Annotated in this window: 36 protein-coding genes and 1 pseudogene (1 of these 37 running past the window's edge); 17 read left to right on the forward strand and 20 right to left on the reverse strand. The window is 72.5% G+C overall.

Annotated features, from left to right (window positions below; genetic code table 11):
- The first annotated feature begins 123 nt into the window (after positions 1–123).
- From ACFP3U_RS27780 to yjfF, 3 genes are read left to right on the forward strand one after another with little or no spacing between them, the layout of a single operon-like run.
- On the forward strand, positions 124–1,635 hold the full coding sequence (locus ACFP3U_RS27780; RefSeq protein WP_380228449.1) for a sugar ABC transporter ATP-binding protein: 1,512 nt from the start codon (positions 124–126) through the stop codon (positions 1,633–1,635).
- Positions 1,632–2,687, forward strand: coding sequence for an ABC transporter permease (locus tag ACFP3U_RS27785; protein ID WP_380228450.1), 1,056 nt, complete (start codon positions 1,632–1,634; stop codon positions 2,685–2,687). Before ACFP3U_RS27780 ends, ACFP3U_RS27785 begins: the two co-directional genes overlap by 4 nt.
- Entirely contained in the window at positions 2,684–3,670 is a 987-nt protein-coding gene (yjfF, locus tag ACFP3U_RS27790) for a galactofuranose ABC transporter, permease protein YjfF (RefSeq protein WP_380228451.1), read from the forward strand. The genes ACFP3U_RS27785 and yjfF overlap by 4 nt, the downstream gene beginning before the upstream one ends.
- 335 nt (positions 3,671–4,005) lie before the next feature.
- Here yjfF and ACFP3U_RS27795 read toward each other — a convergent pair whose 3' ends face one another.
- The 4 genes from ACFP3U_RS27795 to ACFP3U_RS27810 are packed head-to-tail and all read right to left on the reverse strand — an operon-like array spanning position 4,006 to position 9,372.
- Positions 4,006–6,372 carry a beta-xylosidase/alpha-l-arabinosidase gene (locus ACFP3U_RS27795; protein ID WP_465261976.1) on the reverse strand — a complete coding sequence of 789 codons (2,367 nt, stop codon included), beginning with the start codon at positions 6,370–6,372 and terminating at the stop codon, positions 4,006–4,008.
- Positions 6,369–7,187: a carbohydrate ABC transporter permease gene (locus ACFP3U_RS27800; RefSeq protein WP_380228452.1), complete on the reverse strand. Its 819-nt coding sequence runs from the start codon at positions 7,185–7,187 to the stop codon at positions 6,369–6,371. Before ACFP3U_RS27800 ends, ACFP3U_RS27795 begins: the two co-directional genes overlap by 4 nt.
- Positions 7,187–8,083 (reverse strand): carbohydrate ABC transporter permease, encoded by an 897-nt coding sequence (locus tag ACFP3U_RS27805; protein ID WP_380228453.1) that lies wholly within the window; start codon positions 8,081–8,083, stop codon positions 7,187–7,189. The genes ACFP3U_RS27800 and ACFP3U_RS27805 overlap by 1 nt, the downstream gene beginning before the upstream one ends.
- A complete protein-coding gene (locus ACFP3U_RS27810; protein ID WP_380228454.1) occupies positions 8,080–9,372 on the reverse strand; it encodes an ABC transporter substrate-binding protein in 1,293 nt (430 codons plus the stop codon). The genes ACFP3U_RS27805 and ACFP3U_RS27810 overlap by 4 nt, the downstream gene beginning before the upstream one ends.
- A gap of 185 nt (positions 9,373–9,557) precedes the next feature.
- On the opposite strand from ACFP3U_RS27810, the gene ACFP3U_RS27815 reads away from it, so the two are divergent.
- Both ACFP3U_RS27815 and ACFP3U_RS27820 read left to right on the forward strand, forming a co-directional pair.
- Entirely contained in the window at positions 9,558–10,595 is a 1,038-nt protein-coding gene (locus ACFP3U_RS27815) for a LacI family DNA-binding transcriptional regulator (protein WP_380228455.1), read from the forward strand.
- A gap of 153 nt (positions 10,596–10,748) precedes the next feature.
- Complete coding sequence (locus ACFP3U_RS27820; protein ID WP_380228456.1) at positions 10,749–12,242, forward strand: endo-1,4-beta-xylanase; 1,494 nt, start codon at positions 10,749–10,751, stop codon at positions 12,240–12,242.
- Between the two features lie 117 nt (positions 12,243–12,359).
- On the opposite strand, the gene ACFP3U_RS27825 is transcribed toward ACFP3U_RS27820, so the two are convergent.
- On the reverse strand, positions 12,360–14,861 hold the full coding sequence (locus tag ACFP3U_RS27825) for a glycoside hydrolase family 9 protein (protein ID WP_380228457.1): 2,502 nt from the start codon (positions 14,859–14,861) through the stop codon (positions 12,360–12,362).
- 926 nt (positions 14,862–15,787) lie between these two features.
- Between ACFP3U_RS27825 and ACFP3U_RS27830 the strand changes: the two genes are divergently transcribed.
- From ACFP3U_RS27830 to ACFP3U_RS27840, 3 genes are all read left to right on the forward strand, one after another.
- A complete protein-coding gene (locus ACFP3U_RS27830) occupies positions 15,788–17,728 on the forward strand; it encodes a glycoside hydrolase family 6 protein (protein WP_380228489.1) in 1,941 nt (646 codons plus the stop codon).
- Between the two features lie 200 nt (positions 17,729–17,928).
- On the forward strand, positions 17,929–19,779 hold the full coding sequence (locus ACFP3U_RS27835; RefSeq protein ID WP_380228458.1) for an ABC transporter ATP-binding protein: 1,851 nt from the start codon (positions 17,929–17,931) through the stop codon (positions 19,777–19,779).
- Positions 19,776–21,608 carry an ABC transporter ATP-binding protein gene (locus ACFP3U_RS27840; RefSeq protein WP_380228459.1) on the forward strand — a complete coding sequence of 611 codons (1,833 nt, stop codon included), beginning with the start codon at positions 19,776–19,778 and terminating at the stop codon, positions 21,606–21,608. Before ACFP3U_RS27835 ends, ACFP3U_RS27840 begins: the two co-directional genes overlap by 4 nt.
- Before the next feature lie 187 nt (positions 21,609–21,795).
- Here the strand turns inward: ACFP3U_RS27840 and ACFP3U_RS27845 are convergent, their stop codons facing one another.
- From ACFP3U_RS27845 to ACFP3U_RS27880, 8 genes are all read right to left on the reverse strand, one after another.
- On the reverse strand, positions 21,796–23,217 hold the full coding sequence (locus ACFP3U_RS27845) for a non-reducing end alpha-L-arabinofuranosidase family hydrolase (RefSeq protein WP_380228460.1): 1,422 nt from the start codon (positions 23,215–23,217) through the stop codon (positions 21,796–21,798).
- 181 nt (positions 23,218–23,398) lie between these two features.
- Positions 23,399–24,313 (reverse strand): glycoside hydrolase family 11 protein, encoded by a 915-nt coding sequence (locus ACFP3U_RS27850; RefSeq protein ID WP_380228490.1) that lies wholly within the window; start codon positions 24,311–24,313, stop codon positions 23,399–23,401.
- 521 nt (positions 24,314–24,834) lie between these two features.
- Positions 24,835–26,970, reverse strand: a complete 2,136-nt coding sequence (locus tag ACFP3U_RS27855; RefSeq protein ID WP_380228461.1) for a SpoIIE family protein phosphatase — start codon at positions 26,968–26,970, stop codon at positions 24,835–24,837.
- A gap of 237 nt (positions 26,971–27,207) precedes the next feature.
- Positions 27,208–28,464, reverse strand: coding sequence for an ROK family protein (locus ACFP3U_RS27860; RefSeq protein ID WP_380228462.1), 1,257 nt, complete (start codon positions 28,462–28,464; stop codon positions 27,208–27,210).
- Positions 28,465–28,476: 12 nt separating this feature from the next.
- Positions 28,477–29,754, reverse strand: coding sequence for a sugar ABC transporter permease (locus ACFP3U_RS27865; protein ID WP_380228463.1), 1,278 nt, complete (start codon positions 29,752–29,754; stop codon positions 28,477–28,479).
- The gene (locus tag ACFP3U_RS27870; RefSeq protein ID WP_380228464.1) at positions 29,751–30,530 is read right to left on the reverse strand and encodes an ATP-binding cassette domain-containing protein; all 780 of its coding nucleotides are present in this window, start codon (positions 30,528–30,530) and stop codon (positions 29,751–29,753) included. The genes ACFP3U_RS27865 and ACFP3U_RS27870 overlap by 4 nt, the downstream gene beginning before the upstream one ends.
- A gap of 123 nt (positions 30,531–30,653) precedes the next feature.
- A complete protein-coding gene (locus tag ACFP3U_RS27875) occupies positions 30,654–31,763 on the reverse strand; it encodes a sugar ABC transporter substrate-binding protein (RefSeq protein ID WP_380228465.1) in 1,110 nt (369 codons plus the stop codon).
- A gap of 189 nt (positions 31,764–31,952) precedes the next feature.
- Positions 31,953–32,312 (reverse strand): hypothetical protein, encoded by a 360-nt coding sequence (locus tag ACFP3U_RS27880; protein ID WP_380228466.1) that lies wholly within the window; start codon positions 32,310–32,312, stop codon positions 31,953–31,955.
- Between ACFP3U_RS27880 and ACFP3U_RS27885 the strand changes: the two genes are divergently transcribed.
- The 6 genes from ACFP3U_RS27885 to ACFP3U_RS27910 all read left to right on the forward strand — a co-directional run bounded on the left by ACFP3U_RS27885 (position 32,296) and on the right by ACFP3U_RS27910 (position 48,635).
- On the forward strand, positions 32,296–37,341 hold the full coding sequence (locus ACFP3U_RS27885; RefSeq protein WP_380228467.1) for an amino acid adenylation domain-containing protein: 5,046 nt from the start codon (positions 32,296–32,298) through the stop codon (positions 37,339–37,341). The two genes, ACFP3U_RS27880 and ACFP3U_RS27885, sit on opposite strands and share 17 nt — an antisense overlap.
- A complete protein-coding gene (locus tag ACFP3U_RS27890) occupies positions 37,338–42,959 on the forward strand; it encodes a non-ribosomal peptide synthetase/MFS transporter (protein ID WP_380228468.1) in 5,622 nt (1,873 codons plus the stop codon). The genes ACFP3U_RS27885 and ACFP3U_RS27890 overlap by 4 nt, the downstream gene beginning before the upstream one ends.
- Positions 42,960–43,124: 165 nt before the next feature.
- Positions 43,125–44,168 (forward strand): trypsin-like serine peptidase, encoded by a 1,044-nt coding sequence (locus ACFP3U_RS27895; protein ID WP_380228469.1) that lies wholly within the window; start codon positions 43,125–43,127, stop codon positions 44,166–44,168.
- Between the two features lie 2 nt (positions 44,169–44,170).
- Positions 44,171–45,250, forward strand: a complete 1,080-nt coding sequence (locus ACFP3U_RS27900) for an RNA-dependent RNA polymerase family protein (protein ID WP_380228470.1) — start codon at positions 44,171–44,173, stop codon at positions 45,248–45,250.
- The gene (locus ACFP3U_RS27905; RefSeq protein ID WP_380228471.1) at positions 45,247–48,180 is read left to right on the forward strand and encodes an AAA family ATPase; all 2,934 of its coding nucleotides are present in this window, start codon (positions 45,247–45,249) and stop codon (positions 48,178–48,180) included. The genes ACFP3U_RS27900 and ACFP3U_RS27905 overlap by 4 nt, the downstream gene beginning before the upstream one ends.
- The gene (locus ACFP3U_RS27910; protein WP_380228472.1) at positions 48,177–48,635 is read left to right on the forward strand and encodes a hypothetical protein; all 459 of its coding nucleotides are present in this window, start codon (positions 48,177–48,179) and stop codon (positions 48,633–48,635) included. The genes ACFP3U_RS27905 and ACFP3U_RS27910 overlap by 4 nt, the downstream gene beginning before the upstream one ends.
- Positions 48,636–48,674: 39 nt before the next feature.
- Here the strand turns inward: ACFP3U_RS27910 and ACFP3U_RS27915 are convergent, their stop codons facing one another.
- The 3 genes and pseudogenes from ACFP3U_RS27915 to ACFP3U_RS27925 all read right to left on the reverse strand — a co-directional run.
- On the reverse strand, positions 48,675–49,271 hold the full coding sequence (locus ACFP3U_RS27915; protein ID WP_380228473.1) for a TetR/AcrR family transcriptional regulator: 597 nt from the start codon (positions 49,269–49,271) through the stop codon (positions 48,675–48,677).
- A gap of 70 nt (positions 49,272–49,341) precedes the next feature.
- Positions 49,342–50,181, reverse strand: a complete 840-nt coding sequence (locus ACFP3U_RS27920) for an NmrA family NAD(P)-binding protein (protein WP_380228474.1) — start codon at positions 50,179–50,181, stop codon at positions 49,342–49,344.
- Positions 50,178–50,324, reverse strand: a pseudogene (locus ACFP3U_RS27925) (nuclear transport factor 2 family protein); the annotation flags it as partial. The gene ACFP3U_RS27920 and the pseudogene ACFP3U_RS27925, both read right to left, overlap by 4 nt.
- Before the next feature lie 246 nt (positions 50,325–50,570).
- Between ACFP3U_RS27925 and ACFP3U_RS27930 the strand changes: the two are divergent.
- On the forward strand, positions 50,571–51,014 hold the full coding sequence (locus tag ACFP3U_RS27930; RefSeq protein WP_380228475.1) for an SRPBCC family protein: 444 nt from the start codon (positions 50,571–50,573) through the stop codon (positions 51,012–51,014).
- 90 nt (positions 51,015–51,104) lie between these two features.
- On the opposite strand, the gene ACFP3U_RS27935 is transcribed toward ACFP3U_RS27930, so the two are convergent.
- Complete coding sequence (locus ACFP3U_RS27935) at positions 51,105–51,356, reverse strand: type B 50S ribosomal protein L31 (RefSeq protein ID WP_380228476.1); 252 nt, start codon at positions 51,354–51,356, stop codon at positions 51,105–51,107.
- Positions 51,357–51,531: 175 nt separating this feature from the next.
- Here ACFP3U_RS27935 and ACFP3U_RS27940 point away from each other — a divergent pair, with 175 nt between their 5' ends.
- Entirely contained in the window at positions 51,532–52,851 is a 1,320-nt protein-coding gene (locus ACFP3U_RS27940) for a YibE/F family protein (protein ID WP_380228477.1), read from the forward strand.
- Between the two features lie 26 nt (positions 52,852–52,877).
- Here the strand turns inward: ACFP3U_RS27940 and ACFP3U_RS27945 are convergent, their stop codons facing one another.
- From ACFP3U_RS27945 to ACFP3U_RS27955, 3 genes are all read right to left on the reverse strand, one after another.
- Positions 52,878–55,070, reverse strand: coding sequence for a heavy metal translocating P-type ATPase (locus ACFP3U_RS27945; protein WP_380228478.1), 2,193 nt, complete (start codon positions 55,068–55,070; stop codon positions 52,878–52,880).
- 3 nt (positions 55,071–55,073) lie between these two features.
- On the reverse strand, positions 55,074–55,385 hold the full coding sequence (locus ACFP3U_RS27950; protein ID WP_380228479.1) for a DUF1490 family protein: 312 nt from the start codon (positions 55,383–55,385) through the stop codon (positions 55,074–55,076).
- Positions 55,386–55,566: 181 nt separating this feature from the next.
- Positions 55,567–56,571 (reverse strand): LacI family DNA-binding transcriptional regulator, encoded by a 1,005-nt coding sequence (locus tag ACFP3U_RS27955; protein ID WP_380228480.1) that lies wholly within the window; start codon positions 56,569–56,571, stop codon positions 55,567–55,569.
- A gap of 510 nt (positions 56,572–57,081) precedes the next feature.
- Here ACFP3U_RS27955 and ACFP3U_RS27960 point away from each other — a divergent pair.
- On the forward strand, positions 57,082–57,671 hold the beginning of the coding sequence (locus tag ACFP3U_RS27960) for a glycoside hydrolase family 48 protein (RefSeq protein ID WP_380228481.1). Its footprint extends 2,395 nt past the window's final position; 590 of the gene's 2,985 nt are visible here — the first part of the coding sequence; its start codon is at positions 57,082–57,084; its stop codon lies off the right edge, out of view.

Below are 57,671 nucleotides of genomic sequence, written 5' to 3' on the forward strand. Positions count from 1 at the left end.
CACCCAGGACCAGGCGGCCGCCGCGCTGCCCGGCCGCCAGTACTGACGCACCGACGGAGCGCGGTGCGCGGGCGGTCCTCGGCGGAGGGCCGCCCGCGCACCGACCACGAAAGGAGGAGCGGCATGCCGACGCAGCCGGTCCTGGAAGTGCGGGGGATCCGCAAGGAGTTCCCGGGCGCGGTCGCGCTGGACGGAGTCGATTTCCGGCTCTTCCCCGGCGAGGTGCACGCGCTGATGGGTGAGAACGGCGCCGGCAAGTCCACTCTGATCAAGGTGCTCACCGGCGTCCACGAATCGGACGGCGGCGAGGTCCGCCTGGCCGGGCAGGTGGTGCGGATCGGCGGCCCGCTGGAGGCCCAGCGGGCCGGGATCGCCACCGTGTACCAGGAGGTCAATCTCTGCCCCAACCTGTCCGTCGCCGAGAACATCCTCATCGGCCGCGAACCGCGCCGCCTCGGCCTGATCCACTGGGCCGAACTCCGGCGCCGGGCTGCCGAATCGGTGGCTGCCCTGGACCTCGACATCGACGTCAGCGCCCCGCTGAACAGCTACTCGATCGCCGTCCAGCAACTCGTCGCGATCGTCCGCGCGGTGGACATCGACGCCAAGGTGCTGATCCTGGACGAGCCGACCTCCAGCCTCGACCGCGACGAGGTCCGCCAACTCTTCACCGTGATGCGCCGGTTGCGCGACCAGGGAGTGGCGATCCTGTTCGTCTCGCACTTCCTGGACCAGATCTACGAGATCTGCGACCGGATGACCATCCTGCGCGGCGGCCGCTTCGAGGGCGAGTACCTGACCAGCGAGCTGAGCCAGGTCGATCTGGTCGCCCGGATGATCGGCGGCGAACTCTCGGGCCTGGCCGAACTGTCCGGCGCCTCCCGTACCGAGCCCACCGGCACGTCCTTCCTGCGCGCCGAAGGACTGGCCCGGCGGGGCGCGGTCGAACCGTACGACCTGGCCATCCGGCCCGGTGAAGTGATCGGCCTGGCCGGGCTGTTGGGCTCCGGACGGACGGAGGCGGCCCGGCTGCTGTTCGGCGCCGACCAGAGCGACCGGGGCACGGTGAAGATCAACGGTGAGACCGCCGCGCTGCGCAGCCCCAAGGCCGCGATCGGCCACGGCATCGCGTTCTGCTCGGAGAACCGCAAGACCGAGGGCCTGATCGCCGAACTGACGGTCCGGGAGAACATCGTCCTGGCCCTCCAGGCCTCCCTCGGCTGGACCAGGCCGCTCTCCCGCACGGCCCAGGACCAGCTGGCGATCCGCTGGATCCGGGCCCTGGACATCCGGCCGAAGGATCCGGAGGCGCTGGTCCGCAACCTCAGTGGAGGCAACCAGCAGAAGGTGCTGCTGGCCCGCTGGCTGATCACCGAACCCAAGCTGCTGATCCTGGACGAGCCCACCCGGGGCATCGACATCGGCGCCAAGACCGAGATCCAGAAGCTGGTGGCGAGGCTCGCCGGCGACGGCATGTCGGTGCTGTTCATCTCCGCCGAGCTGGAGGAGGTGCTCCGGCTCAGCCACCGGGTCGCCGTGCTCCGGGACCACCGCATGGTGGCCGAGCTGCGCAACGACGGCAGGCTCACCCCGGAGCTGATCATGGAGACCATCGCGAGCGGAGCCACGTCGTGAGCACTATCACCCGACACCGTCTGTTCTGGCCGGCCGTGGTGCTGGTCGTCCTGCTGGTGGCCAACCTGGCGTTCACCCCGGACTTCTTCGCGGTCCGGATCAAGGACGGCCACCTCTACGGCAGCCTGGTCGACATCCTGAACTTCGGCTCGCCGCTGATCCTGGTGGCGCTCGGCATGACCCTGGTGATCGCCACCGGAGGCATCGACCTCTCGGTCGGCTCCACCGTCGCGATCGCCGCCGCGCTGGCCTGCCTGCACATCAGCGAGTCCTCGGACCCGGGCAGTGTGACCACCGTGCTCACCGCGGTGGCCATCGCCCTCGGGGTGGCGCTGGTCCTCGGCGCCGCCAACGGCCTGCTGGTGGCCAGGGTCGGGGTACAGCCGATCATCGCCACCCTGATCCTGATGGTGGCGGGGCGCGGCGTCGCCCAGCTCATCACGGACGGCCAGATCATCACCGTCGTCAGTGAGCCGTACAAGCTGATCGGCGGCGGCTACCTGCTCACCGTGCCGTTCGCCGTCCTGCTGGCCGGGGCCGTGGTGCTGCTCGCCACGGCGCTGACCCGGTACACCGCGCTCGGGCTCCTGCTCGAATCGGTCGGCGGCAACCCGGTCGCCAGCCGGCTGGTCGGCATCCGGGCCGGCGGGCTGATCGCCCTGGTCTACGTGGTCAGCGCGGTCTGCGCGGCGCTGGCCGGGCTGATGATCAGCTCCAACGTCTCCAGCGCCGACGGCAACAACGCCGGTCTCTGGATCGAACTCGACGCCATCCTGGCGGTGGTGATCGGCGGCACCTCGCTGAACGGCGGCCGCTTCTCGCTGGGCGGCACCGTGCTCGGCGCGCTGGTCATCCAGACCCTCTCCACCACCGTCTACACCATCGGCATCCCGCCGGAGACCACGCTGGTCTTCAAGGCCGCCGTGGTGATCACCGTCTGCCTGGCCCAGTCGCCGGTCTTCCGGGCCAAGGCCGCCCGCCGGCGCTCGCGCTCCCGCGCCCGCCACGGCGCCAAGCCGGTGTCGCCCGAGAAGCTGGAGGTCGGCGCATGAGCACCGGTACCGTTCTGTCCACCCTGAGCCGCGGCAGCCGCCGCCAACTCCCGCTGCTGGTCACCTCGGTGCTGCTGGTGGCGATGTTCACGGCCGGCTCGGTGAGCTACGAGGGCTTCTTCTCCGGGCAGGTGCTGCTCAACCTGCTGATCGACAACGGCTTCCTGCTGGTGGTCGCGATCGGCATGACCTTCGTGATCCTGACCGGCGGCATCGACCTGTCGGTCGGCGCGATGGTCGCCCTCTCCACGATGATCTCCGCCTGGCTGGTCCAACTCCACGGCTGGCCGCCGCTGGTGGTCATCCCCCTGGTGCTGGCCGCCGGTACCGGGGCCGGCCTGGCGATGGGCTGGGTGATCCAGACCTTCGAGATCCAGCCGTTCATCGTGACGCTGGCGGGCATGTTCCTGGCCCGCGGGCTCTGCTACACGATCAGCGTCGACTCCATCTCGATCACCGACCCGACGTACACGTCGATGGCCCAGACCCGCATCCCGCTGGGGGACCTGTTCGTCTCGCCGAGCGTACTGATCGCCCTGGGCGTGGTGGCGGCGGCGTTCGTCGTGCTGCACTACACGAAGTTCGGCCGCAACGTGTACGCGCTGGGCGGCAGCGAGCAGTCCGCGCTGCTGATGGGTCTGCCGGTCGGCCGGACCAAGATCGCAGTGTACGGGGTGAGCGGCTTCTGCTCCGCGCTCGGCGGCGTGCTGATGACCTTCTACATGCTCTCCGGTTACGGACTGCACGCGGTGGGTCTTGAGCTGGACGCGATCGCCGCCGTGGTGATCGGCGGGACCCTGCTCACCGGTGGCTCCGGCTACCTGCTCGGCACCCTGCTCGGTGTGCTGGTGCTCGGTCTGATCCAGACCGTCATCAGCTTCCAGGGCACGCTCAGCTCCTGGTGGACCAGGATCGTGATCGGCGCGCTGCTCTTCGTCTTCATCCTGCTGCAGCGCCTGATGACGGCCCGACGACGGACCTGAGGCGGGTGTTCGCAAAGTCCGGCGGGACTTTGCAAACACCCCCTGGGGCCTTGTGGGGCCCGGCGCGGGCCACTTTGCAAAGTTCTGGGCGGACTTTGCAAAGTGTGCCGTGCCGGGCCCCGTACGGGCCCACCGGACCCCCGCACGCCGGGTCGGCAACCGCGTCGACGGCGCCCTCGCCGGCCCGGGCGGCCGCCCCGGCGGAACGCACGCGGGCAGCACGACGGAGTCCCTCCAACACTTCCCGCTGGAGGGACTCCGGCACAGGGGCGGCCGCGACCCGAACCGAAAAACCGCCCGCCGCCCCGCCGGCGCGGGGCAGCGGGCGGCTGCTCTCAGAGGCCCTGGACGCTGACGTCGGCGTGCAGCCGGCGCGTGTGGTCGAGCGGCCGGACCGGGCCGGTGAGGCGTAGCGGCACCGCGAAACGGACGTCCGACCCGGAGGCGGCGATCCGCAGCTCCAGGGCGCCCGGTTCGACGATCCGGCGGCCCTCGCGGCCGGTGAACGAGGCCAGGTCGGCCGGGAGCCGGACCGTGACCCGGCAGCCGGCGCCCGAGTCGAGCTCGATCCGCCGGTAGCCGACCAGCCGCTGCTCCGGCTGGACCACGCCGGCGACCGGGTCGTGCAGGTAGAGCTGGACGACCTCGCTGCCGGCCCGGCCGCCGGTGTTGCGCAGGTCGAAGGCGAACCCGAACTCGCCGTCGGTGCCCGTCTCCGCCGTGTCCACCGCGAGGTCGGACCAGGTGAACTCGCTGTAGCCGAGGCCGTGTCCGAAGACGTAGGCGGGCGTCGGGTCGATGTTGGAGACCTCGCCGGCCTGGGCCAGCCGGGCGGCGAGGTAGGTGGACGGCTGGACGCCGGGGTGGGCGGGGACCGAGACGGGGAGCCGCCCGGAGGGGTTGATCCGTCCGCTGAGCACGCCCGCGAGCGCCCGGGTGCCGGCCTCCCCGGGGAAGAAGCACTGCACGATGGCCGCCGCCTCGGTGACGGCGCGCCCGAGCGCGTACGGCCGCCCGGCCAGCAGGGTGAGCACCACCGGCGTGCCGGTGTCCAGCACGGCCTCCAGCAACTCCCGCTGAAGCCCGGGGAGGTCCAGGGTCTGGACGTCGCAGCCCTCGCCGCTGGTGCCGCGGCCGAAGAGCCCGGCCCGGTCGCCGAGGGCGAGCACCACCACGTCGGCGGTCCGAGCGGCCCGTACCGCGTCGGCGATGCCGCCCGGGTCCGTGCCGTCGACCGTCACGCCGCGGACCGTCCACAGTTCGCTGCCGGGGAACTCCGCCGTCAACGTCTCGCGCAGGGTGGGGAGTTCGATGCCGACCGGGGTTTTCGGGTGCTGGCTCCCGACGTGCACGGGGAAGGAGTAGCAGCCGAGGACGGCGGTGGGTTCGTCGCCGTTGGGCCCGATCAGCGCGATCCGCCGGGGCCGGTCCAGCGGGAGCACGCCGTCGTTGCGCAGCAGTACGACGGCCTGTTCGGCGAGTTCGGTGGCGATCGCCCGGTTGGCGGGCCGGTCGAGGTCGACCAGGCCGCGCAGCCGCTCCGGTTCGCTCAGGTCGGTGTCGGCGAGGGCGCCCGGCACCGGGTCCCAGTCGGCGTCCAGCAGGCCGAGTTCGACCTTCTGGACCAGCACCCGGCGCAGCGCCCGGTCGATCACCGACTCCGGGACCGATCCGGCCTCGACGGCGTCCAGCAGCGGCTGTCCGAAGGTCTTCACGGTCGGCAGTTCGACGTCCACTCCACTGGCCAGGGCCAGCCCGGCGGCGTCGGCCCAGTCCTCGGCGACGCCGTGCAGCGTCTTGAGGAAGGCGACGCCGAAGTAGTCGGCGACGACCGTGCCGGTGAAGCCCCAGGTGTCCCGGAGCAGGCCGGTGAGCAGGGCCTCGTCGGCGGCGGACGGCATTCCGTCGGTGTCGGTGTAGGCGTGCATGACCGAGCGGGGCCGGCCTTCGCGGACGGCCATCTCGAAGGGCGGCAGGATGACGTCCGCCCGTTCGCGCGGCCCCATGCTGACCGGCGCGAGGTTGCGCCCGGCCCGCGAGGCGGAGTACCCGGCGAAGTGTTTGAGGGTGGCGACGATCCCGGCGCGCTCCAGGCCCTGGACGTAGGCGGTGGCGACGGTGCCGACCAGGTACGGGTCCTCGCCGATGGTCTCCTCGACGCGCCCCCACCGCGCGTCGCGGACCACGTCGAGCACCGGGGCGAGGCCCTGGTGCACGCCGACCGACCGCATGTCGCGGCCGATGCTCTCGGCCATCCGGCCGACCAGCGCCGGGTTGAAGGTGGCGCCCCAGGACAGCGGGACGGGGTAGGCGGTGGCGCCCCAGGCGGCGAAGCCCGCCAGGCACTCGTCGTGCGCGAGGGCGGGGATGCCGAAGCGGTTGGCGGCGGCGATCCGCTGCTGGCTGCGCAGCAGCGACAGCGCGCCGATCGCCGGGTCGACCGGGGTGGTGCCGAACGGGCGGGTCAACTGGCCGAGCCCGTGCGGGAGTAGTTCGTCGAGGTCGGGCGGTTCCTCCATCTCGTGTTGGTGCGGGGCGACTTCACCGCCCTCGTCGCTGGCGCCCACCCAGACGCCGACCAGTTGGGCGGTCTTCTCGCGCAGGGTCATCGCGGCGATCAGCGCGTCGGCCCGCGCCTCCGCGGAGAGCGTGGCGTCGTGCCAGGCGTGCCGGGCGGGCCGGGTGTTCTGACGGTGGTTCACTTTCCTCCCACACCCATCAGGCCCTGGACCAGGGCGCGGCGGGCGAACAGGTAGACGACGAAGATGGGGAGCACCGACAGGACGACGGCGCTGAGCAGGCCGGGCACGTCCACGCCGTGCTCGGTCTGGAAGTCGTACAGGCCGAGGGTCATCACCTTGGCGCTGTCGGACTGGGTGAGGATCAGCGGGAAGAGGAAGCCGTTCCAGGCCTGGAGGGCGGCGAAGACCACGATGGAGGACAGGCCGCCCTTGGCCAGCGGCAGCACCAGCTGCCGGAAGACCCGGGCCGGCCCGGCGCCGTCGATGGCCATCGCCTCGTACAGCTCGGGGCCGATCTCGCGCATCGCGCCGGTCAGCACCAGGGTGCAGACCGGCAGGCAGAACGCGGCGGTCGGCAGGATGACGCCGATCAGGTGGTCGTACAGGCCGGTCTTGCTGATCACGTAGAACATCGGCACGATCACCGCCTGGGCGGGGATCGCGAGTCCGAGCAGGAACATCCGGAACACCCAGCCCGTCGACCGGCCGCGCGCCCGCACGATCGCGTACGCGAGCGGCGGGACGAGGAGCAGCACGATGGCGACCACGCCGACGGTGACGGCCAGGGTGTTGAGGAAGTCCTTGCCGAACCCGTTGGACATGTCGGTGACGTAGTTCTGCAGGGTCCACTCGCGGGGCAGGCTGAGCGGGCCCTCGGTGGAGTAGTCGGAGCGGGTGCGGAAGGTGGCGATCAGCAGCACGTACAGCGGCAGGCCGACCACCAGCAGCCACACCAGGGAGCCCAGCCCGGCCAGGTAGTTGGGCCGACGGCGCATCAGAGTCCCTCCGCGGTGGAGCGCATGCGGTCGTACCCGGAGAGCCGGACCACCGCGAGCGAGATCAGGGTGGCGACCACCACCAGGACCAGGGCGATGGCCGAGCCGGCGCCGAAGTCGAAGCCCTTGAAGGCCTTCTGGTACATGTAGTAGGCGCTGACCGTGGTGTCCGTGCCGGGGCCGCCCTGGGTGAGGATCAGCACCGTGTCGAAGGTGGTCAGGCCGCCGACCACCATCAGGATCATCGAGGTGATCACGGTGTTGCGCAGCTGCGGCAGGGTGATGTGGATGAACTGCCGCACCCGGCCGGCCCCGTCGACCGCGGCGGCCTGGTAGAGCACCTGCGGGATGGCCCGGGCGCCGCCCTGGTAGATCAGCGCGTGCAGCGGGGTGAACTGCCAGACGCCGACGAAGGTCAGCACCCCGAGCGCGCCGCTGCGGGTGCCGAGCAGGTTGCCGTCGCCGAACAGCCAGGTGAGCTGGGAGGGCAGGCCGAAGTTGGGGTCGAGGACGGCGCGCCACACCACCGAGACCGCGGTCGCGGAGAGCAGCAGCGGGACGAAGTAGATCGCCGACAGCACGGCCCGGTTGCGCTGGTGCCCGGCGGCCCAGACCCCGAGCAGGATGCTGACCGGGGTCTGGGTCACCACGCCGAGGAAGGTGAGCAGCAGGGTGGTCCAGATCGACTCGATCATCACCGGGTCGTCCAGCAGCCGGGTCCAGTTGTCCAGGCCGTTGAACTTCGGTGCGTCGATGCCGTTCCAGCTGGTGAAGGAGAGGACGGCGACCAGGACCAGCGGCACGATCGCGAACAGCAGGAAGAACACGGCGGCGGGCGCCGCCCAGGCGAGGCCCGGGCGGTTCACCCCGACGCCGGAGCGTGTCGCCCCCCTCATGAGGCCGGCAGGGACTGCATCGCCTTGATGAAGCCGTCCGCGTCGATCCGGCCGTTGAAGAACTGCTGGATGGCGGTCTGGAGCGGGGTCATCGCGCTCGGCGGGTACGCCTGGTCCCAGGAGAGCTGGAACGAGGGCGCGGCCTTGACCAGGTCGTACTGGTACTTGGAGTAGGCGGGGCTGGCGGACGCGTCGAGGAAGTTGACGGTGTTGGTGGTGGTCGGCAGGGCGCCGATGCCCAGCTGCGCCTTGACGAAGTCGTCGGAGTACATGAGCTTGAGGAAGGCCGCGGCGGCCTCGGGGTGCTTGGTCTTCTTGAGCACCGAGTAGAAGTTGTTGGTGTTGCCGACCACGGCGGCCGGGTCGCCCTTGCCGCCGCTGAGGGTGGGGAATCCGGTGTAGCCGAGGCCGGACTTGGCGAACTCGGGGTCGGCGTTCTGCTGGGTGGAGTAGTACCAGGAGCCCATCAGCTCGAAGGCGGCCTTGCCCTTGGCGACGAGGGCGGGTGAACCGCCGTCGGTGAACTTCACCGAGTCGAAGTTGCTGCCGAAGGCCCCGGTGTCGGCCAGTTCCTTGAGGGTGGAGAGCGCCTTGCGGCTGTCCGCGCTCTCCCAGGCGGTCTTGTCGCCGCCGAGGGCCCGCTCGAACAGGCCAGGACCGGCGATCCGGTCGTACAGGTACTCGAACCACATCATGGTGGGCCACTTGTCGCCGCCGCCGAGGGCGATCGGGGTGACGCCCTTGGCCTTCAACGCCTTGGTGGTGGCTATCAGTTCGTCCCAGGTCTTCGGCGCGGTGAGGCCCGCGTCGGCGAGCACCTTCTTGTTGTGGAACAGCAGGACCGGCTGGGTGCCGCGCATCGGTATCCCGTACGGTTTGCCGTCCACCACCGCCGAGTTGAAGACGGACGGCAGGAAGTTGTCCTTCAATCCCGGGTCCTGGGCGATGAAGCCGTCCAGCGGGAGCAGGAGGTCCGCCTTGACGAACGGCTGGATGGAGCCGCCGCCCCAGTTGAAGAAGATGTCGGGAGCCTGCGGGGTGCTGATCACGGTCTGGAGCTTCTGCTGGTAGTCCGCACCGGGGACGGTGTCCAGGACCAGCTTGACCTTGGAGGTCTTGTTGAAGGTCTCGACGAGCTGCTTCTCGACCTTGTTGGCAGCGTCGCCGTAGACCATCACGTGGATCGTCCCGGAGCCCGCGTCGGAGGAGCCGCCGCTGGACCCGCAGGCGGCGGTCGTACCCAGGACGAGCGCGGTGGCCGCGGCGATCGCGACGATTCTCGGACCCATACCCTGACCTCGATTTCGAATGTTTCGAGCGAAGTGGCGAATGTTTTGGGAAACTTAGGCCCGCCTCCGTCGCCAGTCAAGGGTTTCGACAGGGGGCCGGTCCGGCCCGCCGACGGGTTAGCATCCGTCCGACCGTGGCCGTCCATGGCAGGGATCGCCCAGCAGGGGCAGTGCAGGAGGAACTCGTGACCAGACCGGCGACCCTCGCCGAGATCGCGCAACAGGCCGGAGTCTCCGCGCCGACTGTTTCGAAAGTCCTGAACGGGCGGGCCGACGTCGCCCCGGCCACCCGGGAGCGGGTGGAGGAGTTGCTGCGCCGGCACGGCTACCGGCGGCGGCGCGGCACCGCCCAGGTCAGCCCGCTGCTCGAACTGGTCTTCCACGAGCTGGAGAGCGCCTGGGCGATGGAGGTGATCCGCGGGGTCGAGAACGTGGTGCGCGAGGAGGGCCTGAGCATCGTGCTCTCCGAGTCCTCCGGGCGGCTGAGCCCCGGCCAGTCCTGGGTGGACGGCGTGCTCGCCCGGCGCCCCACCGGCGTGCTGCTGGTGCTCTCCGACCTGGACCGCCTCCAGCGGCAGCAGCTGGCAGGCCGGGACATCCCGTTCGTGGTGATCGACCCGGCCGGCGACCCGGGCCAGGAGGTGCCCGCGGTCGGCACCACCAACTGGGACGGCGGCCTGGCCGCCACCCGCCACCTGGTCGATCTCGGCCACCGCCGGATCGGCCTGATCGGCGGCCCTGGCCGGATGATGTGCAGCCGGGCCCGCGCCGACGGCTACCGCGCGGCGCTCGACATGGCCGGTATCGCGTACGACCCTGAGCTGGTCCGCGAGGGCGATTTCCACCACGAGGCCGGACGGCGGGTGGGCCTGGAACTGCTGAACCTGCCCGACCGGCCGACCGCCGTGTTCGCCGGCAACGACCTCCAGGCGCTCGGCCTGTACGAGGCCGCCCGCGAGCTGGGGCTGCGCATCCCGGAGGACCTCAGCGTGGTCGGCTTCGACGACCTGCCGCTGGCCCGCTGGGTGGGCCCGCCGCTGACCACCGTGCGCCAGCCGCTGACCGAGATGGCCGAGGTCGCGGCCCGCCTGGTGATCGACCTGGCCCGCGGGGGGCGGCCGGGAACGCTCCGGGTGGACCTCGCCACCAGCCTGGTCGAGCGCAGCAGCACCGCCCCGCCGCGCGGCACGGCCGGGTCCGGGTACCTCCACGCGGACGGTTGACGGACGGACGGGCCGGTCCTAGGGTCACCGATCGGAATCGGCAGATGTAGCGAAAGTTTCGGCCGTCTTTTATCGGCCCCCGCCCTGCCGGTGCTCCACGCCCCACCGCACGTCCAGCTCTTTCCCCACCCGAGAAGAGAAGGGACCACGCCGGTGCCAGTCCGGACGCTCCGCCCGGGGAACACCCCCGACCCGAGTAGCACCCCCCACCCGAGGAACACCCGCCGCGCCCTCGGCACCCTCGCCGCCGTCGCCACCGCAACCGCCCTGGCGGCGGCGGCCCTGCTCCCGGCCGGCCAGGCCGGCGCGGCGGGGACGAGCCTGCGCACCCTCGCCGAGGCGAAGGGGATCTACTTCGGCACCGCCATCACCCAGGGCGACCTGAACAACGCCGCCCTCACCACCATCGCCGGCGGCCAGTTCGGCATGCTCACCCCGGCCAACGAGATGAAGTGGGACACCGTCGAACCCTCGCCGGGAAGCTTCAACTTCGGCCCCGGTGACCGGCTCGCCGCCTTCGCCCAGGCCAACTCGATGAAGCTGCGCGGCCACACCCTGGTCTGGCACAACCAACTGCCCTCCTGGGTCAGCAACCTGCCCAACGGCCAGGTGCAGGGCGCGATGCGCAACCACATCACCAACACGGCCACCCACTACAAGGGCAAGCTCTACGCCTGGGACGTGGTGAACGAGCCGTTCAACGAGGACGGCAGCTTCCGCAACGACGCCTTCTACCGGGCCATGGGCAGCGGCTACGTCGCCGACGCGCTGCGGACCGCCCGCGCCGCCGACCCGGGCGCCAAGCTGTACCTGAACGACTACAACATCGAGGGCCTGAACCCGAAGAGCGACGCCATGTACAACCTGGTGAAGTCGCTCAAGAGCCAGGGCGTGCCGCTGGACGGCGTCGGCTTCCAGGCCCACTTCATCCTCGGTCAGGTCCCGTCGAGCCTGAAGGCCAACCTCCAACGGTTCACGGCGCTCGGCGTCGAGGTCGCCGTCACCGAACTCGACGACCGGATCAAGCTGCCCGCGAGCAGCGCCGACCTGGCCCAGCAGGGGCGGGACTACGCCAGTGTGATCAACACCTGCCTGGCCGTCACCGGCTGTGTCGGCCTCACCCAGTGGGGCGTCGGCGACGCCGACTCGTGGATCCCCGGCACCTTCCCCGGTGAGGGCGACGGCACCATGTACGACCGGGGCTACCGGCCGAAGCCCGCCTACACGGCCTCGGCCGAGGCCCTCGGCGGATCCACCTCCACCCCCTCGCCGACCTCGTCGCCGACGGCCAGCCCCACCGCCAGTCCGACGGCGAGCCCGACCGGCGGGGCGGCCTGCAAGGTGACCGGCGAGACCAACGCCTGGAACACCGGGCTGACCGACAACCTCACCGTCACCAACACCGGCTCCATCCCCGTCAACGGCTGGGCGCTGGCCTTCACCCTGCCCGCCGGGCAGACCGTCACCGGCGCCTGGAACGCGACCATCAGCCCGTCCTCCGGCCCGGTCACCGCCCGGAACCTCGGCTACAACGGCACCATCGCCCCCGGCGCCTCGGTCTCCTTCGGCTACCAGGCCACCCACACGGGCAACGCGGGCCTCCCCGCCCAGTTCACCCTGAACGGCGCTCCCTGCACCGTCGGCTGACGCTCCCCGCCCACGCCGAGGGCCGGCACCCCACGACGGGGGTGCGGGCCCTTGGCGGTGGTCACGGCCGGGTCCGTCAGACGAACCGCGGCCAGGATCCGTCAGGCGGTGCCGAGATCAGGCGCAGGTCGCGCCGTTCAGGGTGAACGCGGTCGGCACCGGGTTCGCACCCGAGTACGTGGCCTGGAACCCGAAGCTCGCGCTGCCGCCCGGGGCCAGCGTGCCGTTCCAGCCGGCGTCCCGCGCGGTCACCGCGCCGCCCGACTGGGTCACCGTCGCGTTCCACGCGCCGGTGATCCGCTGGTCACCCGCGAAGCTCCAGCCGAGCGTCCAGCCGGAGACCGTCGACGCGCCCGTGTTCTTCACGGTCACCGTCGCGGTGAAGCCGTTGCCCCACGCGTTCTCGACCTTGTACGCCACCGAGCAGGACGCCGCCGGGGGCGCCGTGTCGTCGTCCGCCTCGGTCGCCGTGAACGTCGCCGTCTGCGCGCCCGCGCCGCCCGCCGAGAACACCGCGCTGCCCGCGACCGCGTCGGCGTCCTGCGCGGCCGACAGCGAAACCTGCTGCGCCGTGGCCCAGTTGGCCGGGGTGAACACCAGCGTCGACCCCGCCGCCACGGACAGGTCCGGGTCGCCGGAGGTACGCGCGACCGTCACCGTGACGTTCTGCGCGGGCGCCGCCGACAGCCGGACCCCGACCGCCGCCGAACCGCCCTCGGGGACGGTCACCGCCGCCGGCGCCACCTGCACCGCGGGCACCGCCGGGGTGGCGCGGCGCTCCGCGGCGAAGGCCGCGAGCCAGGCCAGGGAGGCGTTCCAGTTGATCGCGACCTCGTTGGTGGAGTACGAGCCGATGTCGTCGACGTAGCAGGCGGCCGGCGCGCAGCCGGCGAGCTTCTCCTTCGCCACCGGGTCCTCAAGACCCGCGTTCGGCCCGCCCGCGAAGGAGCCGGCCGGCGGGTGCGGCAGCGAGGCGTCGTTCTGGTGCGCCCAGAAGCGGTGGTGCTGGTTCTCGGAGGCGCGTTCGCCGTAGCCGCTGACGTACGAGCGGTCCAGGGCGTTGCGGCCCAGGAGGTAGTCCAGCGACTCCAGCGCGCCCGTCCGGTAGCGCTGCGCACCGGTGAGGTCGTACGCGACACCCAGCACCATCGCGTTGTTGGCCACGGAGCTGTTGGAGCCCCACACGTAGGCGTCGGAGGTCAGCGGCACCGCGTAGCCCTGGCCGGCCATGACGGACAGGTGGTAGTCGGCGGCCGAGGTCAGCTGGCCGCGCAGCCGGGTCACGTCGTCGGCGGGCAGCGCGACGCCCGGGACGGTCGCGAGGGTGATCCGGCCGAGCGTGGCGGTGCCGCCCCACCAGAAGCCGTCCACCGGCTTGGCGTGGTGCGGGGAGGAGGTCACCGCGTCCCGGTACTTCGACTCGCCGGTGGTGGCGAGGAGTTCGGCCGCCGCCCAGTAGAACTCGTCGGAGACGTCGGCGTCCTCGTAGGCGCCGCCGCCGGTGTTGTCGGTCGCCAGGGCAAGGACGGCGGGGTTGGCCTTGGCGGCCGTCCAGGCGCGCTGGGCCGCGTCCAGGCAGCGGGCGGCGAAGGCCTGGTCGTACGGGGCGTAGACCCGGGCGCACTGTGCCGCGGTGGCCGCCAGGTTGAGCGTGGCGGCGGTCGAGGGCTTGTGCAACTCGCGCTGTTCCGGGTCGAGTTCGGGCCTGGTGGGCAGCGCGGTCCATTTGTCGTCATGCATCTTGTGGAAGGCCATGCCGGCCATCGGCTTGCCGGCCGGGACCTGCATCCGCAGCAGGAAGTCCAGCTCCCAGCGGGCCTCGTCCAGGATGTCCGGCACCCCGTTGCCGCGCTCCGGCACCCGGAGGGTGGAGTCGCCGAGCGCCGCGTCGCCGCCGGAACGGCGGGCGCGCTCGAAGGAGTTGACGATCTCCCAGGTGGCGATGCCGCCGTTCACGACGTACTTGCCCTGGTCGCCGGCGTCGTACCAGCCGCCGCGCACGTCCAGCCGGTAGTCGCAGACCCCGGCCTGGCAGGGCACGCTGGTGTCGCCCTTGTTCGGTGCCACGCCGAGGTGGCCGGCGGGGTGGGCGTAGGCGCTGCCGGCCAGGGCCGCGTCGATCGCGATACCGCTGCGCTGCTGGTAGAAGAAGTTCAGGCTGTCGGAGCGGAGGCCGTCGTAGAGCGAGGCCGAGATGTCGAACGGGTGGCTGGCCTGACCGTCGACCACCAGGGTGAAGCCGGTGCCGGTGCCGGTGTAGGCGCCGAAGTCCGCGAGGTGGGTGGACTGGCCGGACGCGTGGTCGGCGCCCTGCACCGTGGTGGAGCCCGAGGCGACCTGCGCGCCGGAGGCGTTGCGCAGCTGCCAGGCCAGCGGGGCGGTGGCGGAGCTGATCACGGTGGCCCGCTTGGGGCCGTCGGGCAGGTAGCCGAGCTGGTTGACCCGGACCGGGAAGTCGGCAGCGAGAGCGGTGGAGCCGGCCGAGGCGGCGGAGGCGGCTGCTTGTGCGCTGGCGGCGCTGACGGCGGTGGCGGTGAGGCCGCCGCCGGCCAGGGCGAGAGCCGTGAGCAAGGCGGCCGTGCGGCGTGGCACGACGCGGGCGGGAGTGGCAGGAGGCACGGGTGGGGCCTTCCTCGGTGGGGGAGTGCGCGGGAGGTGGGAGCCACGGATGGGAGCGCTCCCACGCGCCCAATGAAGCCAGCCACGCCAGGGTGGCGTCAAGGAGTCGCGCGCGAAAGGCCAGTGACGCACCGTCAGAACAGTGGCTCAACTCGCCTTCCCGGGGCTGGTGGTGGCCGAGAGTCGCACGGTTCGGTCTGGTGGCGCGCACGGGCCCGAGCCGGCTTTACGGCCACTTTCGGAAATCTTTCGAGTCGTGAAGGAATTTGTGACCGGATTTGGTTCCGCCGGGGGTGGGATGTGCCGGCCGCCGCGTGCCCGGCGCACGGTCCGGTCGGGTCGACGCCCGCTCCGGGACGGTCCGGGCGGCCTCGACGGGCCGGGTCGCGGGGGAGGGGGCGATGGTGGCGGGCCGGCGGCGTGCGGTGCCGCCGGACCTTCGGTGACCTGCGGGGGAGCACGGGTTCCGACGGGCGGGGCAGGCGGGTGGCGGGGCTCGGCCACGGCGCGGCGGGCATTGTCGTCCAACGCGGGATTCGGGCCCCCGGCCGCCTCCACCGTCGAGGCCGATCCTCCGGAAATTGCCCATCGCTTCCTCAACTCGCGTGAGGCGTAGGGACCTTGAAAAGACCCGCGTTCAACTCCTGAATGCTGCACGGGGTCTTGACGCTTCCACACGGCCGTGGATTGATATGCCGTGAACTCAGGGCTCGCCCTGAGGTGCGGAGTGTTTCGACCCCGCCGAGCGGCGAACAGCGCCACCCACCCACCCCTGCTGTTACACCCGCGCCGCTTTCCGCTCGCCTCGAATGGGAGCGCTCCCACAGTCTCCCGCGCACTCCGCCCCCCCTCGGATCTCCTCACCCCACCCGAAAGGAATCCGCAACGTGTCAGGACAGTTGCTCCGCCGGCTCAGGACGGCCACCATGGCCGTCACGCTGAGCGCGGCCTCCCTGGTCCCCATCGCCGGGGCGGTGACCCCGGCGCACGCCGCCGCCAGGGTCGACAACCCGTTCGTCGGCGCCGGCGTCTACGTGAACCCGGACTGGTCCGCGAGGGCCGCCGCCGAGCCTGGCGGTTCGGCCGTGGCCAACCAGCCCACCTCGCTCTGGCTGGACCGGATCGCCGCGATCAACGGCACCACCGGCAAGATGGGCCTGCGGGCCCACCTCAACGAGGCCGTCCGGCAGGCCGCCGGAAAGCCGTACGTCTTCCAGGTCGTGATCTACAACCTGCCCGGTCGCGACTGCGCCGCGCTGGCCTCCAACGGCGAGCTCGGACCGACCGAGATCGACCGCTACAAGACCGAGTACGTCGACCCGATCGCGGCCATCATCGCCGACCCGGCCTACGCCAACCTGCGGATCGTCACCACGATCGAACTCGACTCGCTGCCCAACCTGGTCACCAACGCGGGCGGCACCGCCACCGCCACGCCGGCCTGTGACGTGATGAAGGCCAACGGCAACTACGTGACCGGCGTCGGCTACGCGCTGAACAAGCTGGGCGCGATCCCGAACGTCTACAACTACATCGACGCCGGCCACCACGGCTGGCTGGGCTGGGACTCCAACCTCGGCCCCAGCGTCAACCTGCTCCACCAGGCCGCGACCTCCTCCGGATCCACCGTTGCCAACGTGCAGGGCTTCGTGACCAACACCGCCAACTACTCGGCGCTGAAGGAGCCGTACTTCACGATTGACGACACGGTGAACGGCCAGCCGATCCGGGCCACCTCCAAGTGGGTGGACTGGAACCGGTCGGTGGACGAGCTGGGCTACGCCAAGGCGTTCCGGGAGAAGGCCGTCGAGGCCGGTTTCGACGCCAACGTCGGTATGCTGATCGACACTTCGCGCAACGGCTGGGGCGGCCCGAACCGGCCGACCGGGCCGGGTGCGAAGACCTCGGCCGACACCTACGTGGACGGCGGGCGGATCGACCGGCGCTTCCAGTTGGGCAACTGGTGCAACCAGGCCGGTGCGGGCCTCGGCGAGCGGCCGACCGCCGCCCCCGAGCCGGGCATCGACGCCTACGTGTGGGTGAAGCCCCCGGGCGAGTCGGACGGCGCCAGCCAGTACATCCCGAACGACCAGGGCAAGGGCGCCGACCAGATGTGCGACCCGGCCTACACCGGGAACGTGCGCAACAACTTCAAGATGTCGGGTGCGCTGGGGGGTGCTCCGCTGGCCGGTGAGTGGTTCTCCGCCCAGTTCCGGGAGCTGCTGGCCAACGCCTACCCGCCGGTGAACGGCGGCGGCACCCCGACCGACACCGTCGCGCCGTCCGTCCCGACCGGGCTGGCCGGCACGACCACCGCGACCGGCGCCTCGCTGAGCTGGACCGCCTCCACCGACAACGTCGGGGTGACGGGCTACCAGGTCTTCCGCAACGGCGTGCAGGTCGGCACCTCGACCACCACCTCGTACACGGACAGCGGCCTGACCGCCTCGACCGCCTACAGCTACACGGTCAAGGCCCGGGACGCGGCGGGCAACGTGTCGGCCGCCTCCGCCGCGCTGAGCCTCACCACCCAGGCCGGTGGCGGCGGCAACCCGGGCACCGGGGGCTGCACCGCGACCTACAAGGTGAGCAGTGACTGGGGCTCCGGTTTCAACGCCGACGTCACAGTCACCAACACCGGCACCGCGGCCGTCAATTCCTGGAAGGTCACCTGGACCTGGCCCGGCAGCCAGCAGATCACCAATCTGTGGAACGGCAGCCTGACCCAGAGCGGCGCGTCCGTCTCGGTCGCCAACGCGGGCTACAACGGCAGCCTCGCGGCCGGCGGCAGCACCGCCTTCGGCTTCGGCGCCGGCTACTCGGGCGGCAACACCGCTCCCACCCTGAGCTGCACCGCCACCGGCTGACGGCGGCGCGCTGAGCGCGGCGGCCGACCCCACACGGCAGTGGGGTCGGCCGTCCGGCGTGTCGGTTTCATTTCCATGGTTATTCGATGCCAATTCGATGATTTCAGGGGATTTCTCGGCTCCAATTAATGGACTTGACACTAAATCAATGACCCTGTCAGATTTGGCGAATGTCCAAATCGAAGCGCTTCGACAGTGCCATGAAATCGAGGGGGGCTCGCGTCGCGCTGCTGTTCGGTCCGCTGCGCGACGCGCGGCCACCGCTCCTTGCCGCGCTGGTCGGGCTCCTCGTCGTCCAGGCGGCCCTGCCGGCCGCCACCGCGCTGGCCACCGCGACCCTGGTGTCCAGGGTGCAGAGCAATCCGGGCGCGGACCTCTTCGACGCCACCCTGGTGCCCCTCGGCGCGTTCGGCGCCCTCCTGCTGATCGGGCACGTCATGGGGGCGCTGACCGCGCCGCTGGAGCACCTCGCCGCCATGCGCATCGACGTGGCGCACCGGAGCAGGGTCCTGCGGCTCACCACCATGAGCCCCACCATCGAGGCGCTGGAGACGCCGGAGGTGCAGCGGCTGATCCGCCGCGCCCGCGCCCAACCGGCCAACTGGACCGAGCGCACCCCGGCCGACGGCGCGCTGGGACGCCTGCGCCGCCTCGCCTCGCTGCTCGGCCTGGCCGGCGCCTGCGCGGTGCTGGCGCAGTACGTGTGGTGGGCTGCCCCCGTCGTACTGGTACCCGGAGCGGTCAACCAGTACCTGCGCCACCGCCAGGCGACCGCCTTCACGGACGTGTGGCGCAAGGGCGTCGAGCACGGACGGCACGCCGAGGCCTGGGTGGAGGGCCTCACCGCCGTCGGCCCCAGCATGGAGCTGCGGGTCTTCGGCTTCGGCGAGTGGATGGTCGACCGCGTCCAGCAGCACCTGCGGGCGATGTTCGAGCCCACCTGGGAGATGTCCCGCAAACTGCTGCGCAACGAGTGGAGCCAGTTCCTGCTGATCGGCACCCCGCTGGTCGTCGTGTACCTCGTGGTGAGCCGGGACGCGGCGCGCGGCGCGCTAGGCGTCTCGGCGCTCACCGCGGTGCTGACCGCCTCCTGGTCGCTCGTGCAGTCGCTCGGCTACAGCGAGGACGTCCGCAACATCCGCGCCGCCACCGAGGGCATGCTGGCCTACCACCAACTGCGGGACGTCCTGGGCCCGCAGGCCGCCGAGGCGGAGACCGTCCCGGCGCCCCGCTCCGAACGGCCCGCCGGGCCGGCGCTGGTCGCCTTCGAGGACGTCTCCTTCACCTACCCGGGCACCGAGCGGACCGTGCTGAAGGGCCTGAACCTGGAGATCAGGCCGGGCGAACTGCTGGCCGTGGTGGGACTCAACGGCGCGGGCAAGTCCACCATGATCAAGCTGCTGGCCGGCCTCTACCGGCCCACCGGGGGCCGGATCACGGCCGACGGGACCGACATCGCCGACCTGGGCGCCGCCGGCTGGCGCGAGCACGTCTCGGTCGTCTTCCAGGACTTCGTCAAGTACCGGCTCTCGGCGGCCGACAACGTCGCGCTCGGGAACGCCACCGTGCCCGTCGACCGGGCCGCCCTGGACACCGCCGCGAAGGAGTCGGGCTTCGACGCGGTGCTGGAGCGGCTGCCGGACGGCTGGGACACCCCGCTCTCCCGCACCCGGACCGGCGGGGTCGACCTCTCCGGCGGTCAGTGGCAGCAGGCCGTCCTCGCCCGCGCCTTGTACGCCGTGCACACCGGCGCCGGCCTGCTGGTCCTCGACGAACCCACCGCGCACCTCGACGTGCGCACCGAGTTCGAGGTCTTCAACCGGCTCGCGGAGCACCGCGGCCGGGCCGGCGTGGTGCTGATCTCGCACCGGCTCTCCACCGTCCGCCAGGCCGACCGCATCGTGCTCCTCGACGGCGGGCGGATCACCGAGGCCGGCACCCACGACGAACTCATCGCCCTCGGTGGCCGGTACGCCGGTCTCTTCGCCATCCAGGCCGAGCGGTTCCGGCTCGGCTACGACGACCTCGCGGACGAAAGCGAACTCCGGTGACCCTGAACGCGAAGCAACCCGAAGACCGAGCGACCGCACGGGAGTACGCGGGGCTCGCCCGCGACCTGTTCGCCGTCTCCTACCGCCGCGCGCCGGGGCTGACGGTCGCCGTCCTGCTCACCCAGGCGCTGTCCCTGGTGACGGTCGCCGGCATCGCCCTGACCCTGCGCGCCGCCATCAACGGCGCGATCCGCGGCGACACCGGTGCCGCCGTCGCCGGGGCGGTCGGCGCCGCCCTCGTCTACGCCGCCACCGCCGTCCTCAACGACCTCGGCTTCAACGTCCGGGGCCGGCTCGTCGACAAGGTCGCGGTGTTGGACCTGCCGGCCTCGATCACCCGGGACATCGCCCTGCTGGAGGGTCTGGAGCACGTCGAGCGCAGCGACTTCCTGGACCGGGTGAACATCGTCCTCACCGCCCCCTGGGGCATCGTCAACGGCTTCTGGTCGGCGGTCACCGCCGTCTTCGGCGTGCTCCAACTCGGGGTGTCACTCCTGCTGTTGGGCACGGTGAGCCCCTGGCTGACGCTGCTGCTCCTGTTCGCCGCCGCCCCGCTCTGGTTCGACCGGCAGGGCCAGCGCCACGCCACCCGGGCGGAGACCGAGACGGCGGAGGCGACGCGTCTCCAGCGGCATCTCTTCGACACCGCGTCGGAGGCGGCGGCCGCCAAGGAGATCCGGGTCGCCGGCTCCGGCGCCGAGCTGGTCCGCCGCCACGCCGCCCTCTGGGAGGAGGCCGCCGCCGTCCGGTTCCGGGCGCAACTGCGCGCCGCCGCCTGGCAGGTGAGCGGCTGGACGCTCTTCACCGCCGGCTTCGTGGCCGCCCTGGCCGTCGTCATCCACCGCACCGCGAGCGGACACGGCTCACCCGGCGACGTCGTCCTCGCCATCACCGTCGCGTCCACCCTGCGCGGTTCGGTCGAGGCCGCCGTCGGCCGCACGACGGAGTCGGTGGCCGCCCAGCGCCTCGTCGAGCCCTACCTCTGGCTTCAGCGCTTCGTCGCCGAACGGCGCACCGACGGCTCCGGCGGGCTCGCGACGCCGGCCCGGCTCACCGAGGGCATCGCCTTCGAGAAGGTCGGCTACCGGTATCCCGGGACCGACCGGTTCGCCCTGGAGGAGCTGAGCTTCACCATCCCGGCCGGGTCGGTCGTCGCGGTCGTCGGCGAGTACGGCTCCGGCAAGACCACCCTGGTCAAGCTGCTCAACCGGTTCTACCGGCCGGACTCGGGCCGGATCAGCGTCGACGGGGTGGACCTCGCCGACTACGACGGCGCCGGCTGGCACGCCCGCACCAGCGCCGCGTTCCAGGACTTCGGGCGCTACCACACCGTCTTCTCCGAGACCGTCGGCCTGGGCGACCTGCCGCACCTCGACGACCGCGAGCGCATCACCGAGGCCGTGCGCGAGGCCGAGGCCACCGGCTTCGTCGACCTCCTGCCGCAGGGCCTGGACACCCGGCTCGGCCGCGCCCTGGGCGGTGTGGACCTCTCCGAGGGGCAGTGGCAGAAGACCGCCCTGGCACGGGCGACCATGCGCCGCGAGCCGCTGCTGTTCGTCCTGGACGAGCCCACGGCCTCCCTGGACGCCCCCAGCGAACAGGAGATCTTCCAGCGTCAGATGGCCCGGGCCCGCGAGCTGGCGGAACGCACCGGGGCGATCACGGTCATCGTCTCGCACCGCTTCTCGACCGTCACCGGCGCCGACCTGATCCTGGTGCTGGACCGGGGGCGCCTGGAGGACATCGGCTCGCACCAGGAACTCCTGGCCCGAGGGGGCCGCTACGCCGAGCTCTACGGCATCCAGGCGACGGCCTACGCCGAATCCTGAGCCGCTTGATTCTGAGCCTTTGCGGTGCAGGTCTGCGGAAAGGGAGGAACCCCGGCCGGGGTGGGAACGGTCGGGGTTCCTCGGTTCGATGGGTGGTCGGTCAGCGGGTGGGGCTACCGGCGCCGTGGAGCGGTCGTCCACGGGCCGGCTGGCAGCACTCGGTCGCGATCACCGGGGGTCGGGCGGGTCAGCGCTGGAGGGTGAGCAGGCCCGGCCGCCAGGGCAGCTGGTCGTAGGGGCCGCCGGCGTTGGGGTTCTTGCCCTGGTAGAGCAGCTGCAGGTTGCAGGGGTCGATGGTCATGGTCTGGTCGGGGTTGCTGCGGACCAGGTCACCGTGGCTGATGTCGTTGGTCCAGTTGGCGCCGCTGTTGGCCTTGCCGGCGAAGGGCCGGCTCTCGGTGGCGGCCTGCGGGGTCCAGTTGCCGTTCAGGCTGGTGGCGGTGAAGGAGCGGAAGTAGCGGCCGCCGGAGCCCTGGGCCTCGACGATCATGAGGTACTGGTTCTGGTCCTTGACCTTGTAGACCTGCGGCGCCTCGAAGAGGTTGGCCACGGTGTCGGTCATGATCGTGGTGTACGAGGAGCCGAAGCTGCTCGGGAAGTTCCCGATCGGCATGCTCGCCCGGTAGATGTTGCCGTTGTCACCGGCGAAGAACAGGTACATGTTCTGGCCGTCGGCGATCAGGGTCTGGTCGATCGGGCCGGTACCGGAGTTGGGGATGCTGCCGGTGAACAGCGGCTGCGGCGCGGACCAGCCGTTGGGGTTGGTCGGGTCGCTGGAGGTGCGGTAGATGAAGGGCCACTGGCCCCACTGGTAGGCCAGCACCCAGATGTTCTTGGGCGCGAAGTAGAACAGGGTGGGCGCCACCGCGGCCTGGTTCATCCCGCTCTGCCCGGTCGACGCCATGTCCGACCAGTTGGTGAAGGGGTTGAACATCATCGAGCCGTACGAGGATCCCGACACGTTCGACGCGTAGACCAGGTGCTTGCCGTTGTACACGACATCGGTGAAGTCCTTCACCGAGACCCACCCGTTCGCCGGGTTGGCCAGCGAACCCGTGGAGGACCACTTGTAGGTCGACGGGAGGGCGCAGGTGCCGGGGTTCGGGTTCGACGACAGGCCGGACCACTTCTGGTTGCTGTTCTGGTTGCACGTCCAGATCTGCACCGCCGAGCCGTTGGCTGTGGCGGCGCCCGAGACGTCCAGGCACAGCCCGGACTCGACGCCGACGATCGTGCCGTCGGAGTTGACCCGCCACTGCTGGTTGGCGCCGCCGGTGCAGCTCCAGATCTGCACCCGGGTACCGGCCGTGGTGGCGTGGTTCGGGACGTCCAGACACTTGTTGCCGTACACGGTCAGCTGGTTGTCGTTCGTCAGCGTCCACTGCTGGTTGCTGCCGGTCCCGCAGTCGTAGATCTGCAGCTGCGCGCCGTCGGTCTGGCTGACGTTCACCACATCGAGGCAGCGCCCCGAACCCGTGCCGCGCAGCGTGCCGGTGCCGGCCGCCTGGGCCGGGCCGGCGACGAGCAGTGCCGCCAGCACGGCCACGGCCGCGAGTACGGCGGTGAGCAGCGCGGACACGTGTCCGCGACTGGAACTTCGCATGCGCATGGAGACCTCCGTTGGGTGGATGGAGCTGTCACATGGGGTTTGTTAGCGCTAACAAAACTGCGAGCGCCAACCTTCGCGCGCCCCTTGAGCGCACGCGTTCGGACGCGGCCACGTCCCGGTGGCCGCTGTGGGCCGGTGCGTCGGTCAGCTCATGCGGCAGGAGCCGTGCTGCAGGAGCCGTTCAGCTCGTGCTGCAGGAGACCGTCGGCCAGGTGGTGCTGCCGTTCTTCATGATGGTCATGCCCCAGTTGTTGCCCGCGCCGTTGGGGGTCGCGACGAGGGTCTGGGCGTCGGGGTACGAGGTGTTGACGTTCCAGGTCGAGCCGACCTTCTCCGGGGCGGGGACCTTCACGGTCACCTTCCAGGCGCTCGATCCGGTGACCGAGACGTTCAGGTTGTAGCGGTCGCTCCACGAGTCGCCGGCGGAGAGCGTCGCGGTGCAGCCGCCGCCGCCACCGCCACCGGTGGTGCCCAGCGTGATGTTGGAGCTGCCGCTGCTCTGGTAGCCCTCGGTGGCCATGATCTCGTAGTTCATGGTGCCGAGGTTCATGCCGGACCTCGCCCAGGCGTCGAAGTGGTTGCCGACGGTGATGGTTCCGCCGGTCCGCTTGTCGACCCGGACGCTCCAGTACTGGTTGAAGGTCTTGATGCCCTCGATGGAGGGGGCGTTGTAGCGCGTCGTCTCGTAGATCTCGTAGGTGCCGCCGTCGGTCGTGACGGTGCCCTTGTACCGGCCGGTGGGCTTGTAGGAGCCGTAGTTCTCGACGACGTAGTACTCGACGAGCGGGTTGGTGGTCCAGCCGTAGAGCGCCAGGTAGGCGTTGCCGTTGGTGCTCCACGAACCCGAGTAGGACACCGGGTTGCGGGAGCCGGTGCGCCAGCCCTTGCCCGAGACGAAGTTGCCGGCGTTGCTCCATGAAGTGCTGTAGTTCGAGCCGCCGTTCATGGTCATCGAGGCCGCGCCGGTGCCCTCGGTCCAGAACGAGTAGAAGTACCCGCCGTCGGTGCCGGTCTGGTTGGTGGTCACGGTCGCGGCCTCGGCGGTACCGGGCAGGAGCAGGACGGCCGCGAAGGCCGGTGCGAGGACGCGCGTCATGCCGAGGACCCGGGAGGCGCGGCCGGTCCTGCGGTTCCTGGGGAGGGAGGAGTTCACGATGGTGATCCGTCCTGCTGATGGGGGGTGTGGGGGTGGCGGCAGCCCCGCGTCATCGCCGGCCGTGAAAGGGGGCGGCCGGACGGCGTCGCGAGGCGGCGCGCGGATCGACTCGTCGTCAACACCGGCGGTGCCGAGCCCGGTTGGTGAACACGGCCCGGATCCAAGGCCGTTCGGACTTGTCGACGGCGACAGTGTTGGCCTGCACCCAACAGGCTGTCAACACTTTCGACAGGAACAGCGACAGATTCGCTCGCCCCTGAGTTCCCCCCTGCCGGTGAACGGGCTGTTCAGACGGCCGAAACTCGACGGCACTCCGGAGGGCTTGACCATAACCTTGCCGATTCCCCGACGATCCCCCCTCGGCGAGGGCGAAACTTTCGCCAAAGCGGCGGCGAAAGTTTCGCCGAGGCCCGTGCCGCGCTCCAGGTGCCCCCGCCGGGTCGGTGCACCGACGCGGACGGTCAACTCGCCAGCGGGAACTCGCACCAGACGTTCTTGCCGCTGCCGAGCGGCTCCACGCCCCAGCTCCCGCTGAGGGCGTCCACCAGCAGCAGGCCGCGGCCGGAGGTGGCGGTCTCGCCGGGCGTCCGGCGGCGCGGCAGGACGCTGGAGCGGTCCTGGACCTCCAGGCGGACGCACGGGGTGGTCCCGGCCCGCAGTTCGATGGTGAGCAGCGCGCCCCCGTCGGTGTGGACCAGGGCGTTGGTGACCAGCTCGTCCGCGGTGAGTTCGATGTCGGACACGAGGTCGGCCGCACCCCACGCGGCCAGCGCCTGGCGGAGCATGGCCCGGGTCTCCGCCAGCCCCTCCGGATCGGCCTGGTGGACGTGCTGGGTCATCTGCCGGGTGGTGTGGGTGCCGGGTACCGCCGTGCGGTGCAGGAGCAGGAGCGCCACGTCGTCGCTGCTGCCGAGGCGGCTCGGGTGGCCGCCGCAGAGGTGGTCGGCGAGCGCCTCGGTGTCGAGCGGGCCGGCGCGCATGTCGGCGGCGAGGGCTTCGAGGCCGTCCGCGATGTCCCGACCGGGGTGTTCGACCATCCCGTCGGTGCACAGCAGCAGGGTGTCCGCGGGGCCGAGGTCGAGCCGGGTCTCGGGGTAGTCGTCCTGGCCGAACACCGTGGCCACGCCGAGCGGCAGGCCGCCGCGGACGGCGATCCAGCCGGTCCGGCCGGTGCCGCGCCGGACGAGCGGTTCGAGGTGGCCGGCCCGCACCAGGCGCAGGGTGCCGGTCTCCAGGTCGGCGTCGACGTAGAGGCAGGTGGCGGACCGCTCGGTGTCGAGCTCGGCGAGGAACCCGGAGGCGCGGGCCATGACCGTGGCGGGCGTGTGCCCCTCGGTGGCGTAGGCCCGCAGGGCGATCCTCAACTGGCCCATGATGGCGGCCGCGTGGCTGTCGTGCCCCTCCACGTCGCCGACCACCAGGCCCACCCGCCGGCCCGGCAGGGGGATGACGTCGTACCAGTCCCCGCCCACCTCGCGTCCGCTGCGACTGGCGCGGTAGCGGACGGCCACCTCGCCGCCGTTGATCTCGGGGATGCGGCGCGGCAGCATGGTGGTCTGGAGCGTGGTCGCGAACTCGCGCTCCTGGTCGAAGAGCATGGCGCGTTGCAGGGACTGCGCGACCGCGCTGCTGAGCGCGATGCAGATGTTCCGGTCCTCGGTGCTGAAGTGGTGCCGGTCCCGGTAGAACAGGCCCAGCGCGCCGATCGAGCGGCCCTGGGCGGCCAGCGGCAGGAAGGCCGCCGCCTCGACCCGCATCTCCTCGACGTAGGGCAGCAGGCGGGGGTAGCGGCTGGTGAGCTCCTCCCTGGTGCTGACGAACCGCGCGCGCCGGGTGAGCGCGGCCTCGGACAGCGGGAGCCCGTCCTCCAGGTAGGTCAGCGAGAGGTCGTCCCGGGCCCTGAGCTCCGCCGACGGCTGCTCGGTCACGGCGACGAGGCGCATGACGCCCCCGTCCACCAGCCCGAGGGCGAGCCCGTCCGCCCCGAAGCGTCGCAGCCCCTCGCTGTCGGTGAGCACGTTGGTCACGTCGCCTACGGTGACGGCGCGGGCGAGGGCCTCGGTGGTGGCGCGTACGGAGTCGGTCTGGCGGCGCCGGTCGGCGGCGAGGGTGCGCATCCCCTCGGCGTGGGCCAGCTCCTCCTCGGCGTTGCGGACGATGCCGACGATCCGGTACGGGTGCCCCTGCGGGTCGCGCAGGACGCGCCCCTGGGTGTGGGCCCAGCGCAGCGTCCCGTCGCGGCAGACCAGGCGGAAGTAGGCCGCGAAGGTCAGGTGTCCCTCCTGCAGCGCGAGCGACACGGCCCGGTCGAGCCGTTCACTGTCCGTCGGCACCGCGCGCGCGGAGAGTGACTCGGGCCTCCCGTCGAACTCGTCGGCCCGGAGGTCGAACACTTCCAGGCCCACGTCGTCGAGGTGGTAGGTGCCCCGGTCGAGGTCCCAGTCGAAGCTGCCCATGCCGTTGAGCGCCAGCCGGTCGTTGGCCGCGGTCGGCTCGCTGCCACCGGGAGGGTCCGACGGCGGCGGGGCGGCACGGACGTACACGGCGCGGGTGATTCCGGGGCCGTGGCCGCCCGGAGGCCTGGACGTGTTCGCCATGGCGGGGCTCCCGTCCGATCGATGGCCCGCCGCCGGATCGTCCGCGACCGGATCGTCCGCGACCGGCTTGCCGCCGTCGCGCGGTCGCGGAGAGTGGCGTGCACGTGCGACACGGAGGCGCCCGAGTGCTCCGCCGCACGCGCCGGGACCTTTCCTGGAACGCCTGGTCAGTCTATCCACGGGTCGACGGCTCGGCATCGACGCGCGGGCAGTGCCCCAGGCGGGGGCCCGCCCCGTTCAGGACTGGGGCGAGGACGGGCTGAGCGCCCCGGGGCGGGCCCGGCGCTGCTCCGTGATCCGGGTGAGCGTCTCCAGCGGCCGGGTGAGCACCTCGGAGAACGCCAGCTCGGCCGCGCCGATCAGGACGGCGTCACCGCCGAGCTCGCTGACCCGCAAGCGCAGGTTCTCCCGCACCGCCGCCAGCGCGTTGGTGTTGATCCGGCTGCGCACCTGGGCGGCGGATCCGAGGAAGACGTCCCGCAGGGTGCCGCCGAGGACGACCAGGTCCGGGTTGAGGAGGTTGACGAGGTTCGCGATACCGATGCCGAGCCAGTCGCCGACGCGGTGCAGGGCCGCCCGCGCGGTGACGTCCCCGTGGTCGGCGGCGACGACCACCGACCGTACGGCTTCGGCCCCGAGGTGCTGGCCGTCCCGGCCGGCGGCCTCCAGGAGGGCGCGCTCACCCGCCTCGGCCTCCAGGCAGCCGTGGGCGCCGCAGCCGCACGGCCGGCCCTGGTACGGGTTGACGGTCATGTGGCCGATCTCGCCGGCGTAGCCGCGCTCGCCGTGCAGGAGTTCACCGTCGGTGATGACGCCGGCGCCGATCCCGGTCTCGCCGTGCAGGTAGACGAGGTTCTGGCTGCCGCGGCCGATGCCGCGCCGGTGCTCGGCGAGCGCGCCGAGGTTGGCCTCGTTCGCGACGAGGACCGGGAGGTTCAGGCGGAGCCGGTCGGCGAAGGCGCCGGCGAAGTCGACGTCCTTCCAGCCCATGTTGGGGGTGAGGGTGACCAGCCCGTCGGGCTGGCGGACGATGCCGCGCACCGCGACGCCGACGCCGACGCACCAGCTGCCGGCCGGTGCGCGGGCGAGCATCTCGTGGGCGAATTCCGCCAGGATCGCGGCCACCCGCGCGGGGTCCTGCGGATGCCCGGCGGGCCAGGGGCACTCGCGCCGGTCCAGGAACACGCCGCCGAGCCCGATCAGGGCCGCCGCCAGGCGCTCCACGCCGAGGTCCACCGCCAGGACGTGCACGCGGGTGGACTCCGGCTTGACGACCAGCGAGGGCCGCCCGGCCCGGCCGGTCTCCTGCGGCAGCTCCTCGCGGACCAGGCCCGCCGCCGACAGGTCGCCGACCAGGCCCAGGATGGTGCTGCGGTTGAGGCCGAGCCGGGTCGCCAGGACGGCTCGCGAGGTGGGCCCGTCGAAGTGGACGTGGCGCAGCAGGATGCCCAGGTTGTGCTGGCGGACCTCTTCCTGGGAAGGACCGGCTTTCATGGCTGGCGACTCTCATCGTTGGGCTGAGCGGCGGCGGGACAAGGCGTCCACACCGGCGGCCACCAGCAGAACCGATCCCGTGACAGCGTACTTGACGCCCGAGGAGTACCCCATCAGGCCCATGCCGTTCTGGATCACCGCGACGACCAGGCCGCCGAGCACGGCGTCGACGACGCGTCCGCGTCCGCCGAACAGGCTGGTGCCGCCGATGACGGCGCTGCCGACGGCGAGCAACAGGACGTTGCTGCCACCGGTGTTGGGGTCCACGGAGTTGCCCCGGGAGGCGGCGATGATGCCGCCGACGGCCGCCAGGCAGGAGCAGATGACGAAGGCGGCGATGCGGATGAAGGCGACGTTGATGCCGGCCCGGCGGGCGGCTTCGGGGCTGCCGCCCACGGCGTAGATGTGCAGGCCGAAGCCGGTCCGCTGGAGGGCGAAGGTCCCGAGCAGGAGGAGGGCCCCGATCACGGGCACGACGAGCGGCACCCCCTTGAGGGAGCTGACGATGACGTTGCGGCTGCGCTCCTGGTTGAGCAGGTACACGGCGGTGCCGCCGAGCGCGACGACGGCGCCGGTCCGGACGGCGAGGAGCGCCACCGGGGTGCCGGCGAGGCCCCGGGCGCGCCGGTCGCGGCTGCGGCGCAGCTGCAGGGCGGCGTACCCGGCGACGCAGCCGGCCAGCAGGACCCAGCCGAGCACGGGGCTGAGGTTGTCGTTCGCGATGGCCAGGATGGTCGGGTCCTTGACGGAGACGTTGGTGCCCTCCTTCAGCAGGATCAGGACGACGCCCTGGAAGCCGAGGAACGCGGCCAGTGTCACCACGAAGGAGGGGATGCCGACCTTGGCGACGAGTGTGCCGATGAGCAGGCCGATGACCGCGCCGGTCAGCATGGCGGCGGCCACCGCGGCGTACCAGGGCCAGCCGTGGTTGGTCAGCAGGATGGCCAGGACCGCGGCGCAGACCCCGCTGGCGTAGCCGGCCGACAGGTCGATCTCGCCGAGGAGCAGGACGAAGACCAGTCCCATCGCGATGGCGATGCTGCCCGCGCTCTGGGTGAGCAGGTTGGCGAAGTTCAGGTTGGAGAGGAAGACCGGGCGCAGGACGGCGAAGAACACGCAGAGGACGAGCAGGCCGGCGACGGCGGGAAGGGCGCCGAGCTCGCCGGCGCGGATCTGTTCGAGGTACCGGCGGCCGACCTCGCCCAGGCCTCCGGCCTGGGGCCGGCCTTCCCCGGCGTCGGTGGGCGGGTTCGGTCCCTCGGGCTTCCGGGGGGCGAGGGCGGCGGTCATACGGCGGCTCCCTTGGGTGCGGTCTGAGGGCCCAGGTTGCCGCTGCGGCCCGAGGTGATCAGTTCGACGACTTGGGCGTGCGTCACGTCGGTGGCCTTGACCTGGGCGGCCATCCGCCCGAGGTAGAGCGCGGCGATCCGGTCGGAGACCGCGAAGACGTCGTTCATGTTGTGGGAGATGAGCACGACGGCCAGGCCGTTGTCGGCCAGCCGGCGGACGAGTTCCAGGACCTGCGCGGTCTGGGCGACGCCCAGGGCCGCGGTGGGCTCGTCGAGGACCACGAGCTTGCTGTTCCACAGCACGGCCTTGGCGATGGCGACGGTCTGGCGCTGGCCGCCGGAGAGGCTGGAGACCTTCTGGCGAAGGGACTTGACCGTGCGCACGGAGAGGCTGCGGAGCGTCGCGGCGGCCATCTCCTCCATGGTCGAGTCGTCGAGCACCAGGCCGCGGCGCTTCTCCCGGCCCAGGAACATGTTCTGCACGATGTCGAGGTTGTCGCAGAGCGCGAGGTCCTGGTAGACGATCTCCACGCCGAGCGCGGCGGCGTCGCGCGGGCTGTGCACCTGGACCGGCCGGCCTTCGAAGAGGTAGTCGCCCGCGTCGATGGGGTGGATCCCGCCGACGCACTTGACCAGCGTCGACTTGCCCGCGCCGTTGTCGCCGACGAGCGCGGTGACCTCCCCCGCGTAGGCGCTGAGCGCGACGTCGTGCAGGACCTGTACGGGACCGAAGCTCTTGTCGATCCCGCGCAGCTCGAGAGTCGGTGTCTCTGTCATGGGTGAGGCTCCTGGGGATTGGCGGGGTGGGCCCCGGCCGCCGGGGGGTCTCCGGAGGACCGGGGCGGTCTCCGGCGGCCGGGGCCACTGGTACGGCTGAGCCCTCGCGCTACTTGATGCCGGCTACTTGATGCCGGCCTGCGCGCACAGCGCTTCGTAGTCGGGGGTGCACAGCTGCGCCTTGGTGACGTAGCCGTCGGCGATGACGCTCTGGATGTCGTTCTTGAAGATGGCCTGGGGGGTCAGCAGCACCGACGGGACGTCACGGTTGCCCGTCGGGTCGTGTTCGGTGGCGGTGGTCTCGCCCTTCTTGCCGTTGGCCAGCGCGACCGCGAGGGCCGACACCGCGTCGGCCTCCTTCTTCACCGCCTTGTAGACGGTCATGCACTGGTCGCCGGAGAGGATGTTCTGCAGGCCCTCCAGCGAGGCGTCCTGGCCGGTGATCGGCACCTGCCCGTTGCGGTGGTTCTTGCGGAGCACGGCGATGGCCGAGGTGGCCAGGGTGTCGTTGGCGGCGAGCACCCCGGCGATGTTCGGCTGGCTGGTGTACATCTGCTCGAAGATGGTCTGCGCCTGGGGGCCCTCCCAGTTGGGCACCGACTGGTTGGGGCCCTTGGTGTACTCCCCGGAGGCGAACAGCGGGTCCAGCACGCTGTTGTAGCCCTTGGCGAACAGGGTGGCGTTGTTGTCCGTCGGCGAGCCGTTGAGCTCGGCGACGACGGGGTTCTTGGCGCCCGCCTCGCTCAGACACTTCGTCAGGCCCTGCCCCTGGAGCTTGCCGACCTGGACGTTGTCGAAGCTGACGTAGTACTGGGCGGAGCCGCCGAGGGTGAGCCGGTCGTAGTCGATGGTGGCCACGCCCTGGGACTTGGCCTTGTCGAGGACGGCCTTGCCGGTGCCGCTGTCGAGGTTGACGATGATCAGCACGTTCACGCCGTTGGTGATCATCTGGTCGGCGATCGTCTGGAACGCCTGCTTGTCGGCCTCGGCGTTCTGGATGTCGTAGTCCACACCGGCGGCCTTGAAGGCCGCCGCGAGGTACGGCCGGTCCGCGCCCTCCCAGCGGACGGAGGACTTGCTGTCCGGCAGGATCACGCCGATCTTCGGCTTCTTGCCACCCGCCGAGCCGGCCCCCGAGCCGGAGTCGGAGGAGGAAGAGGAGGAGCAGGCGGTGACCGTGGTGAGCAGGGCCGCTGAGGCGGCGGCGGTGACGAACAGGAGCCCCTTGCGCATGGACAGGGTCCTTTCGAGGCGTGTCCGAGCTGTGCCGGACGTGCGGGGTCTGACTGATGAAGGGTGGGGACGGGCACGAACACGAAGCGGGGGAAAGCAGCCGGCCCGCTGTTTGTTGCCCGCGACAACATACGTCCTGCGATGAGGTCCGCCAAGCCCCTGTGCCGACCCGTGTGGGTAACGATCGAGTCACCGCCGCTGGGCAGGCGGCTCCTCGCCGACGGCGCTCCGGGTGCGGCCGACCGGCCGGTCAACTCCGGAGCCGCGCACGGGAATCGGCTCGCGGATCATCCCCCGCGAGGCCGCCGCGCTCACGCACTTCTTCCCGGTGATCACACCCTGGACCGCACCGGAGACGGCGAAGTACGGTGGGCGGCGCCGCTGGAAGCCCGCCCCGAACGCCTCGGAACCGATCTCCGAAGGCCGCCTTCGCGCGCGGCACCGCAGCTGACCAACGCTCAAAAGCCCGTAGCGCCACGAACGCGACGGGCTCGGTTCCGGTGTGATGGCGAGTTCGCGAGGGGGATCGGCGATGACGTCGACGGGCACGTTCGGGATGGACCTGGTCCACCGGGTCTTCGAGGAACAGGCGAGACGGACTCCGGACGACACCGCCGTGGTGGCGGGGTCGGTCCGGACGGCGTACGCGGAACTCGACCGCAGGGCCGCCGCCGTGGCCCGCGAGCTGCGCCGCCGGGGGGTCGGCCGGGGTTCGCTGGTGGGGGTCTGCCTGGAGCGCGACGAGTGGCTGGTCCCCGCGCTGTTGGGGGTCTGGAAGGCGGGCGCGGCCTACGTGCCGCTGGATCCGGCGTACCCGGCGGAGCGCCTGGAGCTCATCGCCGAGGACGCCGGGATCGCCCACCTGGTCACCTCGGCGGCCGTCCTGGAGCGCCGGGGCGACGCGCTCCGGGCCGCCGGCGTCGACCTGCTGCTCGTCGACGCGGTCGGCCCGGGCGCCGAGGACCTTGACAGTGCCGGTGAGCCGACGGACGCCGCGTACGTGATGTACACCTCGGGCTCGACCGGCCGGCCCAAGGGCGTGGTGGTCGAGCACCGCAACGTGACGGCCCTGCTCGGGTGGGAGTCCTCCGTCTACTCGGCCGGCGAACTGCGCGGGATGCTGGCCGCGACCTCGGTCTGCTTCGACCCGTCGGTGACCCAGCTGTTCCTGCCGCTGCTCCGCGGCGGGACGGTGATCCTGGCCGAGAACCTGCTCGCACTGCCCGCCCTTCCCGCGCGCGACCAGGTCACGATGGTCTACGGGACGCCGTCCGCGCTGGCCGCGCTGGTGCGAGAGCCGCTGCCGCCGGGTGTGCGCACCGTCCGCGCGGGCGGCGAAGCGCTCACCCGGGCCCTGGCGGACCGGATCTACGCCAACGCGGCCGTCCGGCGGGTCGTCCAGAGCTACGGCCCGACCGAGTGCACCGTGAGCTGCGTGACGCACGAGGTGCCGAGAGTCGGACGGGAGGAGCCGCCGATCGGCTCGCCGTACGCCGGGAGCGGGCTCTCGATACGCGACGGCGCCGGCCACCCGCTCGGCGACGGCGAGGTCGGGGAACTCTGGGTCTCCGGCCCGCTGGTCAGCCGGGGCTACCTGGCCAGACCGGAGCTGACGGCCGAACGGTTCGTCACGGACCCGGCCGGCGTCCGGCACTACCGGACCGGCGACCTCGTCCGGCGGGCCGACGGCCGCTTCCACTTCGCCGGGCGGATCGACGACCAGGTGAAGGTCCGCGGCTTCCGGATCGAGCTGGGCGAGGTCCAGGCGACGCTCGCGGCGCATCCGGCCGTCCGGCACGCCGTGGCGCTGGCGCCGGCCGACGCCGACGGCACCCGGCGGCTGACGGCCTACGCGGAGTCGGCCGACCGGACGCTCACCGAGTCGCGGCTCCGGGCCTGGCTGCGGGACAGGCTGCCGGACCACCTGGTCCCCTCGCGGATCGCCGTCCTGGAGCGCCTGCCCGTCGGTCCGACCGGCAAGGCCGATCGCGCCGCGCTGGCCGCCGTGGAGTTCGGCCGCGGGGTCGACACCGAGTACGCCGCCCCGCGCACGGACACCGAGCGGCGGATCGCGGAGACCGTCGCCGGCGTCCTCGGTCTGGCGGAGGTCGGCGTCCACGACGAGTTCGGGGCGCTCGGCGGCCACTCCCTGGCGGCCGCTCGCGTCTGCGCCCTCCTGGGCCGCGAGTTCGGGACGGCCGTCCCGCTGACGGCCTTCCTCGCCGCGCCCACCGTCGCCGGGCTCGCCGCGCTGGTGCAGGCGCGGTCGGCCGAGGGCTCGGGCAGCGTGCCGGAGCCCGCGTTGGTCCGGCACGCCGGGCGGGACAGCTACCCGCTGACCTCCGCGCAGCAGGGGATGTGGCTGCTGCGGCAGGTCGGTTCCGCCGAGCGCGGCACCACGATCGCCTTCCGGCTGCGCCTGCGCGGACTGCCGAGCACGGCGCGGCTGCGGGCCGCGTTGGACGCGGTGGTCGAGCGGCACGAGGTGTTGCGCAGCGTCGTGGTGGACGGCGTGGGAGTGGACGGCACCGGTCGGGGAGTCGACGATGCACCGGTCGCGCTGGTCCGCCCGCCGGCCCCGGTGCCGTTCGAGGAGCACGATCTCAGGGGAGCGCCCGAGGCGGAGCGGGTGCGCCGGGCCGCCGAGCTGACGCGCTCGGCCGCGGGCCGCGCGTTCGACCTCGCCACCGAGACACCGCTGCTCAGGGCCACCCTGCTCCGGCTCGACGAGGACGACGCGGAACTGGTCGTCGTCACCGACCACGTGGCGTTCGACGGCTGGTCGATCGGCGTCCTGATGTCGGAGCTGGTCAGCGGGTCGGGACTCGTGCCGTCGCCGCTGCCGCCCGTTCAGGTCGGCGACATCGCGCTGCACGAGCGCGCGTGGGCCGCCAGGCCCGACCGGGTCGAGGAACTGCGAGCCTTCTGGGCCCGGGAACTGGCGGACGCCGTCCCGCCGCTGGACCTCGTCCAAGCCGCGCCCACAGCGCCCTCCAAGTCGGTCGGTGAGCGGTTCACCCGCCCCCTGGACGCCGAGACGGCGGCCATGCTGCGCACGCTCGCGGAGGACTGCGGCTCCACCCCGTTCTCGACCTTCCTGACCGCGCTCGGTGTGCTGGTCGCCGGCCTCACCGGCCGGTCCGAGGTCGTCCTGGGAGCCGCCGTGGCGCACCGGGCGCACCCCGAGCTGGAGGCGGTCATCGGGCCACTGGTCGGCATCCTGCCGATCAGGCTGAGGCTGGCGGAGGGACTCTCCTTCCGGAGCGCCGTCGGCCGCGCCGCCGCCGCGACCGCCCGCGCCATGGACCATCCGGAGTTCACCGTGCAGGAGGCCTTCGAGGCGGCCGGCATCGAACACCCCCGGGGAACGATGGGCACCCCGGTCGTGCTCTCGTTCCAGCCCGCCGGCCTCCCGGTGGCCGTGGAGCACGACGGCGTCCGGCTGGAACTGCTCGGCGAGGCGACCGGCGGCGGGACGCAGGCGGCGCTGACCGTGTTCGTCAACGAGACGGTGCACGGGCCCGAGCTTCAACTCGACTACGACGTGGACCGGTTCGGCCCGGCCGAGGCGGAGGCGTTCGCCGACCGGTTGCTCCGCGTTCTGCGGGCGGCGGCGGCCGATCCGGACCTGCCGCTGTCGGCCGTCGAGCTGGTGAGCGGAGCGGAGAAGGCCGCGCTGCTCGCCGCCGGCACCGGAGTCCCGCTGCCCGCCGGCGGTCCGCGGACGGTGGTGGCGGCCGTTCTCGAACAGGCCGCCCGGCGGCCGACCTCGGTGGCCGTCGCCGACGCGGCCGGCGAGCTCAGCTACGCGGAACTGGCCGAATGGTCCCGGCGAGTGGCGGCGGCGCTGTCTACGACGAGAGCGGCGGGACCCACGGCGGGATTCACCGTGGGGGTCTGCCTTCCCCGCGACCGGTACCTGCCCGCCGCCCTGCTCGGCGTCCTGCGAGCCGGCGCGGCCTACGTCCCGCTGGAACCGGACCAGCCCACCGAACGGCTGCGCGATCAACTCGCCGACTCCGGGGCGACCGTCGTCATCGCCGCCACGGAGACCCTCGCGCTGGCCGGAGAGCTGGGCGAATCGGCGGGCGTCCGCGTCCTCGACCTGGGTAGTCTGACGGACCCCGGACCCACGGGCCTGCCCGTGGTGGCACCCGCGGATCTCGCCTACGTGCTGTACACCTCCGGTTCGACCGGCCGCCCCAAGGGCGTGGAGGTGACGCACGCGAACCTGGCGGCCTTCGTGGCCGCGATGCGGATCACGCCGGGCGTCCGACCCGACGACGTGATGCTGGGCCTCACCTCATCGGCCTTCGACGTGTTCGGGTTCGAACTCTGGGTCAGTCTGGCCTGCGGGCTCCGGCTGGCGATGCTGGACCGCGAGGCCGCGGTGGACGGGTACGCCGTCGCGCGGTTCATCGACCGGTCCGGGGTGACGTTGATGACCGCGACGCCCACCACCCTCCGGATGCTGGTCGCCGCCCAGTGGTCGGGACCGGAGGTGCGCGTCGTCAGCATCGGCGAGCTGCTGGACCCCGTGCTGGCCCGCGAACTCCTGGCGCGGACCGGCGAGTTGTGGAACGCCTACGGGCCCACCGAGAGCACGGTGTACTCGACCATGGCGCGGGTGGCGGCGCCCGTCGGCGAGGCGGTGCCGATCGGCCGCCCCTTGGCCGGCGAGCGGGCCTACGTGCTGGACGCCATGGGCCGGCTGGTGCCGCCGGGAGTCGCCGGCGAGCTGTGGATCGGCGGTGCGGGCGTCGCCCGGGGCTATCGCGACCGGCCCGACGCGACCGCGGCGGCGTTCACCGCGGATCCGTTCGCACCGGGCGAGCGGCGGTACCGGACCGGTGATCTGGCCCGATGGCGGCCGGACTACACCCTCGACTTCCTGGGCCGCCGCGACCAGCAGGTGAAGCTGCGCGGCCACCGGATCGAACTCGGCGAGATCGAGACCGCTCTGCGTACGGAGCCGGTGGTCGTGGACGCGGCCGTGGTGGTGCTCGGCGACGGAGCCGACGCCCACCTGGTCGGCTACCTCGCGATGGGACCTTCGGCGGCGACCGAGGACGCCTTCCCCACGCTCGCGGTGGAGGAACGCCTGCGCACCCGCGTCCCCGACCACATGGTGCCCCGGCGATGGGTCGTGCTGGAGGCGCTGCCCCTGACGGCCTCGGGCAAGGTGAACCGGGGCGCCCTCCCGGCGCCCGGTCGCGAATCCAGCCGCGACCGGATCGCCCCGCGCACCGATGCCGAGCTGCTGGCGGCCGAGGTGTGGGAGGCCGTGCTCGGCGTCGCCGAGGTCGGGGCCTACGACGACTTCTTCGCGCTCGGCGGGCACTCGCTGGCGGCCACCCGGGTCGCGGGTCGGCTGGCGGCGGCGCTGGACCTCGCGCTGCCGGTGCGCCTGCTGTTCGAGCGGCCGGTCCTGGCCGACTTCGCCGCCGGGCTGGAGGCTCTGCTGCTGGCCGACCTCGTCGAATCGGACGGTCTCGTTGATTCGGCCGCTCGCGCCGATCTCGCCGCCCCGGCCGACCTCGCCGCCCCGGTCCTCGACGCCGCCGGCGGTGCCGCATGACCGAGGTGTCCGCCGACCGGCGGGATCCCCAGCTCGCCACCGCGCTGCGCGCCCGGCTCGCCTCCGCCCGCCGCACCGCGTCCCGCACCACCCCGACGATTCCCGTCCGACCGGATCCAAGCGCGCCCGCACCGCTGTCGGCCGCCCAGGCCCGGCTCTGGTTCCTCACCCAACTGGATCCGCAGAGCACCGCGTACCACGTCCCGGTCGCGCTCCACCTGCGCGGACCGCTGGACCCTGCGGCGCTGCTGGGCGCGGTGCGGGATCTCGCGGAAAGACACCAGGTCCTCCGAAGCCTGATCGCCGAACCGGACGAGAAGCCGGGCAGCGAGCCGGACAGCGAACCGGACGGCGAGCCGGTAGCGGTCGCCGGCCCGGCGGACGCGGTGCCGCTGGCCGAGGTCGACCTGACCGAGCCGGGGGAGCGGGAGTCGCTGGACCGCCGCCTGCGCGAGGACGTGCGCAGGCCGTTCGACCTGACGGCGGAACCGCCCCTGCGGGCGACGCTGTTCCGGCTCGGCACCGAGGAGCACGTGCTGGCCCTGACCGTCCACCACATCGCCTTCGACGCCTGGTCGAGGGCCGTGGCGGTGACGGAACTGGCGGCACTCTACTCGGCGCGGCTCGGGCTGGCCGAACCGCCCGCACCGCCACCGGTCCAGTACGCGGACTACGCCCACTGGCTCACCCGGCGGCCGGAGGAGGGGGACCGTTCGGAGGCCGACCTCGCCTGGTGGGCCCGGACGCTGTCCGGTCTGGAGCCGGTGCTGGACCTGCCAACCGACCGGCCCCGCCCGGCGGTCGCGGACTGGGCGGGCGCCGAAGTCCCGGTGACCCTGCCGGCCGCCCTGACCGCCGAGGTGCGCAGGCGGGCCGCCGAGGTCGGCTGCACGCCGTTCATGGTGCTGCTCGCGGTCTGGCAGGAGCTGCTGGCCCGGCTGTCGGGCGTGGACGACGTGCCGGTCGGCGTGCCCGAGGCGGGACGACGGCACCCCGGCACCGAGCGCACGATCGGCTTCTTCATCAACACCCTGACCATGCGGACCGACCTGTCCGGCGGGCCGAGCGGCCGGGAGCTGCTGACCCGGGTGCGGGACGTGGCGCTGGAGGCCTTCGCCCGCGCCGAGGTCCCGTTCGAGCGGATCATGGACCGGCTGCGCCCGGCGCGCGACCTCGCCACCACGCCGATCTTCCAGGTCCTCCTCAACGTGATCGACACCCCGGCGGCGGCGCCGCGCTTCCCGGGACTGGAGGCGCGGGTCTTCGCACCGCCGGCGAGCACGGCCAAGTTCGACCTGAACCTGGCGTTCACGGCCACCGTTTCGGGCAGCACCGGCGACACCTACGAGGGGTCGCTGATCTACCGCACCGACCTCTTCGACCCGCCCACCGCGCGGCGGATCACCGAGTGGTACGCGGCCCTGCTGGACGGCGTGCTGTCCGACCTCGACCGCCCCGTGCGCGAGGTGGCCCTGGAGCCGGTGGACGGACCGCTGCTGTCCGGGCCGCGCCGGCGGTTCGACCTCGATCGGCCGCTGCACGGTCTGGTCGAGCGCTGGGCGGCCGAACGGCCCGAGGCGACGGCGGTCGTGGGGCCCGACGGTGAACTCACCTACGGTCAGCTGGACCGGCGGGCGAACGAGCTCGTGCACCGGCTGCGCGCGGCCGGCGCCGGCTCGCGGGAACCGGTCGCCGTCCTGGCCGACCGTCGGACACCGCTCGTGGTCGCCATGCTCGCCACCCTCAAGGCCGGCGCGGTCTACCTGCCGCTCGACCCCGCGTACCCGGACGACCGGCTGGCCGACATCCTGTCGACGGCGGGCGCGCGGGTGGTGCTCGCGGAGCGGGAGTTCGCGGAGCGGCTCCCGGCGGGCACGGTGGCGGAGCTGCTGATCCTTGACGATCCCTCCGCCCCGGGCTCGCCACCGTCACAACCCGGCGGAGCACCGGACGTCGCCGTCGATCCGACCGCGCCGGCCTACCTGATCTTCACCTCGGGCTCGACCGGCCGCCCCAAGGGCGTCACGGTCGAGCACCGGCAGATCGTCCACTATCTCCACGCGGTCGCGGAGCGGCTGACCGACTGCGGCGTCGCGGGGGGCTCGTTCGCCCTGGTGTCGACCCACGCGGCGGACCTCGGCATGACCAACCTGTTCGGCGCGCTGGCCACCGGCGGCACGGTGCACCTGGTGGACCGTGAGGTGGCGACCGACCCGGAGGCGTACGGGGCGTACCTGGCGGCGCGTCCGGTCGACGCGGTCAAGATGGTGCCGAGCCACCTGGAACTGCTCGCCGCCCACGGGGATCTCGGCCGCGTACTGCCGCGCAAGCTGCTCATCCTCGCGGGCGAGGCGTGCCCCTGGGACCTGGTGGCGAGAGTCCGGGCTGCCCGGCCCGAGCTGGCCGTGCAGGTGCACTACGGCCCCACCGAGACCACGGTCTCCGTGCTCGGCTGTGCGGTGGAGGACGTCCCGCCGGACCGGCGTTCGGGGACGGTTCCGATCGGTCGGCCACTGGCCGGCGTGGACTGCTACGTGGTCGGCCCCGGCGGCCGGCCGCTGCCCGCCGGGGTGCCCGGCGAGCTGTGGATCGGCGGGCCGAGCGTGGCGCGCGGCTACTTCGGCCGCCCCGACCTGACCGACGAGCGCTTCGTCCCCGATCCGGTCACCGGCACCGCACGGTGCTACCGCTCCGGGGACCGGGTCCGGCTGACGGCGGACGGCCTGTTCGAGTTCCTCGGCCGGATCGACGACCAGGTCAAGATCCGCGGCTTCCGGGTGGAACTCGGCGAGGTGGCCACCGCGCTGCGCGAGCTGCCGGAGATCGCCGAAGCGGTGGTCCTGCCGGTCGGCGAGGCCCACGCCCGGCGGCTCACCGCCTGGGTGACTCCCGCGTCCGCTGTGGACGTCGCACGTGTGCGCGCGGCGTTGCGCGAGCGACTGCCCGACTACATGGTGCCCTCGGCGATCGTCGTCCTCCCCGCCCTGCCAATCACCCCCAACGGCAAGGTGGACAGGTCCGCCCTGCCCGCCCCCGAACCGGCGGCGAGTGCCGAGCACATCGCCCCGAGCACGCCGACCGAACGGCGCGTCGCGCACGCCTGGGCACAGGTCCTCGGGCTGGCCGAGGACGACGGCATCGGCATCGACGACGACTTCTTCGCCCTGGGCGGGGACTCCTTCCGCGCGGTGCGCGCCGTCCGGGCGATCGACCGGACGCTCCGGGTGATCGACCTGTTCACCCGGCCGACCGTCCGCGAACTGGCCGCCTTCCTCGACGCGGCCCAGGACGGCAGGCCCGACGGTGAGCGTCGCCTGCTGCACCGGCTGGCGGGGCCCCCGCCCGGCCGGCTCCCGACCGTCACCGTGGTCTGCGTCCCCTACGGCGGCGGCTCCGCGGCCTCCTACGGTCCGCTCGCCACGGAACTGGCCGCGGCGATTCCCGGCGCGGCCGTCCTGGCCGTGGAACTGCCGGGACACGACCCGGCCCGGCCCGACGAGCCGCTGCTCCCGCTGACGGAGCTGATCGACCGGGTCGTCACCGAGCTGACCGCCCCGACCCAGCCGGTCATCGGTCCGGTAGCGGTGTACGGCCACTGCGTCGGCTCGGCCGCCGCCGCCGAACTGGCGCTCCGTCTGGAGGCCGAGGGCGTCCCGGTGACCGGCCTGCTGGTCGGCGGGAGCTTCCCCGGCGCGCGGCTGCCGGGGCGTCTCTCGACCTGGCTGCGCGGCAAGTTCCCGGCCACCCGCTGGACGTCCGACCGGGCCTACCGGGACTTCCTGCGCACCCTCGGCGGAATGGACGACCTCGGGGACGACGACGGGAACGAGGACGGGGCAGCGCAGCGGACCATGCTGCGCGGTCTGCGCCACGACGTGGACCAGGCGCAGGGCTGGTTCACCGGCGAATTGACCAGGCCGGACAGCCGCCGGCTCCGGGCCCCGGTGCTCTGCGTGATCGGCGAACGCGACCGGTCCACCGAGCTCTACGAGGAGCGGTTCGCGGAGTGGGGCGCCTTCGCCGACCGGGTCGAGCTGGCCACCATCCCCAGAGCGGGCCACTACTTCCTCAAACACCAGGCCGACCGGCTCGCCGACCTGATCGGCGAGCGGCTCGGCGCCTGGGCCGGCGGCCGGCTGCCGGAGCCGCTCGCCGACGTCACGGTCGTCGGCCGACGGGCGCGGCGCGACCTCAGGGACTTCTACGTCGTCGCCGCCGGCCAGACGGTCTCCCTGATCGGCAGCGCGCTGACCTCGTTCGCCCTCGGCGTCTGGGCCTACCAGCGCAGCGGGCGGGTCCTCGACTACGCGCTGGTCAGCATGCTCGCCATGCTCCCGGCGGTCGTCGCGGGGCCGCTGGGCGGCGCGGTGGCGGACCGGATCGACCGCCGCCGGGTCATGCTCGCCTGCGACGCCGTCTCCGCGACCGCCACGGTCTCCCTGGTGGCCGCGCTCTGGACCGGCGGCCTGACACTGTGGCAGGTCGGCCTGATCGTGGCCGTCATGTCACTGGTGACGGCGTTCCGGCGGCCGGCCTACCTGGCGGCCGTCGCCCAACTCGTCCCCAAGCCCTACCTGGTGCAGGCCAACGGGCTGGCCAACCTCGGCGCCGGTCTGGGGACGCTGATCGCCCCGCTGGCCGGCGGCGCGCTGATCGGACTGGTCGGCCTGCCCTGGGTGGTGGCCGTGGACGTCGCGACCTTCCTCGTCGGCCTGGCCGCGCTGCTGTCGGTGCGCTTCCCCGACCGGCTCTTCCGCCGGCGGGAGGAGTCCTTCGCCCGGGCGATCGTCGGCGGCTGGCGGTTCCTGATCAGGCGGCGGCCGCTGCTGGTCATGATCGTGTTCTTCATGGTGGAGAACTACCTCGGCACGCTCGCCGTGACGCTGACGATCCCGAGCCTGCTCTCCTTCAGCGGCACCACGGCGGTCGGCGTGGTCACCGCCGTCGGCGGCGCGGGAGCCGTGGCCGGCAGCCTGATCGTGGCCCTCTGGGGCGGCACGGCACGGCGGGCGACCGGCATGGTGGGCTTCGTGAGCGGCGTCGGCCTCGGCGTCCTCCTGGTCGGCCTGCGCCCCTCGGTCCCGCTGGCAGCCGTCGGCGCCCTCGTCTGGTGGGCCTCCATGAGCATCCTCAACGCGCACTGGCTCGCCATCATCCAGCTCAAGGTCGGCCCGGACCTCCAGGGCCGGGTGCTCGCCACCAACCAGATGCTCGCCGTCGCCATGACCCCGCTGGCCTTCCTCACCGCCCCACCCCTCGCCGACTACTTCTCCGGCCTGCTCCTGCACCCGGAAGGACCGCTGTCGGGCACGGTCGGCCGCCTCCTCGGCACCGGCCCGGGCCGCGGGACCGGCCTGCTCCTCGTCACCTGCGGAACCCTCCTGATCACCTGGGCCCTCCTCGGCCTGCGCCACCGCCCCCTGCACCACATGGAGGACGACCTACCGGACGCCGTCGCCGACACGGAGATCCCCGAAGACCTCGACACCCTCCAAGCCACCGCCGACCGCGCCCTGCCCGGCCGCGCTCTGCCCGACCGCGCCCTGCCCGACCGCGCCCTGTCCGACCGCGCCCTGCCCGACCGCGTCGACGGCGCCGATCTCCAGGCCCGCCGGTGACCCCTGGTGCGCCGGTCGTCGCGGAGAGCTGCACCCTGGTCAGGGGCCAACTGGCGGGTCTAGTCTGAAAGGTGAGTGCACGAGCCGCTCCTCGGCCATGGCCTCCCGCCTCTCCCCGACCCGGTGCCGCGCGCCGTACGGGCGCAGGATGTTCGGGAGGTCGCGATGCCTGAATTCCTCGATACGCTGCCGCTCGACTTCTCGAATCCGGCGGTGCGGGAATTACGCGACTACCTGAGCGGGGTCTACGTCCGTCTCGGCCCCGTCGTGAAACTGGCCCAGGACGCGGGGGTCGGCCTGGGGGCCGTGTTCCTGGAACAGCCGATGTACCTGGTCTGGCACGAGCTGATGGACAAGGCCCGGAGCCAGGACAGGCTGTACGCACTGCTCGACCAGGTCGTGTCCGGTCCGGACACGGCCGTCGCGCTGCGGGTCGAGGAGTTGATGCGGGACAGGCCGGTGGTCGAGGCCCCGGCCCCGCCCCCGGAGCCGGGGGTGTGGAAGCACTTCGCCTCCCCGGACGGGCAGGAGCGCCAGATCTTCCCCGGCTACTCCCTGCTGGACGTGGCGTTCCTCCGCCGCGGTCTCGAACTCGCGCCGGCGGTCGCCCGCCTGCTGGTGACCGTGCCGAACGGCGACCAGTACTACGGCACGTCGTTCCGTATCGGCGGCGACCTGCTGTTGACCAACCACCACGTCCTGTACGACCACGACCACGGTGACGCACGCGCGGAGAAGGTCGAGGCGTGGTTCGGGTACGAGAAGAACTTCGCGGGCACGCATCTCGCGCACACCGTCGTCGAGTGCGATGTGACGTCCGTCGTGGGGGCGAAGGGCGAGGACTGGGCGGTGATCCGGGTCGCTTCGGCGATTCCGGACGGTACGCCCGAGATCGCGCTGGGCGGCGCGGAGCCGGTCACGGTCGGTGACCGCGTGTACATCATCCAGCATCCGCACGGCGGAGCGAAGATGGTCGGACTCCATCACAACCTCGTCCGGCACGTCGACGACCGGGTGGTGCAGTACTGGACCGACACCGAGAACGGATCGTCGGGGTCGCCCGTGTTCGACGAGCGCTGGCAGGTGGTCGCGCTCCACTCGCGCTGGGTGGAGGACCGGAACGGCGACGCCCGCGAGTACCGCAACCAGGGCGTTCGGATCGCGCTCGTCGCCGAGGGCCTTCATGCGGCAGGGGTCTGTGAGGCGTAGTCATGCCACGAATGAGGCGGTCGACCCTCCGAGCGGGGGACCAGGACATCGTGGACTTCGTGGGGTTCCTCGTCGCCGAGTACGGCTCGGGGAACAGGGCGGCCGCGCTCCTGCGGGAGGTGGGGCAGAGCCCCGGAAAATTCTTCCTCGAGGACGCGATGCTCCATGTGTGGTCGGGCATCGTCGGGAAGGCCCTGGACGACTGCTGGTTCGTGGAGCTGGTCCTGGTGGTGCGAGGCAAGGGGCACACGGCATACGCCGCGCTCTTCGAGCGGATCCTGGCGCGGGCGGACGAACCGGCGACCGACGACGAGGAGGTCCGCCGCAAGGTGTTCGGTGCGGCGCTGCTGGACAACGCGTCCGTCATCGACCGTGACGCCCTGCGGACGAATCTGCGGAAGTTCGCCGGCGCGAGGAACTCCCATGTGATGGTGGTGAACGGCGAGGGGACGTGTGGGAAGACCCACTCCTGGTACCTGATCCACCATGTCGGGCAGTGCTTCGGAGCGGAGCCGAAGCTGGTGAGTTTCGAGCGCTGGGCGGGCCACCCGGCGCGCCCGGTCGAGGTGATGGAGAACGTCGCCGGCGAGCTGGGTTGGCACGAGGTCCCCAAGGTGGCCGAGGACGAGGTGAAGCAGCTGAATCCCCTCGGGCGGTACTTCCGGGTGAATGCCGCCGGGCTCGCACAGCCCCTGTGGTTGGTTCTTGACGGTGTGAACAGGACGAACATCACGGACCACGGTCTGATGATGGTCGGCGAGATCGCGGTGAGCGCGCACAAGAAGACGGCGGGTGACCACCTCTGGGTCGTGCTGATGGACTTCGAGCGCGACCTCTGGGACATCGAATCCTTCGTGCTCCGGGAATCGATCCGCGGCATCACCGCGGATGATGTCCGGAGGTTCTTCCTCTCGGCGGCGGCTGAATCGGATCACGAGCTGTCCGCCGAGCGGATCGACACGCTGGTCCGGGAGGCGGTCGGGTCCGCCCCGGCCGTGGGGCCGCTTCCGCCCGTCGACCTGGGACCCCGCGCGGACCGCCTCGCCCGGGCGTTCTTCGGCGACCAGGGAGGCACCGGATGAACAGGCCGTCGGAACTCTCCGACGAGGAATTCGCGCGCCGCCTGGCCGACCTGAGGGTGAGCGGGGCAGCCGGATCCGGCTCCGAGGAGGTCGGCGAGGCCCGCTGGTTCCTCCGCGATGCCGGTGCGCTGCTGGGCTGCTTCCGGGCCACCTCGCTCCGCCCCGGCGGTACCCGGGCGGACGACGGCGCGCTTCGGGCGTTCATCGACCGGGACTGTCGGCCCGTCCGGACCGCCGACGGCTCGCGGTGGCAGCTGAAGCCCGAGATTCGGACCGAGGCCCTGAACCGCTTCGACTCCGTCGAGTCCATGGTCAGGAGCCTGTACTACACCGAACCCGATCCCGTCGACGTCGAGCGCCGCATGGCCACCGCCTACCTGAGCGGGACGGCGCCCGGCCTGTACGTGCAGAGCGCCGACCAGCTGAGCGGAACCTCGCGCTTCGTCGAATGGGTCGAGGCGGCTCCCCGCGCCCGGAGACTGCTGACGGAACGGATCGCGATGCCGGCCAGGGCCGACATCGAGTCGGCCGTCGGAGTCGCGACTGTCCTCGGCCCCCTGCGTGCTCTCGCCGGCGAGGGCTTCGTCGGCCGGGAGCGGGAGCTGGCGGTACTGGAGGACTACGTCGGGGTCCTGCCGCCCCGATCACTCAAACGAGCCGTCGTCCGCAACGTGCGCTCCGCGATCACCCCCGGCCCGGGGCTGCCGCTGTTCCTCCACGGCCCGGGCGGGGTCGGCAAGTCCACCCTGGTGGCGCGCTTCGTCCTGGACCACGCGGGCATGCCCGGGGCCCGTCCGATCCCGTTCGTGTACCTGTCCTTCGACCGGACCGATCTGCTGCCCGGCCGGCCGCTGACCCTGGTCGCCGAGGCCGTCCGCCAACTGGGCCTGATGTACCCGGAGGTCTCCGGTGCGGCCCGGAAGCTGGAGGAGTCGGTGCGGGCCGCGCTGCGGCGCGAGGTCTCCGTGCTCGGCGACGGCGATCACCGGGAACCGGTGGGACTCCGCTCGTCCAGGCGCGACGAGCAGGAGCTGATTGCCGACTTCGCGGCGCTGGCCCGGCGTGCGACGGGGGGCCCGCCCGGTCCGCTGCTGCTCGTCGTCGACACCGTCGAGCGCGCCCAGCGCCTCGGCGAGGCGGTGCTGCGCTCCCTGTGGGACACCCTCGACTTCCTCCAGTTCGTCCACCCCTCGGTGCGGCTGGTGCTCGCGGGCCGGGCGCCGGTGCTCCAGCGCAAGGTGCGCACCATGGAGATCAAGGGTTTCGAGCCCGAGGTCGCCCTCGACTACCTGCACCGCCGGCTCCGCGATGTCGCCGTCACCGAGGCCGACGACAAGTTCCTGAGGAGGGTGATCGCGACCGTCGGGACCGTCCCGCTCAGCCTCAAACTCGCCGCCGATCTGATCCGCCGCGAGGGGCCGGTCGCGCTGGAGACCAGGCGCCGGATCCTGTTCCGGCTGCCGGCCGAGCAGGTGCAGGGGGTCCTGTACCAGCGCATCCTCGACGAGCTGGGGGACGAGGACCTCCGGAGGATCGCCAGTCCGGGGCTGACGGTCCGGCGGGTCACTCCGGAGGTCATCCGGAAGGTCCTGGCCCGCCCGTGCGGGCTCGGCAGGGTCGACGAGGCGAGGGCCCGGGCGCTGTTCCGCGGGCTGGCGGCCGAGGCCTCCCTGGTCGAGCCCGTGCCGGGCGAGGAGGCCGTCGTCCACCGGGCCGACGTACGCCGGGTGATGCTTCCCCTGCTCTACGAGCGGTACGGCCAGAAGGTCGAGCGGATCAACCGCGAGGCGGTGGAGTACTACCTGGCTCGCGAGGGGCCGGAGGCCAGGGCGGAGCAGCTCTACCACCGGCTGGCGCTCGGGCAGCCGACCGCCGTGCTGGACGAGCACTGGTCGCCGGAGGCAGCGCCGCTGCTGGAGTCGGCCCTGGACGAGTTGCCGCCGACGGGACGGGTCTACCTGGCCGACCGGCTCGGTCTTGTGGTGACGCCCGAGGTCCGGGCGGCGGCCGACGACGAGGCGTGGGTCCGGCAGGCGGTCCGCATCGCACGCGAGCTGCTCGATGCAGGGAGGTCGGCCGACGCTCTCGCCGTGCTCGGTGAGCGGCCGGCCCTCGGGCTGCGGCCGGGGATCGCGGCCCCGTCGATCACGGCGCTGGCCAGGACGGGACAGGCGGACCGGGCCGTCCGCCTGGCGCAGGAGGCGCTGTGCCAGAGCTCCGAGGCCGGGAACCGGACCGGGTTCGCCGATCTGACGGTCCTCGGGGCCCGGGTGCTGGAGGACCGGGAGAGGTTCGCGGAGGCGCTGGACTGGCTGCGCGAGGCCGAGCCGGCCGCCGCGGAGGCGGGGGGCCGCTGGCGCAGGCTGGAGAACCGGGTGGCCCGGCTCCGGCTGTACCGGCGGACGGGAGCGGGGGAATCGCCGGAGGCCCGGCGCCTGCGGTCCGAGGTGATCGGGGACGCCGATTCGGTCGGGCGCCGGAAATGGGCCGACCACCCCGCGCTCGTCCACGACCTCGCCGCGGAGGCGGGGGAGGATCTCCCGGCGCTGGTGGCGATGGCCGCCGGGCTGGTCGGGATCCGGTTCGCGGACGACACCTGGCAGGAGGTCCTCGCGACCGAGGTGAGTGCCGCAAGCCTGCGGGACTTCATGAACGCCGTGGCCGCGCCCTCGGACGGCCGCCCGCCGGAGCAGGTCCCCCGGGGGAGCGCCGAGGCGGACCCACTGGGCGACCTCCTCGACTGGGCCGCCGCCCGCACCGGTGCCGAGCAGGGGCTCCGGATCGCCGCGTACCTCGACGGCGGACCCGAGCACGGCCGCAGCTGGATCCGCGCTCTGGTCCAGGGTTTCCGGTACGAGGTGGACAGCCCGGCGATCGCGTCGTACGACCCGCCGGGAAAGGACCGCCGGTCGGAGGGCGAGACATCATGAAACGCACCGTCGCTGTGATCATCACCGTCGTGGTGACGGTCACCTACGTGATCTTCGCCGCGCTGCTCTGGGCGAACGCCGAGGACGGCGACCCGGCGTGGACGCACCGGCTCCTGGTGTTCTCCGGGGTGGAGGCGATCGCGTTCGCCGCCCTGGGCTGGCTGTTCGGCCGGGAGATCAACCGTCATGCCGCGGACGCCGCCGACCGGGCGACCGCCGAATCGGTCCGGGCCTCGGCGGAGAAGGGCGTCGTGACCGGCAAGGCACAGGCCCTGGCGGAGGCCGTCCGCGCGGACCGGGCGGTCCGGGCCGAGGCCGACACCACGGCCACGGCCGAGGCCCGCGCCTATGCGGCGGCCGAGGGCGTGGAGCGCGGGTCGGTCGCCGACCGGGAGCGCGAGCCGTCACCGGACGCCCTCCGAACCCTCGCGGACCGCCTGTTCCCACCCGCCTGAGGCCGGCCGCCGGGGTCGGTGGCCGGACCGTCATGTCTCCTAACGTGTGCCGGGGGAGTTCGAGCCGGTGGTGAGGACGGTGTCGACGTGGGCCGCGAGGGAGGAGCGCAGGGCTTCGGGTGTCATTTGCTGGGTGCCGATCAGGTGGACCACGAGGTCGGCGCGGATGGCGGAGAGGAGGGCGTGGGCGGCGAAGTCCGGGTTGGGGAGGCCGGGTACCCGTTGCAATGCCGCGCGCAGGGTTTCGTGCCACCAGGCGTAGTGCTGGGCCTGGTAGGGGCTGCTGATGCCCGCTTCCTCGGCGGCGGCCATCAGGTTCCGGTTCTCGATCTTGAAGCTGAGTGCGGTGTCGAGGAGGTCCAGCACCTGCTGGCGAGGTGAGGATCCGGCCGAGTCCCGGGCCTCCCGTGCGGCCTGCTGCAGGGGTTCGAGGCGGGCGGCGATCACGGCGGCGATCAGGCCGGCGCGGTCGCCGAAGCGGCGGAAGAGGGTGCCCTTGCCCACGCCGGCGGCCGTCGCGATGTCGTCCATCGACACGCTGTGGGGGCTGCTGCTGGCGGCGAAGAGGGTGTCGGCGGCGGCCAGGACGGCTTCCCGATTGCGCAGGGCGTCCGCACGTTCGGTGCGCTGGGCCACGGGTCCTCCTGGGTCTTCGGGTCGGCTCGGCTCGGCTCGGCCTCGGGAATGATATGCCGCCGCCTCGGGATCAACCGTTCCGTTCGAGTTCCCGTTCGACGAAGGCGCGGAGGGTGCCCGGGGGGCGGCCGGTGAGGCGCTGGACGGTGTCCGTGGTGCGGTCCTCGGCGCCGTCGGCGATGGCGCGGTCCATGCCGGCGAGCATGGTGGCGAACTCCAGCGGGATCTCGGCCGCCCAGCGGTCGCGCAGTTGCTCGAAGGTCAAGTGCCGGTGCACGACCTGTCGGCCGGTGACCTCGCTGATGGTCGCGGCGACCTCGTCGTAGCTGAGCGTCTGCGGGCCGGTGAGGACCAGGTCGGTGTCGGGGGCCCGGTCGTCGGTCAGGGCGCGGACGGCGACGGCGGCGATGTCCCCCGCGTCGACGAACCCGACGCGGCCGTGTCCGGCGGCGGTGAGGATCGCGCCGTCCGCCCGGATGCTGCGGGCGTGGGGGGCGGAGCCGGCGAAGTTCTGCATGAACCAGGAGGGGCGCAGCACCGCCCACTCCGGGAACAGGCCGGGCAGTTCCTCGTGGACCAGGCCCACCGCCGGACCGCCCGCGGGGATCGCCGAGGAGCTGAGCAGCACCGCGCGGTGCAGGCCCGCCGCGCGGGCCCGGCGGAGGAAGGGCAGCAGGACCGCGGCCGGGTCGGAGGAGCCGACGGGCGGGACGAGGTAGGCGCGGTCGACGCCGTCCAGGGCCTCGCCCCAGGTCGTGGGCTCGTACCAGTCGAAGCGGACGGCCCGCGCGCCCTCGGCGCTGCGGCTGCCCGCCTTGACGCGGTGGCCCTCCGCGAGGAGCCCGGCGGTGACGCGGCGGCCGGTGGTGCCGGTGGCCCCGATGACCAGGGTGGTGCCGGAGGTCGTCATCGGGTCGCTCCCGCGAAGTCGGTGCCGGGCAGGGAGACGGCGAGGGGGTTCCAGTAGTCGCGGTAGGAGGTGATGAGTCCGGCCTTGACCGTGACCACGGCGATGTAGGTCATGTCGAAGGGGCTGTCCGTCTCCACCAGCTGCAGACCGTGGCGGTACAGCGTTTCGGCCGGCGTGGGGATGGTCATGGTCAAGGCTTCCGTTCTGCTCGACGTCATGGGGACCTGGCCAGAAAACGGACCGGCGGTCCGTATGGCCTGAAGCATACGGACCGTCGGTCCGCTTAGCAAGGAGATCACCATGGGTCCGGCGAGGTCGGGAGGCGAGGGGCGGGGCTCTCTGGAATCCTGGCGAGGAAGCGCCTACCGGGCGCGGAGCGAGGAGTCGACATGTCCGGACTGTTCGAAGCGAGTGTCGAGGTGGCCCGCCCGGTGGAGGAGGTCTTCGCGTATCTCGCCGACGGCCGCCACGACCCCGAGTTCAGCCCCCGGGTCCTGGAGATCACGAAGACTCCGGACGGCCCGACCGCCGTCGGGACGGTCTTCCGCAGCACCGTGAAGGACGCCGGGATGAAGTCCGCCCGCCAGTTCCGCATCACCGGCCTGGAGGCACCGCGCACGGTCCGCTGGACCGAGGAGAGCAAGAACCTCATCACCGCCGAAGGTGGCTACGACCTGGAGCCGCTGCCGGACGGCCGCACCCGTGTCCGGGTCTTCAACCAGCTCGAAGGCCACGGACTTGGCAAGGTCCTGCTCGGCCCGGCGCTCCGCGCGGCCCGCAAGGACGCCCCCGACTTCGGCCGCCGGATCAAGGCCGCCGTCGAGGGGTCCTGACCTCACACGCAGGGCGGCCACCTCGATCCGGGGTGGCCGCTGCCTTTGTCGTCGGGGGCGGGGTGGGGGTGGTGGGCTCGGTGCGGTCGTTCAGGAGTGGGCGGTGCCGTAGCGGCGCTGGAAGCGCTCGACGCGGCCGGCGGTGTCGAGGACGCGGTTCTTGCCGGTGTAGAAGGGGTGGCTGGCGGAGGAGATCTCGACGTCTATGACGGGGTAGGTGTTGCCGTCCTCCCATTCGACGGTGGCGGTGCTGGTGACCGTCGAGCGGGTGAGGAAGGCGAGGCCGCCGGCCTTGTCGCGGAAGACGACGGGGCGGTAGGCGGGGTGGATGTCGGGGCGCATGGGGATCTCCTGTCGGGTCGTTGCTGTGGCAGGACTATAGCAAAATGAAATCCGTTTTCATCTAGGATGATGCGGAGCCGACGGCGGCGCGCCCGGCCGACCGGGGCTGCCGGGGGGAGCGTGGGGAAGACCCGATGATCACAGGTGGTAGCAGGAGCGTGTGAGGAGCCGCAGCATGGAGGAAAGGCCGCCGGGCGACGGCGACCCGCACCATCACGAGGCACTGGTCGGCGCGGGCCACGTGCATGCCCACGGCCCCGCCACGCCGGTCTCGGCCCACCTGCGCAGGGTCATCGCCGCCGTGCTGATCCCGTTCGGGGTGGCGGTCGTCGTCGGGCTCATCGTCCTGTGGCCCGGCGGGGTGCCGGCGCACGAGCGCACCGGCGTCGGCTTCGACCAGCAGACCCAGCGCGGCAAGGTCACCCGGGTGGTGGAGGTGCCCTGCTCCGACATCAACCCCGCGGACCCGGGCACCTGCCAGCAGGACACCGTCCAGGTGACCACCGGCGCGGACAAGGGCCGCACGTTCACCGTGAGCGTGCACCCGGGCGAGCTGCGCCGCTACAGCGTGGGGCAGGAGGTGATCCTGACGTATTCGCCCGACGCGCCGCAGGACCTCCAGTACACGGTCGTCGACGTCGACCGGGACACCCCGATCGCGCTGCTGGCGGGGCTGTTCGCGGTGGCCGTGCTGGCGGTGGGGCGCTGGCGCGGCCTGACCGCGCTGATCGCCCTGGCGATCAGCTTCGCCGTCCTGTCGCTGTTCATCCTCCCGGCCATCCTGCGCGGCTCCGATCCGCTGCTGGTGGCGGTGGTCGGCGCCAGCGCGATCATGCTGGTCGCGTTGTACCTGTGCCACGGACTCTCCGCCCGCACCTCGGTCGCCGTCCTCGGGACCCTGGTCTCGCTGATCCTGATCGGCGTCCTCGGTCTGGTCTTCACCAACTGGGCTCACCTCACCGGCAACACCTCGGAGGAGACCGGCCTCATCCACGGCCTCTACCCGGGCATCGAGATCCGCGGCCTGCTGCTCGCCGGCTTCATCATCGGCTCCCTCGGGGTGCTCGACGATGTGACGGTCACCCAGACCTCGGCGGTCTGGGAGCTGAAGCAGGCCGACCCCACCATGAACGCCCGCCGCCTCTACAACGCGGGCGTACGGATCGGCCGCGACCACATCGCCTCCACCGTCAACACCCTGGTGCTCGCCTACGCGGGCGCGGCCCTTCCGCTCCTGCTGCTCTTCTCCATCGCCCAGCGGGACTTCGTGTCGGTGGCGACCAGCGAGCTCGTCGCCGAGGAGATCGCCCGCACCCTCGTCGGCAGCATCGGGCTGGTCGCCTCGGTGCCGGTCACCACCGGCCTGGCCGCCCTGATCGCCGCGGCCGACCACCCCGACTCCGTACCCGGGGCGGCCGGCGGGGCGGCCGGCCCGACCCGCCCGCGGCACCGCCGTCGGCGGCGTCGACGTGGCGGTGCTGCCGACCGGACCTGAAAGCGGACCGGCTCAGCACACCAGGCTCAGCGCACCCGGCGGTCCTCCAGCGGGGCGGCGTGCCGGACGGGCCCGGGGGCGCCGGGCAGGTGGGGCTGGTGGTTGACCAGGCGGGCGGAGTTGCCGACGACGGCGATGCTGCTGGTGTTGTGGAGCAGCGCGGCCAGGACGGGGTTGAGGGAGCCGCCGGCGCCGACGAGCAGGCCGACCAGGTTGACGCCGATGGCGAGCCCGTAGTTCTGGCGGACCACCCGCAGGGTGTGCCGGCTGAGTTCGACCACGGCGGGCACCTGTCGCAGGTCGTTGCCGGCCAGCGCGATGTCCGCCGTCTCCAGCGCGACGTGGGAGGAGTGCTCGCCCATGGTGATCCCGACGTCGGCCAGGGCCAGCGCGGGGGCGTCGTTGGTCCCGTCGCCGACCATGGCGACCAGGTGGCCCTCGGACTGGAGGTCGCGGATGATCTGCAGCTTGGCCTCGGGCAGGGCGTGGGCGTGCACCTCGGTGATGCCGAGGCTGTCGGCGACGACCTGGGCGGTCTCGGGGGCGTCACCGGTGAGCAGCAGGATCCGGGTGACGCCGAGGTCCTGGAGCTGCCGGACGACGGTGTCGGCCTCGGCGCGCACCGCGTCGGAGACGCCGAGCATGCCGATCAGGTCCTCGTCGTGGGCGAGGCAGATGACGGTCTCGCCGTGGGCGCGCAGCTGCTCGGTCCAGCGCGCCGCCTGCTCGGGCAGCTCCACGCCGTGCCGGCGCAGCAGCGCCGGGCTGCCCACCAGCAGCCGGGAGCCGTCGAGTTCGGCGCGCATGCCCATGCCGAGGACGACCTCGCAGGCCTGGTGGATGGGGACCGTCAGGTGCTCCTCCTCGCTGCGCCGGACGATGGCCTGGGCGAGCGGGTGGCGGGCGTGCAGTTCGCCGGAGGCGGCGAGGCTCAGGACGTCGTCGGCGGTGAAGTCCTGGCTGAACGTCACCACGCTGGTGACCAGGGGCCGTCCGATGGTGAGGGTGCCGGTCTTGTCGAAGACGACGGCGGTGACCCGGCCGACGCCCTCCAGGTGGGTGCCGCCCTTGATCAACGCGCCGTGGCGGGCGCCGGCGCCGATGGCCGCGCTGACGGCGGTCGGGGTGGCGAGTCCGGCGGCGCAGGGGCAGGCGATCAGCAGCATCGTCATCGCCCGGCGGGCGTCCCGGGTGAGCAGGTAGGTGAGGCCGGCGACGGCGAAGGAGACCGGGACGAAGCGGCGGGTGAAGCGGGTGGCGACGGTCTGGATCGGGGCGCGGTCGCTCTGCGCCTCCTCGACCCGGGTGATGATCCGGCCCACGGTGGTGTCGCGGCCCACCGAGGTCGCCCGTACGGTCAGCGAGCCGGAGGTGACGATGGTGCCCGCGTACACCTCGGAGCCCTCCCGCGCGTACACGGGCAGCGCCTCGCCGGTGATGGCGGCCTGGTCGACGAGCGCCTCGCCGGAGAGCGTGATGCCGTCGACCGGGATCCGGTGGTGCTCGTAGACGGCCACCGCGTCGCCGACGGCCACCTCCTCCAGCGGGATCTCGATCTCGACGCCCTCCTCGCGGACCAGCCAGACCCGCTCCTCGCCGATGGCGAGCAGGTCCTCGATGGCGCGGCGTGTCCGGCGCAGGGTGAGGGTCTGCAGGAACTCCCCGATGTTCAGCAGCCACAGGACGGTCAGGGCGACCACGTTCTCCCGCAGCAGCAGGGAGATCACGGTGGCGGCGGTGACCAGGGAGTCGGTGCCGGGGCTGCGGCGGCCGAGCAGGGTGCGCAGGGCGCCGCGGAAGAACGGGAGGCCGGTGAAGACCGTCACCGCGCCGAGCAGCCCGGCACCCCGGCCGGCGACCACCGGTGGGCGGCGCAGCAGCACCCGCCGCAGGGCCACCGCGGCGAGAACGGCGCCGCCGACCACCAGCCGGGCGACCTCACCGGTGGTGGAGTCCGGCAGCGAACGGCTGGCGCGGACGGGCGCGGACGCCGGTGGCGGCTCCTCCAGGCGGGCGACCAGCCGCTCCACGTCGAGGTGGTCGGGGACCAGCCAGATCACCACGCTCCCGGTGCGGGGGAACACCCGCAGCGCCCGGAAGCCCTCCAGACCGGCCAGCCGGTCGTCCACCAGCCCCGCGCAGCCCGGCCGGGCCCGCAGCCACGGTACGGTCAGCCGGATCCGGCCCGCGGCGACGGACCGGACGATCACGCCGGACATGGCTCAGTGCTCGTGGTCGTGGTCGTGCGCCTCGGGGCTCACCGCCGACGGCGGCGGGGCCTCCTCGCCGAGCGTGGAACGGGCCTCGGCGAGCACGTCCCCGGCCTTGAGCCGGGCCTCCTCGGCCGCGCCGGAGACCCATCGGCTGGCCCTGATGCCGCCGGCGATGCCGTTGACGAGCACCCGGCGCGCCGTCGGTCCGGCCTTGGGCGCGGCCTGGGCGGCCCCGCGCAGGACCAGCCCGCCGACGACGCCCGAGACGGTGTAGTGGATCAGACGGCCGGCGGCGGTGCCGGCGACAGCGGCGGGGTTCATGGTGTTCTCCTTCGCTCAGGGTGCCCGGGGGCCTGGCGAACACGTGTCTCCCTCTTTCCACGGTAAGGGAGATCATGCCGACGGGCCCGGCGGCGGGTGCTCGGGCCGGTCCTGGAGGCTCGGGGTGATGCGGGAGCGCGGGTCCGGCCGCCCGCTGTCAACGTTGACAGCGGGGCGGCGGTCAGCCCGAGGCCCGGACGACCAGCCAGGTGGGGAGGACCACCGATTCGCCGCGGGCCGGGTTCCGCAGCAGCAACTCCATGGCTCGGGAGCCGAGTTCCTCCACCGGTTGGCGGACGGTGGTCAGTCCCGGTCGGCACAGCGCCGCGACGGGTGCGTCGTCGAAGCCGATCAGCGCCACGTCCTCGGGCACCCGTAGGCCGTGCCGCCGCAAGGTCCTGAGCGCTCCCGCGGCCATCTGGTCGGAGGCGGCGAACACCGCGTTCAGCTCCGGGCGCTGGTCCAGCAGCCACTGCATCGCGTGCTCGCCGGAGGCGCTGCTGAAGTCGCCGTACGCCACGGCCGGCCGTACCGCGGCCATCGCGGCCACCGCCTGGTGGTACCCGGCCAGCCGGTCCGCGCCGGCGGCGGTGTCCGGCGGGCCGGCGATGGTGGCCACCGAGCGGCGCCCGGACGCGTACAGCCGCCGCACCGCGTCCCTGGCGCCGGCGAGGTTGTCCGCGTCCACGAACGCCACCGTGTCCGGCTCCGAGGGCCGGCCCAGCGACACCACGGGCACCCCGGCCGCGTGCAGCAGCCGGGTGAGCGCGGTGTCCCCCCAGGGGCCGACCAGCAGGACGCCGTCGACGTGGCCGCCGCAGAGGTAGCGCACCAGCGGTGGCCGCCGGGAGCGGCGGGGCACCGTGAAGACGGCCAACTCCCGCTCGGCGCCCGACGGGGAGCGCCGCAGCCCGGCCAGCAGCCGGACCGGGAAGGCGTCCGCGTGGTACTGCAGCGGATCGGCGAAGACCACGACGGCCACCACGCCGGTTCCCCGGGCCCGGGGCGCCCGGCGGCGGACGTACGCCAGCTCGCGCGCCGCCCGTTCGACCCGGGCCGCGACGTCGAGGGAGACCCGGGCGGAACGGTTCAGCACCCGGGAGGCGGTCGCGGTGGAGACACCGGCGTGGCGGGCGACCTCGGCCAGCGTCGGGGCGGACTCGTTGCCGCGCATGGGCTGAGGCACGGGTTGGGGCATGGGTTGAGGCATGGCTTGGGGCATGGTGCCGTCCTGGATCGGTCCTCGACACGGGAGCTACACCCTCGGACCGGCACACCCCGCGCCGGTCCACCCACCGCTGCCAGCTTGGTCGGTTGAACGATCAGCGTCAAGGGATCCGACACCGATCGGGGATCGGCGGGGAATCGCGGTGGGAGCGCGCCTGCCCGGGCCGCGGGCGGACGCGCCCGCACATCTAGCCGGGGCATGTGAGACACCGTCACCAGGTGTGGGAGCGCTCCCAGAAAACGCTGTAACTTACACGCCGCCCGGCCGAGCGCCCCACCGCCCCGGGACCGGGCTCCGCGCTGGTCGCGGCCGTGGTCCGGCCCCGGCCGGCCCGCCGGTCGGCACCGCCGGGCCCGGCGGGCGCTTCCCAAGCCGGGCGCGCCGCCCCACGATCGCACGCAACACCTCCGTCCGCCGCGCCACCCCCCACCCGCGCGGCGGAAACCCCCACCCAACTGGAGGACGTGCATGCGCAGCAAAGCCCTGCGTGCCGGGAGAACCCGGCTCGCCATCACCGCGACGGCCACCGCGCTCGCCCTGACCGGCGCGGCCGGCGGCGTCCTCGCGGTGCCCACTCCGGCAGCCGCCGCCGGCCTGTCCTGCGGCGTGAACTACGCCGTCAACGACTGGGGTGGCGGCTTCACGGCCAACATCACCATCACGGACACCGGCACCACCGCGATCAACGGCTGGACCCTCGGCTACACCTACGCCGGCAACCAGACCCTGCAGAACGGCTGGAACGGCACCTGGAGCCAGAGCGGACGGACCGTCACCGTCACCAACCCCGGCTACGCCGCCACCATCGACCCCGGGGCCAGCTTCACCACCGGCGCCAACTTCGCCTACAGCGGCGCCAACACCGCCCCCACCGCCTTCACGGTCAACGGCACCCCCTGCCGCGGCGCCAACCAGCCCCCGACCGTCTCGCTCACCTCCCCGGCCGCCGGGCAGACCTTCACCCCCGGCTCCACCGTGCCGGTGTCCGCCACCGCGGCCGACACCGACGGCACGGTCTCCAAGGTCGACTTCTACGCCTCGACCTCGGCCGGCAGCAA

The sequence above is a fragment of the Kitasatospora misakiensis genome, from assembly GCF_042656005.1.
GTDB lineage: Bacteria > Actinomycetota > Actinomycetes > Streptomycetales > Streptomycetaceae > Kitasatospora > Kitasatospora misakiensis.

What these genes read in the sequence shown, in the direction of transcription:
- ACFP3U_RS27850 (WP_380228490.1), bottom strand. Translation starts at nt 24,313, where the DNA reads ATGACGCGCGTCCTCGCACCGGCCTTCGCGGCCGTCCTGCTCCTGCCC.
- ACFP3U_RS27845 (WP_380228460.1), bottom strand. Translation starts at nt 23,217, where the DNA reads ATGCGCATGCGAAGTTCCAGTCGCGGACACGTGTCCGCGCTGCTCACC.
- yjfF (WP_380228451.1), top strand. Translation starts at nt 2,684, where the DNA reads ATGAGCACCGGTACCGTTCTGTCCACCCTGAGCCGCGGCAGCCGCCGC.
- ACFP3U_RS27930 (WP_380228475.1), top strand. Translation starts at nt 50,571, where the DNA reads ATGTCCGGACTGTTCGAAGCGAGTGTCGAGGTGGCCCGCCCGGTGGAG.
- ACFP3U_RS27830 (WP_380228489.1), top strand. Translation starts at nt 15,788, where the DNA reads ATGGCCGTCACGCTGAGCGCGGCCTCCCTGGTCCCCATCGCCGGGGCG.
- ACFP3U_RS27900 (WP_380228470.1), top strand. Translation starts at nt 44,171, where the DNA reads ATGCCACGAATGAGGCGGTCGACCCTCCGAGCGGGGGACCAGGACATC.
- ACFP3U_RS27860 (WP_380228462.1), bottom strand. Translation starts at nt 28,464, where the DNA reads ATGAAAGCCGGTCCTTCCCAGGAAGAGGTCCGCCAGCACAACCTGGGC.
- ACFP3U_RS27870 (WP_380228464.1), bottom strand. Translation starts at nt 30,530, where the DNA reads ATGACAGAGACACCGACTCTCGAGCTGCGCGGGATCGACAAGAGCTTC.
- ACFP3U_RS27940 (WP_380228477.1), top strand. Translation starts at nt 51,532, where the DNA reads ATGGAGGAAAGGCCGCCGGGCGACGGCGACCCGCACCATCACGAGGCA.
- ACFP3U_RS27920 (WP_380228474.1), bottom strand. Translation starts at nt 50,181, where the DNA reads ATGACGACCTCCGGCACCACCCTGGTCATCGGGGCCACCGGCACCACC.
- ACFP3U_RS27890 (WP_380228468.1), top strand. Translation starts at nt 37,338, where the DNA reads ATGACCGAGGTGTCCGCCGACCGGCGGGATCCCCAGCTCGCCACCGCG.
- ACFP3U_RS27875 (WP_380228465.1), bottom strand. Translation starts at nt 31,763, where the DNA reads ATGCGCAAGGGGCTCCTGTTCGTCACCGCCGCCGCCTCAGCGGCCCTG.
- ACFP3U_RS27905 (WP_380228471.1), top strand. Translation starts at nt 45,247, where the DNA reads ATGAACAGGCCGTCGGAACTCTCCGACGAGGAATTCGCGCGCCGCCTG.
- ACFP3U_RS27885 (WP_380228467.1), top strand. Translation starts at nt 32,296, where the DNA reads ATGACGTCGACGGGCACGTTCGGGATGGACCTGGTCCACCGGGTCTTC.
- ACFP3U_RS27865 (WP_380228463.1), bottom strand. Translation starts at nt 29,754, where the DNA reads ATGACCGCCGCCCTCGCCCCCCGGAAGCCCGAGGGACCGAACCCGCCC.
- ACFP3U_RS27935 (WP_380228476.1), bottom strand. Translation starts at nt 51,356, where the DNA reads ATGCGCCCCGACATCCACCCCGCCTACCGCCCCGTCGTCTTCCGCGAC.
- ACFP3U_RS27780 (WP_380228449.1), top strand. Translation starts at nt 124, where the DNA reads ATGCCGACGCAGCCGGTCCTGGAAGTGCGGGGGATCCGCAAGGAGTTC.
- ACFP3U_RS27895 (WP_380228469.1), top strand. Translation starts at nt 43,125, where the DNA reads ATGCCTGAATTCCTCGATACGCTGCCGCTCGACTTCTCGAATCCGGCG.
- ACFP3U_RS27910 (WP_380228472.1), top strand. Translation starts at nt 48,177, where the DNA reads ATGAAACGCACCGTCGCTGTGATCATCACCGTCGTGGTGACGGTCACC.
- ACFP3U_RS27805 (WP_380228453.1), bottom strand. Translation starts at nt 8,083, where the DNA reads ATGAGGGGGGCGACACGCTCCGGCGTCGGGGTGAACCGCCCGGGCCTC.
- ACFP3U_RS27950 (WP_380228479.1), bottom strand. Translation starts at nt 55,385, where the DNA reads ATGAACCCCGCCGCTGTCGCCGGCACCGCCGCCGGCCGTCTGATCCAC.
- ACFP3U_RS27835 (WP_380228458.1), top strand. Translation starts at nt 17,929, where the DNA reads ATGAAATCGAGGGGGGCTCGCGTCGCGCTGCTGTTCGGTCCGCTGCGC.
- ACFP3U_RS27855 (WP_380228461.1), bottom strand. Translation starts at nt 26,970, where the DNA reads ATGGCGAACACGTCCAGGCCTCCGGGCGGCCACGGCCCCGGAATCACC.
- ACFP3U_RS27945 (WP_380228478.1), bottom strand. Translation starts at nt 55,070, where the DNA reads ATGTCCGGCGTGATCGTCCGGTCCGTCGCCGCGGGCCGGATCCGGCTG.
- ACFP3U_RS27810 (WP_380228454.1), bottom strand. Translation starts at nt 9,372, where the DNA reads ATGGGTCCGAGAATCGTCGCGATCGCCGCGGCCACCGCGCTCGTCCTG.
- ACFP3U_RS27800 (WP_380228452.1), bottom strand. Translation starts at nt 7,187, where the DNA reads ATGCGCCGTCGGCCCAACTACCTGGCCGGGCTGGGCTCCCTGGTGTGG.